The 46,397-nt window shown below is 40.6% G+C and carries 33 protein-coding genes and 1 pseudogene; 6 read left to right on the top strand and 28 right to left on the bottom strand.

Annotated elements, in window-relative coordinates:
- Positions 1 to 200: 200 nt before the first annotated feature.
- The 9 genes and pseudogenes from H5200_RS15545 to dnaK form a co-directional block, all read right to left on the bottom strand.
- Positions 201 to 1,901, bottom strand: coding sequence for a thiamine pyrophosphate-dependent enzyme (locus H5200_RS15545; protein ID WP_182761809.1), 1,701 nt, complete (start codon positions 1,899 to 1,901; stop codon positions 201 to 203).
- Positions 1,901 to 3,562 (bottom strand): annotated as a pseudogene (locus tag H5200_RS24090) (FMN-binding glutamate synthase family protein). The gene H5200_RS15545 and the pseudogene H5200_RS24090 overlap by 1 nt, the downstream one beginning before the upstream one ends.
- Before the next feature lie 477 nt (positions 3,563 to 4,039).
- The gene (locus tag H5200_RS15555) at positions 4,040 to 6,142 is read right to left on the bottom strand and encodes a TonB-dependent siderophore receptor (RefSeq protein WP_182761810.1); all 2,103 of its coding nucleotides are present in this window, start codon (positions 6,140 to 6,142) and stop codon (positions 4,040 to 4,042) included.
- 223 nt (positions 6,143 to 6,365) lie between these two features.
- A complete protein-coding gene (locus H5200_RS15560; protein WP_145236077.1) occupies positions 6,366 to 8,621 on the bottom strand; it encodes an acyl-CoA dehydrogenase in 2,256 nt (751 codons plus the stop codon).
- Between the two features lie 309 nt (positions 8,622 to 8,930).
- A complete protein-coding gene (gene ybaK / locus H5200_RS15565; protein ID WP_145236081.1) occupies positions 8,931 to 9,392 on the bottom strand; it encodes a Cys-tRNA(Pro) deacylase in 462 nt (153 codons plus the stop codon).
- 84 nt (positions 9,393 to 9,476) lie between these two features.
- The gene (feoB, locus tag H5200_RS15570) at positions 9,477 to 11,798 is read right to left on the bottom strand and encodes a Fe(2+) transporter permease subunit FeoB (RefSeq protein ID WP_182761811.1); all 2,322 of its coding nucleotides are present in this window, start codon (positions 11,796 to 11,798) and stop codon (positions 9,477 to 9,479) included.
- Positions 11,795 to 12,028, bottom strand: a complete 234-nt coding sequence (locus tag H5200_RS15575) for a FeoA family protein (RefSeq protein ID WP_149980124.1) — start codon at positions 12,026 to 12,028, stop codon at positions 11,795 to 11,797. The genes feoB and H5200_RS15575 overlap by 4 nt, the downstream gene beginning before the upstream one ends.
- A 333-nt stretch (positions 12,029 to 12,361) precedes the next feature.
- Positions 12,362 to 13,504, bottom strand: a complete 1,143-nt coding sequence (dnaJ, locus tag H5200_RS15580) for a molecular chaperone DnaJ (RefSeq protein WP_145236090.1) — start codon at positions 13,502 to 13,504, stop codon at positions 12,362 to 12,364.
- Positions 13,505 to 13,691: 187 nt separating this feature from the next.
- Entirely contained in the window at positions 13,692 to 15,608 is a 1,917-nt protein-coding gene (gene dnaK, locus H5200_RS15585; protein WP_149980123.1) for a molecular chaperone DnaK, read from the bottom strand.
- 244 nt (positions 15,609 to 15,852) lie between these two features.
- Here dnaK and H5200_RS15590 point away from each other — a divergent pair, with 244 nt between their 5' ends.
- Positions 15,853 to 16,668 (top strand): acyl-CoA thioesterase II, encoded by an 816-nt coding sequence (locus H5200_RS15590; RefSeq protein ID WP_149980122.1) that lies wholly within the window; start codon positions 15,853 to 15,855, stop codon positions 16,666 to 16,668.
- Here the strand turns inward: H5200_RS15590 and H5200_RS15595 are convergent.
- Complete coding sequence (locus tag H5200_RS15595) at positions 16,657 to 17,385, bottom strand: ABC transporter substrate-binding protein (RefSeq protein ID WP_259398786.1); 729 nt, start codon at positions 17,383 to 17,385, stop codon at positions 16,657 to 16,659. The two genes, H5200_RS15590 and H5200_RS15595, sit on opposite strands and share 12 nt — an antisense overlap.
- Positions 17,386 to 17,582: 197 nt before the next feature.
- Between H5200_RS15595 and H5200_RS15600 the strand changes: the two genes are divergently transcribed.
- Genes H5200_RS15600 through H5200_RS15610 form a run of 3 tightly spaced genes read left to right on the top strand, consistent with a single transcriptional unit; the run spans position 17,583 to position 21,097 of the window.
- Positions 17,583 to 18,809, top strand: a complete 1,227-nt coding sequence (locus tag H5200_RS15600) for a paraquat-inducible protein A (RefSeq protein WP_149980384.1) — start codon at positions 17,583 to 17,585, stop codon at positions 18,807 to 18,809.
- A gap of 9 nt (positions 18,810 to 18,818) precedes the next feature.
- Positions 18,819 to 20,474 (top strand): intermembrane transport protein PqiB, encoded by a 1,656-nt coding sequence (gene pqiB / locus H5200_RS15605; RefSeq protein WP_182718715.1) that lies wholly within the window; start codon positions 18,819 to 18,821, stop codon positions 20,472 to 20,474.
- The gene (locus tag H5200_RS15610; RefSeq protein ID WP_145236105.1) at positions 20,474 to 21,097 is read left to right on the top strand and encodes a membrane integrity-associated transporter subunit PqiC; all 624 of its coding nucleotides are present in this window, start codon (positions 20,474 to 20,476) and stop codon (positions 21,095 to 21,097) included. The genes pqiB and H5200_RS15610 overlap by 1 nt, the downstream gene beginning before the upstream one ends.
- 102 nt (positions 21,098 to 21,199) lie before the next feature.
- Here the strand turns inward: H5200_RS15610 and H5200_RS15615 are convergent, their stop codons facing one another.
- The 6 genes from H5200_RS15615 to H5200_RS15640 form a co-directional block, all read right to left on the bottom strand.
- The gene (locus H5200_RS15615) at positions 21,200 to 21,523 is read right to left on the bottom strand and encodes a GNAT family N-acetyltransferase (RefSeq protein WP_145236108.1); all 324 of its coding nucleotides are present in this window, start codon (positions 21,521 to 21,523) and stop codon (positions 21,200 to 21,202) included.
- Positions 21,524 to 21,564: 41 nt separating this feature from the next.
- Complete coding sequence (locus H5200_RS15620; protein WP_149980118.1) at positions 21,565 to 21,969, bottom strand: NUDIX hydrolase; 405 nt, start codon at positions 21,967 to 21,969, stop codon at positions 21,565 to 21,567.
- An 84-nt stretch (positions 21,970 to 22,053) separates the two neighbouring features.
- Positions 22,054 to 23,079 carry a zinc-binding dehydrogenase gene (locus H5200_RS15625; protein ID WP_145236115.1) on the bottom strand — a complete coding sequence of 342 codons (1,026 nt, stop codon included), beginning with the start codon at positions 23,077 to 23,079 and terminating at the stop codon, positions 22,054 to 22,056.
- Positions 23,080 to 23,096: 17 nt separating this feature from the next.
- Positions 23,097 to 24,473: a TolC family protein gene (locus H5200_RS15630; protein WP_182718710.1), complete on the bottom strand. Its 1,377-nt coding sequence runs from the start codon at positions 24,471 to 24,473 to the stop codon at positions 23,097 to 23,099.
- Positions 24,466 to 27,621 carry an efflux RND transporter permease subunit gene (locus H5200_RS15635; protein WP_182761812.1) on the bottom strand — a complete coding sequence of 1,052 codons (3,156 nt, stop codon included), beginning with the start codon at positions 27,619 to 27,621 and terminating at the stop codon, positions 24,466 to 24,468. The genes H5200_RS15630 and H5200_RS15635 overlap by 8 nt, the downstream gene beginning before the upstream one ends.
- Before the next feature lie 8 nt (positions 27,622 to 27,629).
- On the bottom strand, positions 27,630 to 28,796 hold the full coding sequence (locus H5200_RS15640; protein ID WP_149980115.1) for an efflux RND transporter periplasmic adaptor subunit: 1,167 nt from the start codon (positions 28,794 to 28,796) through the stop codon (positions 27,630 to 27,632).
- A gap of 118 nt (positions 28,797 to 28,914) precedes the next feature.
- Here H5200_RS15640 and H5200_RS15645 point away from each other — a divergent pair, with 118 nt between their 5' ends.
- Positions 28,915 to 29,859, top strand: a complete 945-nt coding sequence (locus H5200_RS15645) for a LysR family transcriptional regulator (protein WP_182718707.1) — start codon at positions 28,915 to 28,917, stop codon at positions 29,857 to 29,859.
- Here H5200_RS15645 and H5200_RS15650 read toward each other — a convergent pair.
- Together H5200_RS15650 and H5200_RS15655 are read right to left on the bottom strand one after the other, a co-directional pair.
- The gene (locus tag H5200_RS15650; protein WP_182718706.1) at positions 29,856 to 30,893 is read right to left on the bottom strand and encodes a GGDEF domain-containing protein; all 1,038 of its coding nucleotides are present in this window, start codon (positions 30,891 to 30,893) and stop codon (positions 29,856 to 29,858) included. The two genes, H5200_RS15645 and H5200_RS15650, sit on opposite strands and share 4 nt — an antisense overlap.
- Before the next feature lie 129 nt (positions 30,894 to 31,022).
- Positions 31,023 to 31,889: a DUF6279 family lipoprotein gene (locus tag H5200_RS15655; protein ID WP_182718705.1), complete on the bottom strand. Its 867-nt coding sequence runs from the start codon at positions 31,887 to 31,889 to the stop codon at positions 31,023 to 31,025.
- Positions 31,890 to 32,422: 533 nt separating this feature from the next.
- Between H5200_RS15655 and H5200_RS15660 the strand changes: the two genes are divergently transcribed.
- Positions 32,423 to 33,148 (top strand): tetratricopeptide repeat protein, encoded by a 726-nt coding sequence (locus tag H5200_RS15660; RefSeq protein ID WP_145236141.1) that lies wholly within the window; start codon positions 32,423 to 32,425, stop codon positions 33,146 to 33,148.
- 40 nt (positions 33,149 to 33,188) lie between these two features.
- Here the strand turns inward: H5200_RS15660 and H5200_RS15665 are convergent, their stop codons facing one another.
- From H5200_RS15665 to H5200_RS15710, 10 genes are all read right to left on the bottom strand, one after another.
- Entirely contained in the window at positions 33,189 to 34,619 is a 1,431-nt protein-coding gene (locus tag H5200_RS15665) for a coniferyl aldehyde dehydrogenase (RefSeq protein WP_259398280.1), read from the bottom strand.
- A 110-nt stretch (positions 34,620 to 34,729) separates the two neighbouring features.
- Positions 34,730 to 36,205 (bottom strand): DASS family sodium-coupled anion symporter, encoded by a 1,476-nt coding sequence (locus H5200_RS15670; protein ID WP_182761813.1) that lies wholly within the window; start codon positions 36,203 to 36,205, stop codon positions 34,730 to 34,732.
- Between the two features lie 11 nt (positions 36,206 to 36,216).
- Entirely contained in the window at positions 36,217 to 37,179 is a 963-nt protein-coding gene (locus H5200_RS15675; protein ID WP_145236151.1) for a porin, read from the bottom strand.
- A gap of 228 nt (positions 37,180 to 37,407) precedes the next feature.
- Positions 37,408 to 38,775 (bottom strand): sigma-54 dependent transcriptional regulator, encoded by a 1,368-nt coding sequence (locus H5200_RS15680; protein ID WP_145236154.1) that lies wholly within the window; start codon positions 38,773 to 38,775, stop codon positions 37,408 to 37,410.
- Positions 38,772 to 40,508 (bottom strand): cache domain-containing protein, encoded by a 1,737-nt coding sequence (locus tag H5200_RS15685; protein WP_182718702.1) that lies wholly within the window; start codon positions 40,506 to 40,508, stop codon positions 38,772 to 38,774. The genes H5200_RS15680 and H5200_RS15685 overlap by 4 nt, the downstream gene beginning before the upstream one ends.
- Before the next feature lie 36 nt (positions 40,509 to 40,544).
- Positions 40,545 to 42,521 (bottom strand): TonB-dependent receptor, encoded by a 1,977-nt coding sequence (locus H5200_RS15690; protein WP_182718701.1) that lies wholly within the window; start codon positions 42,519 to 42,521, stop codon positions 40,545 to 40,547.
- A 118-nt stretch (positions 42,522 to 42,639) separates the two neighbouring features.
- The gene (locus tag H5200_RS15695) at positions 42,640 to 42,903 is read right to left on the bottom strand and encodes a hypothetical protein (RefSeq protein ID WP_145236163.1); all 264 of its coding nucleotides are present in this window, start codon (positions 42,901 to 42,903) and stop codon (positions 42,640 to 42,642) included.
- A gap of 417 nt (positions 42,904 to 43,320) precedes the next feature.
- Positions 43,321 to 44,307: a PoNe immunity protein domain-containing protein gene (locus H5200_RS15700; RefSeq protein ID WP_182718699.1), complete on the bottom strand. Its 987-nt coding sequence runs from the start codon at positions 44,305 to 44,307 to the stop codon at positions 43,321 to 43,323.
- A gap of 188 nt (positions 44,308 to 44,495) precedes the next feature.
- On the bottom strand, positions 44,496 to 45,329 hold the full coding sequence (locus H5200_RS15705; RefSeq protein WP_182740070.1) for an ADP-ribosylglycohydrolase family protein: 834 nt from the start codon (positions 45,327 to 45,329) through the stop codon (positions 44,496 to 44,498).
- A gap of 100 nt (positions 45,330 to 45,429) precedes the next feature.
- Positions 45,430 to 46,176: a hypothetical protein gene (locus H5200_RS15710; RefSeq protein ID WP_182718697.1), complete on the bottom strand. Its 747-nt coding sequence runs from the start codon at positions 46,174 to 46,176 to the stop codon at positions 45,430 to 45,432.
- Positions 46,177 to 46,397: the final 221 nt, after the last annotated feature.

The following is a 46,397-nucleotide window of genomic DNA, read 5'->3' on the forward strand; positions in this document are numbered from 1 at the left end:
AACGTTCATTTAACCAGCACCTAGTATGGCATAAACATTTTAAGATTAGAGCATCAAGAGCTTAGCTGACTCTATATATCAAAAATGTTAGCCATGATAGCGACGAATAGCCCAATATAAACGCTAGAAAGTATTTAAATTTCTACTGAGATGAGTAAAAACCGGAGGTATCGTAATACCTCCTATTTTAAAAGGTGTTGTTACTTAATAAAGTTATCTCGGATTAATGAAATCACTTCATCTGAGCGACCATTAAGAACGGCTTTTACTCCAAATAAGGCAGTAGAAACAACTTGGTTAGCCTCTATTTTAGGTGGCATTACTAATTCCATGCGATTAACTTTAACTTCTAATAATGCAGGTCCTTTATGATCTAACCAAGCTTGCATCGTATCTGGGAGTCGCTCTGGAGTATCGACTTGCCACCCCTGCAGACCAATTTGTTCAGCTAATGAAGCAAAATTTGGGTTATGCAGACTCGTATAGTTATCGAGTAGACCTTCAACCCGTTGTTCCATTTCAACAAATCCAAGGGATTCGTTATTGAAAACCAATAATTTCACTGGGATTTGCTCTTGTACTAGTGTCAGCAAATCCCCCATTAACATTGTTAAACCACCATCACCACACATCGCAATCACTTGCCGATGTGGGTATGCATTTGCAATACCTAGCGCTTGGGGATACGCATTTGCCATTGTTCCATGCAGTAGGCTTGTTAAGAATCGACGCTCGCCTGTAGCCTCTAAATGGCGTAGTAACCAGACCATCGGACTCCCACCATCAGCGGTAAATATGGCATTTCTATCGGCTTTATCACTGAGTAATTGCGTTAGATACTGAGGGTGAATGAGCTCACTCTCATGCCTTGCTTTTCCTGCATACTCTTTTTTGTCCTTGTGCCACTGCTCTAGTGCATTATTTAGATGAGAATCGTCAGAGCGCTGTTCAAGTAAAGGCAGTAATGCCCCAATTGTATTGGCTACATCGCCCACCAACCCCAAATTGATAGGTGTACGTCTTCCTAAATGTTTCGCCTGCGTATCAACTTGAACAATTTGTGCTTTTTTCGAATAAAACTGGGTATAGGCGAAGTCAGAGCCTAAACATAGCAATAGATCACAGTCATCCATTGCTTGCATGCCAGCCAAATTACCTAGTATACCTGTCATACCTACATTAAACGGATTATTAGGTTCAACAAACTCTTTTGAACGAGAGCTGTGTGCAATAGGTGCTTTTATTTTATCAGCAAGCGCAACTAGTTGGTCATGTGATTCACGTGCGCCAATCCCCGCATAAATCGTGATCCGCTTTGCACTATGGATCATACCCGCCAAGGTGTTTAAATCTGCGTCATTTGGACGAATTAACGGCTGTGGTTGGTGTACCGACCAAGCGATATCATCTTCAATTTTATTTTTAAATATATCGCCATTCACTACAACCATCACGACACCTTGATGAGTTAACGCAGCTTGGGCCGCTTGGGCAACGATCCGTCTTGCTTGACTAGGATGATTAATACGCTGGCAAAAAACGGAGCACTGATCGTATATCTTAGTTTGGTCTAATTCCTGTGGAAACCCCATGCCTTCTTCAGAGCTATCTACATTTGAAGCAATGAGTACAACTGGCGATCCGTTACGATGGCTTTCAAAAATACCATTAACAAAATGCAAGCTTCCAGGACCACAGGTGCCGGCACACACAGCTAATTGCCTAGTCATATATGCTTCACATGCCCCCACTTCTTCATGTCGAACATTGATCCACTCTAGAGACGTTTTACTGATTGCATTAGTAAAGTGGTTAATTGTATCACCCACAATACCATAACAACGTTTTGCACCCGCTTTTATTAGCGTGTCAGCAATTACTTCGGAAACTGTAATACTCATTAATAATGCCCTCTATTATGTGCTGATAAAGTTTTTCCCATCGCTTGTGTTATGTCTTTAATGGGTTTGAATGTATCCGGTGAAGCCGCCTCCCACCAATCGCCATAGGCTGTATCTTTAGGTGCGTCAAGCAAGCTATTTGCAGGCAAAAGCGGGTGAATATCAATAATCGACTTAGATTGAGCAGCGTTAACACGGGTAAAAATTTGATGCGGGTTAAGCTCGCTTGGGTGAATAACACCACTTGAGCCTACAATTTCAGCCAGTGCTGAGAGAGTTTTGGCATGAAAGCGAGCAGCCCGTTCAGATTGTATATCAATATCTAAGGAGCGTTGACGTTGCGGATCTTGTGTTGCAATGCCTGTAGGACAAGTTCCCTTGTCACAACGCCGCGCCTGAACGCAACCAATCGAAAACATAAATGCACGCGCCGCATTACACTAGTCAGCTCCTAAAGCAATGTGCTTTGCCATTCCCATACCATTATAAATTTTACCGCTGGCACCTAACTTAATATGTTTTCTGAGCCCTGTGCCCACTAACATATTTTGCATCATTACGAGACCATCTTCTAAAGGCATACCAACCCAATCAGACAGTTCACTAGGAGCTGCCCCGGTGCCGCCTTCGGCACCATCTACAACGATAAAATCAGGATAAATCCCTGTACTTAACATTGCTTTGCCTAATGCCATCACTTCATGAGGCATGCCAACACAGAGCTTCAGACCTACGGGTTTATTGCCTGATAACTGACGCATATTTTGCGCAAATTCCAGAAGCTCAATCGGGGTTGAAAATGCAGAATGCCCTGAGGGAGACAAGCAATCTTGATGAATAGGCACTTGTCGCGCGTTGGCTATTTCTTGGGTTACTTTAGAGCCTGGCAACATGCTACCATGACCCGGCTTTGCACCTTGGCTTAGCTTAATTTCAGTCATTTTTACTTGTTCGATTTGCGCTTGGTCAGCAAATTGCTTGGGATCAAAACGACCATGTTTATCACGACAACCAAAATAGCCAGTGCCGAGTTCCCATACAGTATCGCCACCGTGTTTTTTATGATATTTGCTAAGCCCTCCTTCACCGGTGTCATGATAAAATCCACCAATTGAAGCGCCCTTATTTAAAGCCTCTATCGCTCGCCCAGATAAAGCACCGAAGCTCATGGCCGAAATATTTAATAAAGATGCATTATAGGGTTGGCTAGACTGCTCATTACCAATCGTGACACGTGGTTTTTTATCAGGCTCTGCGCTTGGTGCCATTGAGTGGCACACCCATGTATAACCATCTTCACGGACATTTCGCTCAGTGCCCAGCGGCTGTGTGTCACTTTTACCCTGAGCCCGATTATAAATAAGATTACGCGCAGCAAAACTATATGGCGTCCCTTCTAAATCATCTTCTACAATGTATTGACGCAAAAATGGACGCAAATCATAAAAAATATGGCGCACCCATGCAATTACAGGGTAATTTCTCAAAAGTGTATTACTCTTTTGAAAGCGGTCTCTAACGCCAAGAAAGGATAAAAGTGCAAGTATAATAATTAAACTGAGTGTCCAATAATTATATGAGTCAAAAATGATTAGAAACAAGGCTGTTATCGCCGCGCAAATAGGTAGAAAAGATCGTAGTACTAAATGAAAAAAAGACATGACTTACTTCATGAGACTATAATCCTTTGTCTATTTTAATGAAAACAGCAAACACACTATTCCTAGGTGCGAGTACAGCTTACTTAGTAAATAACTTATTTTTACCCTATCATTTACCTTCTGAACACCACCTTAAATAATCAACAAAAAATTTTATCTTACTCGTTTGGCGAGTTTACATATAAAGATTAATCAATAAATCTCATCGCAAAGCGACACGAATAAACTCTGTAGCTAGATGTTGGTGATATTGTAAACGTGTATGCTAGGAGCTGAAGGTACTAAAAAATAGTCGGCTTTGATTTACTTTCATTCGCAAGTTTATGGCTTTTTGCATTACATTGGTGTTTGGCAACAATGACATTGCCCACTCACTTTAAGTACAAAAAGTGATTAGATCTAATCAAGTAAACTACCTAAGAAGGAATAGCTTACCCGCTTTAACTTGCGGGGTAAGCTATGATAAATAGAGAGTGGTTAAAACTGATACCTTACTGAAGCTTCAATATTACGTGGTGCGCCAAAGAAGCCTTGGTTATAAAAATCAATACTGGAGTAATATTTTTTATCAAACACGTTATTGATATTCATTTGGCCGCTAAACTGCTCTGTAAACTTGTAACGCGCCATCATATTAACCAGCCAATAACTTGCTTGCTCTGCACGGTGAGCATTATTAGGACCTACATTTTCATTGTAGATTTCATTTTGCCAATGTGCATTAACACCAAATTTAAACGCTTCATTATAATCATACATTCCAGAGAGCTTAACTAAGTGTTCAGGGTTATGGGTTGCAAAATCATCACCATTTTCATCTTCAGATTTAGTGTGTGCATAACTGAAATTAGCGTTAAATGAATCAGTTACTTGCCCCGAAATTTCCACTTCAAAACCTTTACTCTGCGTACCTTTTTTTCCGATAGATGGAAAGCTACCATCAGGCAATGGTTCAGTGAATGAAGGGTCTAGTACTGCTACATTATCTTTTTCGACCTTAAATACGGCAGCAGTAACAAGTAATCGTTCATCAAGCCAGGTGCTTTTTACCCCAGCTTCTAAATTACTGCCTTCAACAGGGTCAAGACGTTGATCATTTTTGTCTTTTGCATTTTGTGGCTGGAAAATTTCAGTGTAGCTTGTATAAATTGATACCGTAGGTACAGGTGAGAACACTAGTCCCGCATAAGGAGTGTTAATGCCCGTTTGTTTGTAATTATCAGCACTGTCTACCTCATTTTCATAATCATAGCGACTAAAGCGGTTCCCTAGAACAAGGGTTAGCTTATCCGTTACACTCAGTTGTGTAGCAATATACGCCCCAACCTGCTCTTCGTTATTTTTTCCGGTAATAGCCGTATCTGCATAAGTAGGTTCAGATACACTGCCATCCCACTGTAAAAAGTTTCCAACGGGATCACCACTGATAGCATAAAATGAATCAGAAGTGACATGCTGATCACTTAAATTAGCCCCAACAATCAAGCGGTGCTCTCGAGAAAACAACTCAAAAGGACCATCGGCGTATATGCGCGCACTATCCAAAGTACGATCACTTTGATAAATCATTGACGAACCACTCATACCAAGCCCAGTGTCTCGATCAGGATGCCCGCTTAAGTATAATAGTTTGCCATCCATTTTATCATCTCGGCGTTCGTATTCTGCTCTCAACTGCCACCCATTTGTAAAGCTATGCGCTAAATTAACAAAGGCACTGGTATTATCGCGGTCCCAATAGGTCCAGTTTGCTGCCGTTGTACTTGATATAGCTAAATCATCAGCAGAGGAGCCATCTGCATAAAATAAAGGTAATGCACCCCATGTAGAGCCTTTAGGCCTACGTTTCGCATGCTCTATTCCGATGTTCATCTCAGTATTCGCGCCTAAATCAAAACCCACGGTTGTATAAAGTTGAAGATTATCTTTTTCAGCTAAATCAACATGGCTTTCACCTTGATCAATACTCGCAGCTACACGGCCACGAATACTGCCATCGCTATTGAGTGGCGTGTTAAAATCACCTTCAAGTCTAACATTTTGCCATGAACCAACTTTCGCAGTAACGTAACCTTGTTGTTCAAAACCTGCTTTTTTACGGATCAAATTGATTGCCGCTGAAGGTTCACCTGCTCCAGAGAGTAAGCCAGTGGCGCCTCTAACTACTTCCACACGCTCAAAAAGAATGGAATCTGATACTGCTTCTGAAAAAAAGCTATTGTAAAAAACCGGTAAGCCATCATACTGAAAATTGGTAACGGGATTACCACGTGCGCTAAAGAAAAAACGGCTGGTTTCTGCTTTTTGAACATTGATCCCCGCAGCCATTCCCACGACATCTGCAACATTATCTAGTGCAAAGTCTTGAATTGCTTGCGCATCAATTACAGAGATAGACTGAGGAGTTTGTTGCACTGAAAGCATTAAGCCTGTAGCGCTGGTATTATATTCTAACCGTTGCCCTAGCACAGAGATTTTTTCGATATTTGCTTCTTCTGTGCCTTGCTCATTTGCAAAAGCTACACTCGACATTGCTAATGTAACTGCCATAGAGATGTAAGAAATAGTTGGATTAAACATGGACCCTCAAGTCAAATAAAAACAATTTGCACTTAGATTAACGTTTTTTAACAACAAATACAATCATAAAGTTTTACAACCTATAGACTTACAATTGAATAACATATTACTGTGCCGGCGGAATAACACTTGTCTTATTAACGAATAAATATGGATTCTAAGTTTTTTTAGCACAAAAAAAGCGCCTATACTGCAGGCGCTTACATTGTTGAATTAAAAAATATTACTGATTAACAACACTTTTCAGTGGGTTTATCGGTTTTGCATTTTCGTCTAATAAGTTCATATCAAAATCAAACTCATCAACACGAATTGCGCGTTCACGTTTTTTGTTGTAATCAATCAGTTTAGCGTATTCTTCTTCAGTGATTACATTTGCTACAAGTGCATTATCAAGAGTAAGTGCAAAACGAATACCTGGTTTGATTGTTTTAGCACGCAAGGCTTTTTTCACTTTTGCGAGTAAATCTAAACAGCCCATTTTCGCTTTATACGCTTGCTCGTTAATGTAATGTCCATCACCTTCAATAGGTTTAACTAAGTGTGTGATTTGCTTTTTAAATGCCGTGTCAAGTTGCGCTTGTGTAGCTAATTCGCGAATTAAGTCATCGCTAATTTTTGGCATTTTAGTCGAATAGTTCATGGTAATAAAACGCATAAACTTACGTGTGCCACTTGCAGGGAAGTTGTCTAAAAACTTATGCAATGCTTGTTCGGCGCTTTGTAATGCAAAACGTGTTGCGTAGTGGAAATATGGCGCTGCTTGCTCGCGTTCACTGCTTGCCACTTTTTGCTCATAATATTTAATTGATGCCATTGCCGCATATAAGAAGCTCATTACATCGCCTAAACGGGCTGATAGCATTTCCGCTTGTTTAAGTTTTCCGCCGAGTACCAGTAACGAAAAATCTGCATATACTGCTAATTTAGCTGATAATTTATGAGCTGCTTTTTCATATTCACGTACTTCTGGAAGTGGTGAATTAGCACCTGCTGTAAATGGTAATACGCCTAAACGAAATGCACGTAAACTGTTTGCTACGCTATAACCGACTGTTTTACGTAGAATGCGGTTAAATTCTTTATCTGCGTTTTTATCTTCGCTGTGGATTGATTCAACCATCGATTGTAAATATGGGTGACAACGCATTACACCTTGACCAAAGATCATCAAGTTACGTGTAAGAATGTTGGCGCCTTCAACCGTGATGGCAATTGGCTGTGCAACATAGCCGCTTGCTAACGTATTTTGCGGGCCGTTCTGAATTGCTTTACCAGCTTGAATATCCATTGCTGAGTCAAGCACGTCGCGACCAATTTCAGTCATATGATATTTTGCAATTGCAGTCACAACCGATGGCTTTAAGCCCATGCCTAAACCTTCGGTTGTAAGTACACGCATTGCTTCTTGCAGGTATGTTTTACCAGCAATATCAGCGAGTTTTTCTTGAATACCTTCAAACTGACCGATTGCTAAGCCAAATTGCTCACGTACCGCAGCGTATTCAGAGGCACCTTTAAATGCTACCTGAGATGAACTAACACCTAATGCAGGTAATGAAATACCTCGGCCAGCACCTAAACAGCTAACCAACATTTGCCAGCCACGGCCGATGTTCTTTTGCCCACCAATAATGAAGTCCATTGGCACAAATACTTTGTTGCCACGCGTAGTACCGTTGTAAAAACGAATCCCCATTGGATCATGGCGATTACCAAGTTCAACACCTGGGTGCTCTTTTGGAATAAGTGCACACGTAATACCGAGGTTTTCTTTACCACCTAGCAAGCCATTTGGATCAACCACTTTAAATGCTAAACCAAGTACGGTGGCAATTGGCGCAAGGGTGATATAACGCTTGTCCCAAGTGATCTCAAGGCCAAGAACTTCTTCGCCGTTATACATGCCTTTAGTCACTGTGCCTAAATCTGGAATGCCACCGGCATCAGAACCAGCCTCTGGGCTAGTGAGTGCAAAACATGGAATGTCACGGCCATTGGCTAGGCGTGGTAAATAATGTGCTTGCTGCTCTTTAGTACCAAAGTGCAGTAGTAACTCACCAGGGCCTAACGAGTTAGGAACCATAACGGTTACTGCAACAGCAGAACTTTTAGTGGCGATTGTGCCAACGATAGTTGAGTTTGCGTAAGGGCTAAACTCTAAACCACCGAATGATTTAGGAATGATCAGTGAAAAGAAACGTTCCTTTTTCAGAAAATCTAAAATGTATTCAGGTAAATGAATGCCATTTTGAATTTCTGTATCGTCGATCATACCCAATAGCTCTTGTAATGGGCCGTCGATAAATGCTTGTTCATCTGCGCTCAATACAGCAGCAGGGACTGCGCGAAGTGCGTTGAAGTCAGGCTTACCTTGGTAAATAGAGCCTTCTAACCACACATCACCCGCATCAAGGGCTTCTTGTTCAGTGATAGAAATACTTGGTAATACTTTTTTTAATTTTGTACGTAAACTCATAATCAACTCATCCGACCAGACAATAATACCTACATTACGTCATAAAAAATGGTTTAGATCAATTACTCTAAGCAATTTTTTAACAGTTTTTTCAATTTATTTATTTTTAGGCTATCTAAGCCATTGAATAAAAAGAGCTAACACTTGTACGCTGAAAAGTATTTAGTTGATTTTTTTTTACTAAAAAACGCTAAAATAATTAAACCTCAATAACAATAGAAAAAAATGAGGGAAAATAAACATATGTTAAAGTTTGTGCAAGGTATTACTGTTAGCTTATCGACTGTTAACTAACACTGTAAATCACCACTAAAAGTCAGCTAATTTGCCATTACACAGTTTTATTAATGTATTGGGATCAAGTGCAATTTCAAGGCCGCGTTTACCAGCGCTTACATAAATAATATCAAACTGCTTTGCGCTACTATGAAGGTAAGTTGCTAAGCGTTTTTTTTGCCCTAATGGACTTACGCCACCAAGAATATATCCGGTGCTATTTTCTACCTTTTGTGCAGCGGCCATATGTACTTTTTTAACACCACATGCTTTTGCTAAGAGCTTTAAGTTAACTTGTTGACTCACAGGCGTAATTGCCACTACTAACTGCAATTCATTGGTTTCAAATACTAAGGTTTTGAAAACCTGCTCAGCGGCTAGATTTAACTTTTCAACAGCTTCTAAACCAAAGCTATGTGTACTTGAGTTATGCTCATAACTGAGCAGCTCAAAAGTGGCCTTGTGTTTTTTTAATAATTGTGTGGCTGGCGTCATGACTAACTCCATTGAATTGTTAACTGCTTTAAAATTAACAAAAAAAGAGTACCAAGGTACTCTTTTTTAAACTATATATACTGGCTAAATAATATTAACAACAGGGATTAAACGACTCTTTGCAGCCATTTTATTACCATAAATACGCATAGAGCTTATTGCCAATGCAATAACGACAGCGCACCCGAGTAACCAAAATGCCGAAAACATCGGAGATTGCTTAAAGTTACCCACTTGATACACCACAGAGGCTGTGATGTAAGCAAGCCCTGTTGACCAAATTGCAACAAATAGCATCCATTTCATTCCAGCTTCTCGGTACATAGCGCCCATCACCGCCACACACGGTGTATAAAGCAATACAAAAACTAAGTAACTGAATGCAGCAAGTTGACTGCTAAATAGGTTTTCCATGGTTGCGAAGGTCGATACATTCACTTCTTGATCAATGGCCGCACTACTTTGATCGCTCACATTAGTGACATTTAAACCCAGTGGATCGAGTAAATTACCAAATACGTCTATTAGGTTTGCAGGAATACTCGCGAATGCTTCAGCCACTTTATCGATGACATTAACTGGCTCTTCATTCACAGCCGCTACGCCATCTAAATTTGAATATAAACTATCTAAAGTGCCAACTACTGCCTCTTTAGCAAATACGCCAGTAAAAATACCGACAGTTGCAGGCCAATTATCTTGCTCTACCCCGATAGGAGCAAACACCGGTGTTGCAATTTTTGAAATTTCACTGAGCATCGATTTATCTGTGTTGTCATTGCCAAAAGTAAAATCAGTACCTATGGAGCTTAATATTTTTAAAATAACAAACACCACAATTATAGTTTTACCGGCGCGCATACAAAAGCTTTTTAAGCGCTCCCATGCTTTGTAAAGTACGCCTTTTGCCGTTGGCATATGATACGCAGGTAATTCGAGAATAAACGGGGTAAGCGTTGGACTAAACAAGGTATTTTTAAGTACCAAACCGGTTAATACCGCCATAACAATACCTAAAATATACAGTGCAAATACTAAGTTTTGGCCATTAGTGGTAAAAAAGGCAGCGACAAACAAGGCATACACACTTAAGCGCGCGCCACATGACATAAATGGTGACATGGCAATAGTCAGTAAGCGATCTTTATGGGTTTCTAAAGTACGAGTTGCCATTACTGATGGCACGTTACAGCCAAAGCCAACAATTAAAGGCACAAAAGCTTTACCCGGTAAACCAATGGCGCGCATTAATCTATCCATGATAAAAGCAGCACGCGCCATATAACCTGAATCTTCAATAAAGGCTAAACAAAAGTATAAAAAGCCAATCACCGGGATAAAGGTGGCAACAAGCTGAATACCACCACCTATACCGTCCGCAAGCAATGCGCGTAGCCAATCAGGTGCGCCTAATGAAGTTAATATTTCACCAAAGCCATCGACTAAAATCGCACCTACAGCAATATCGAAAAAGTCTATAAATGCGCCGCCTACATTTACCGCAACAGTAAACATTAAATACATGATCCCTAAAAATATTGGGATCCCTAAAAAACGATTGATCACTACCGCATCTATTTTATCACTAATGGTTTCAGAGGCGATGCCTTTAGTATTTTGAGCAAGTACAGCCAGTTGATGGGCAAACTCATAACGACCATTGGCAAAAAGCACATCAAGTTCATGGTGATCGGCAAACTGTTCAAATTCAGCTTTTGCCACTGCCAGTGTTTGTTTATCAGCATAGCCAAAACAGCTTTCATCTTGCTCTAATAACCGCAATGACAACCAATCAGTGTCGATGTTTTCTATCGGTTTATTATTGGCAGTAAAACTGGCTGCAATGTTGTTGGCCGCTTGCGTTATTTTTTGCTCATAACTAGGGATATGCATTGATACTTTTTTAAGTTTAAGCCCTTGTGCAATAAACTCTTTTAAACCAGTAATGTCTGTTTTATTATTTGCACTTAAGGCAATCACAGGGCATCCAAGTCGCTTTTCTAGCGCCTTTGGAGCCGTTACTAAACCATTTCGTTTTGCCACATCGACCATATTTAGCACGACGAGTAAAGGTACTTTCATCTCAAGCAGCTGAGCGGTGAGGTATAAATTGCGTTCAAGATTTGATGCATCAAGAATATTGATGATCAGTTGTGATTCACCACTGAGTGCATAATCACGCGCAATTTTTTCATCTAAAGGGGTTTGTGCATTTACATCTAAAGAATAAGTGCCGGGCAAATCAACCAAGTCGACAGTCTGATCAGCCACTTTAAATTGACCAATTTTCTTATCGATGGTCACCCCTGACCAGTTACCTACTTTCTGTTTGCTACCGGTTAAAGCGTTGAATAGTGTAGTTTTACCACAGTTTGGGTTACCTATTACGGCAATGTTTGGATTCATACTGCGAGTTCCAAATTAATTGATTTTGCCTCGGATTTACGAAGACTAAGAACGGTACCGCGAACTTTGACAATCATCGGATCGCCAAATGGAGAAAAGCGCAATACGTGGACAGGAGCGCCTGGCGTTAAACCCATTGCAAGTAATTTCTGGCGCAACAAACTCGCATTAGGATCGATGCTTACAACAGAGCCATGTTGGCCAATTACTAATTCGTCTAACGTTAACATGCCATCTCATTTCATTTAATACATCAATGGCGCTGATTTTACGCCGATTATTCAATCATGCAAGTGAGACTAATTATCATATCGATAAGTAATGCAAAATAAAGCAGCAATGGCATTTAATTACCCATATAGGGTCCGGAATTTCATTTGATAAGATAAAATAGCCGTTAAGTGACAGGTGATTAACGAGCCTAATCGCTCTGTAAAGGTAGCATTATGAATATGTATTACTGCGTGGTTGTCAACAAAGCGCTTATTTTTGTCAGATTAATAAGCTTTTGTTAGCCAATAAAAAATGGCGCTAATTAGCGCCATTTTGTAAGTAATGAGTGATTACTTAGTTAAATCATCAAAGAACTTTTTTACACCATCAAAAAAGCCTTTTTCTTTTGGACGGTTTTTAGAACCATCCTTACCCATGCTTTGCTCAAGCTCTTGCAATAACTCGCGTTGGCGTTCATTTAACTTAACGGGTGTTTCTATTACCACTTTACAGATCAAGTCACCAACTGCGCCACTACGGACAGACTTAACACCTTTACCGCGCATACGGAACATTTTGCCCGTTTGACTCTCAGCTGGGATCTTCAATTTAGCACGACCATCTAAAGTCGGTACTTCAATTTCGCCACCAAGAGCAGCCGTTGTAAACCCAATCGGCACTTCACAATATAGGTTATTACCATCACGCTCAAAGATACGGTGTTCACGTACCGATACCTGCACATACAAGTCACCAGCGGGTGCACCATGTACCCCTGCTTCACCTTCGCCAGATAAACGAATGCGGTCGCCAGTATCAACCCCGGCTGGGATTTTAACCGATAATGTTTTGGTTTTTTCCACACGGCCTTGACCATGACAGCTATTACATGGATCAGAAATTATCTGACCAGTGCCCTGACAGGTTGGACAGGTTTGTTGCACAGCAAAAAAACCTTGGCGCATTTGCACTTGGCCTGCACCATGACAAGTCGTACATGTTTTCGGTTTAGAACCCGCTTTTGCACCGCTGCCGTCACACGGCTCACAGCTCACCCACGTAGGTACTTTAATTTCTACTTCTTTACCACGAACCGCTTCTTCTAAGCTTAAGTCCATGTTGTAACGTAGGTCTGAACCTCGTTGCTGACGCGATTGACGACGGCCACCACCGCCTCCAAAAATATCACCGAACACGTCACCAAATACATCACCAAAGTCACCATGGCCGCCACCAAAGCCGCCATGACCACCACCGCCACCGCCTTGTTCAAACGCAGCATGGCCGTATTGATCATACATTTGACGTTTTTGACTGTCAGTGAGGATCTCGTAAGCTTCTTTTACTTCCTTGAATTTAGTTTCAAGTTCTTTATCGCCTGCGGTACGATCTGGATGATATTTCATCGCTAAGCGTTTATACGCTTTTTTTACGTCTCTTTCGCTGGCGTCTTTTGCCACTCCAAGGACTTCATAATAATCGCGTTTTGACATATCTATCACACTACTCTTTTCTTACTGCAGCATTGCTGCGGATAAATCGATAAATCGTATCGATTTATCATCTAATTTACATGCAAAAGGCGCGTCAAGCTTTAGCCCGCGCGCCTTAGTTGTTCATCCTAACTTAAATTGCGATATCAGTCATCGTGTTTTCAGTTAGGCGAAGCGCTAACAACAATTACTTGTCGTCTTTAACTTCTTCGAACTCAGCATCCACTACGTCGTCATCTTTCTTCGCAGATTGTTGCTGCTCGGCACCGGCGTCACCACCTTGTTGTGCTTTAGCTTGTGCAATTTCCATTAACTTTTGTGACTTTTCAGCAAGCGCTTGAGTTTTTGCTTCAATCTCGTCTTTTTTGTCACTCTTAATCGCAGCTTCAAGGTCAACAACAGCCGCTTCAATTGCGTCTTTGTCTTCGCTTGGTAATGCATCACCCGCTTCTTCAATTTGCTTACGTGTACCGTGAACAAGTGCATCAGCTTGGTTACGTGCAGCTACTAACTCTTCAAACTTTTTATCGTCTTCTGCGTGTGCTTCGGCATCACGAACCATTTTTTCAACTTCTTCATCGCTTAAGCCTGAAGATGCTTGAATGGTGATTTTTTGCTCTTTACCTGTGTCTTTATCTTTTGCAGATACATGTAAGATACCATCAGCGTCCACATCAAAAGTAACTTCGATTTGTGGTGTACCACGTTGTGCTGGACGAATACCTTCTAGGTTAAATTGACCTAGTGATTTGTTGTCGCTAGCACGTTTACGCTCACCTTGTAAGACATGGATAGTTACTGCGGCTTGATTATCTTCAGCAGTTGAGAATGTTTGCGATTTCTTCGTTGGAATAGTCGTATTTTTCTCAATTAACGCAGTCATTACAGAGCCCATAGTCTCAATACCTAGAGATAATGGCGAAACGTCTAGTAATAGTACATCTTTAACATCACCAGCAAGTACACCACCTTGAATCGCTGCGCCCACGGCTACTGCTTCATCAGGGTTAACGTCTTTACGTGGCTCTTTTCCGAAGAAATCAGCAACTGTTTTTTGTACTAAAGGCATACGTGTTTGACCACCAACAAGGATGATGTCGTCAATGTCGCTTACTGATAAATCAGCATCAGCAAGGGCACGTTTTAATGGCTCTAGTGACTTCATTACTAAATCTTCAACTAGTGACTCAAGCTTAGCGCGTGTTAGTTTCACGTTCATGTGCTTAGGACCAGTTGCATCAGCAGTTACGTACGGAAGATTTACTTCTGTAGATTGTGCAGATGATAATTCAATTTTTGCTTTTTCAGCCGCTTCTTTAACACGTTGCATTGCAAGTGGATCAGTTTTTAAGTCTAAACCTTGATCTTTTTTGAATTCAGCAACTAAATAGTTGATTACGCGGTTATCGAAATCTTCACCACCTAAGTGAGTGTCGCCATTTGTAGCTAGTACTTCAAATGTGTGCTCACCTTCAACTTCATCAATTTCAATGATTGATAAATCGAAAGTACCACCACCTAAGTCATATACTGCAACAACGTTTTCGCCTTTGTTTTTGTCCATGCCATAAGCAAGGGCAGCAGCAGTTGGCTCATTGATGATACGTTTAACTTCAAGACCTGCAATACGCCCAGCATCTTTAGTAGCTTGACGTTGTGAATCATTAAAGTAAGCAGGTACTGTAATAACCGCTTCAGTTACTGCTTCACCTAAGAAGTCTTCAGCTGTTTTTTTCATTTTTTTCAAAACTTCAGCTGAAATTTGTGGTGCAGCGCGTTTTTCGCCGCCCGCTTCAACCCATGCATCACCATTATCTGCTTTGATAATTTTAAAAGGCATGATGCCGATATCACGTTGTACTTCTTCGTCTTCAAAGCGACGACCAATTAAACGCTTAATTGCAAATAATGTGTTTGTCGGGTTAGTAACCGCTTGACGTTTAGCAGATTGACCTACTAAAGTTTCACCGTCTTGCGTATAAGCTATAATAGACGGAGTGGTACGATCGCCTTCCGCGTTTTCAATAACACGTGCTTTGCCACCATCAAGTACTGCAACACAAGAGTTAGTAGTACCTAAGTCGATTCCGATAATTTTACCCATGAAATATCTCCAACTTCAAAATTCATTAATACGTTCGATGACTAGTAGATAGGGATGCCACAAACTTAATTCAACTGTAAAAATGAAAAAAAAGTGCTTTTTTGTAATTTATTTTGCAAATAACCCTAATTAATGTGTGGATTGACGTTTTTTGCATCATTAGGGGCCATTTCACAATCTGGTCTGATGAGTTTTTCTGTGTTATAAAATCACTAATAAATAAAAAATGTCTCAAAGGATCACTATGCATTTTGACCAACTACTACAGCAAGCGGCACTTATAGGTCAGCTTCCCCCTTCAGAGCAAACTTACGCAACAATGCAATTTCCTGCTAACTGGTGCCAAGGTCGAACTGCTTTTGGCGGTTTATCAGCCTCATTACTGTATCAGGCAATGCGTCAACAAATAGAACCAAGTCGTCGTTTGTTATCTATTAGTACAAATTTTGTAGGTCCTTTATTAGCAGATGCTGATTTTTCTCTTTCCGTCGAAATTTTACGGGAAGGAAAAAGTAGCACACAAGTACTGGCTAAAGCGCTGCAGAACGGCCAAGTAAGCGTGGTCGTACAAGCGTGTTTTGCAAAATCGCGAGATTCAGCTATTAAGGTACCAGTGACAAAAACAATGAGCCTAAAACCGGTTAATGAACGTTACACTTTACCATTTCAGTCAGGTGCCATGCCGGAATTCTTCCAACATGTCGCGCTTTGTCCTCAGCAAGGTGCAATGCCGTTTACAGCAGCCCAAACGTCGCATTTAGGCGGCTGGATGAAATTAAAACAGTCGCCAGCAGAACTAAGTGAGGCACATATTATTGCCTTAACGGATGCATGGCCGCCTACTTTATTACAAATGTTTAACCAACCAGCGCCCGCCAGTAGCATGTCGTGGTATTTAGAGTTTGTGAAAACACCGCAGTTGGCAGCCGACGAGTGGCTTGGATTTGAAGCAGTAACTCACCACTGTAAAGATGGTTATGGTTTAGAAGATGGCTGTATTTGGTCACAATCCGGTGAGTTGCTTGCGCTTACCCGCCAAACAGTAGCATTATTTGATTGAGTTTGGTTCTACAGCCTGAGCATAATCGCTGCCATCAAAGGCCATAATTTTACTGTACTGCCCATTTGCAATGATATGGGCAAGTCCCGTATCAAAAATCTCTTGTAGCACTTTACTATTAAAGTAGGCAGGGCGAGGTGCCTCAGGAAATATAGGGTGTATAGTAATAGGCTTAATTGGGTGCGATTCTTTATACTGCTGTAAATAATGTAAAAACACCCGTTTCTCTAGTACCACCACATCAACCCACTCTTTCATTAAATGATCCACCTGCGCCGCTTGGTATACAACTTCTTCATAGGAACTCAGTTTAGTTGTTAATGTTTTAAATGGTGGCGGCAAAAATTCGGTGGCATTTTGAAAGGCGACAACACTCTTACCCGATAAATCATACACAGTGTTAATTTTAAAATGATTTTTCTGCAGGCTCACCGCTACATTTTGATAAGCCAATAGACTTTGACTGGAAAAAATAGCAGGGCTCGTCACGCCCGCATAATTCATCGCAATATCGACCTGCATTTGTTCTAAGGACTGCCCTGCACGCTTATTAGACATGTAAACGATATCTAGGTTGGTTATACCTTGATCTTTAAACGCAGATTTTAAAATCTGCAACTGCAAGCCGGTATCATCCTCACTAAAGACGTAAGGAGGCAAAGAAGGGCTTACCGCAACGGTAATAATGTCGCTAGATTTTGGCGCAGCTAAACTCAATGCAAAAGTGCTATATAAAACAAAAAAAAACACTATAAAATACTTCATTCACCACCCACAGATAGATGCTTTTTAGCAACTGTAAAATTACATGACAACTTTCTTATTAGGCTAGCCTAGTTAAACCAATTTCGCATTTGTATTTAGCATATAATTGATGCAAACTTGATCTAAGATACTTCTAAATGGTTATTAATTTGCAAACTGCCTGCCCTAATTGTGACTTGATTATTGATATCCCGCACATAGTTGCAAAACAAATGGCTGTCTGTCCACATTGTCACAGTAAACTATGCGCAGCAAATATAAATTATGACAGCCGTATTGTAGCACTCAGTATTAGTGCTTTACTCATGCTGCTAAGCAGTATGTTTTATCCCTTTATCTCATTTAGTAGTAATGGCATTACACAGACGATTACCTTGCCCGATGCCGCTCGTATTTTGTTTAATTACGACAGCGATTTATTAGGCATTTTTATTGATGTTAGTATTATTGGTTTACCAATGGCATTACTCACTATTTTGATCCCACTGCATTTAGGCTTACTTAAAGTACTTCCACAAACGATTGCCAGACGCTTACTCAAATTCACCTTAGCGCTGGAACCATGGATCATGTCAGAAATATTTTTAATCGGCGTATTGGTCAGCATGGTAAAAATAATGTCGCTAGCGGAAGTCAGCTTTGGCGTTAGTTTTTGGGCCTATGCCGCGTTTGTACTCTTCTATATTGGCTCATTAGCACACTTAAATCGTGCTCGATTATGGGATCAAGTACAGCCTCAGGCTGAAATTGCAGCCGCAAAACTTTCTTATCGTGCCATAGATAGTAACATTCGAGCCTGTCATGTCTGCCATCAACTTAGTGATAGCGAATACTGTTCTCGCTGTAATAGCAAAACCCATATCAGAAACCCCCACAGCGTACAAAAAGCAACGGCATGGTTAATAACTTCAATTGCCTGTTATATTCCGGCAAATTTATTGCCAATAATGTACACCACTAGTTTGGGGGATGAATCCCCCTCAACATTAATTGGTGGGGTAATAACACTGTGGCAAGCTGGCTCATACCCTATTGCATTAATCATTTTTTTAGCGAGTGTAGTAGTACCATTAGCTAAAGCGCTCATTTTAACATTTTTATGCTTTTTGGTTAGCAAACCCGCTAACGGCCAAACAAAGGGCTATACTAAAGTTTATCAATTAACTGAGTTTATTGGTAAATGGTCCATGATCGATGTATTTGTTGTCGCAATTCTAGTAGCCTTAGTGCAACTTGGGAATTTAATGTCGGTAACACCAGGTTTAGGCACTGTATTTTTTACTATCATGGTGATTTGCCAAATGTTGGCAGCACACGCGTTTGATCCTCGGCTATTATGGGATTCGCCAAACAATGATAAAAAGACCATAAATTAGAGAAACAGCATGAGTGAAACGGCTAATATAAAAAAAGAACCTATTATTTCTGCGATTTGGATCATACCGGTTATAGCTTTGCTCGTTGGTGTGTGGATGCTTTACCAATACCAAGCTAATAAAGGCGCAACCATTTATATTTCAATGCCTCATGCTGAGGGTATCGTGGCAGGCAAGACTGAAATAAAAGTACGTAGTGTGAAAATCGGCCAAATTGATCACGTTCGCCTCTCTGATACTAAAAACAGTGTGATTGCTCGAGCTCAAATTGATAAACATTATGATGGCTTACTCACGGAAGACGCCAACATCTGGGTAGTAAAACCACGTATTGATGAAACGGGTATCAGCGGTATGAGCACGTTACTATCGGGTGTATATTTAGAATTTTCACCAGGTGAAAGTAGTAAAACAAAAGAGCATTTTAAATTACAAGAAGAGCCAGCGCTGATTGATAAAGATGTCAAAGGCGGTCGCTTTTCATTACTCAGCTATGATGCTGAGGTTATGGATGTCGGCACCGGTATATTTTTTAAGAATTATAAAATTGGTCAAGTTGAAACAGCGACATTTGATTGGAAGAATCAAGCGATGAAGTATGGTATTTTCATCAACGAACCTTATCAAAACCTGATCACCTTAAATTCTATTTTCTGGGTCAATACGGGTGTTGAAATTGATTTATCTGCCGATGGCATTAATGTAAAAACAGGTTCATTAAGCAGGTTATTAAAAGGAGGGATCTCGGTTGGTTTGCCTAAACAACAGTCACCGGGTAATTTAGCCCAAGAAGGCCATAGCTTTTCGCTTAGTAACAGCTACAAAGATGCTCTTGAGGAGCGTTTTTATAATTTTGACTATTACCTAATTGAGTTTGAACAGTCTATTCGAGGTTTACGTGCCGGAGCCCCGGTTGAATATCGTGGCATGCGCGTCGGTACTGTTGTTAAAGCACCTGCAAATGTGATGATCGATGGCAAACCCGCTCACTTTAGAACTGATAATACCGCTGTGCCAGTACTGATAAAAATAGAGTATGGCCGCATTTACCACGATAATGCCTCAGCCAAACAATTTTGGCAAAACAGTGTTGATGGTTGGATCAAAAATGGCATGCGCGCTTCTTTAAAACCAGGCAACTTACTCACCGGTGCTGTGTATGTCGATTTTGATATCTACCACGATGCCCCAGCTGCGAAGTTAGAAACACTGTCTCAATATCAAGTATTTCCAAGTGTTTCCAGTGGCATTACCGTATTAGCAGATCAAGTGTCTGACGTATTAAATAAGGTAAAAAACTTAAAAATTGAAGACAGCTTAGCGCAAATTGATTCCGCGTTTGCTGATTACCAAGCGCTGGCGAATGAAATGCGCACATTGTTAAGTAAACAAGATACCCAAGATTTACCCGGTGATATTAATCGTAATTTTGCTGAAATGACCAAAAGTATGCAGCAATTTGATGTCACTATGAAACAGTTTGAAAAAACCATGGCCAGTTATCAACAAGGTTCCTCATTACATCAACAATTACAACAAACGCTCTCAGAGTTTAAGCGTTTAAGTGAAGAACTACAGCCACTCTCGCGTGGCTTAAATGAGCAACCAAATATGTTTATTTTTGATAAATCATTGCCTGCCGATCCAACGCCGAGGAAACAATAATGCGCACATTTTTACGTATACAATTTTTTGCTGTTATCGGCGTAGTGTTATTATCAGGATGTAGCCAATCACTTAATGCCCCCGTTAAATACTACCAGTTTGAGCAAAGTATTAAACCAATGCAGCGCAGTAGCACTAACACATCAGCTCAATTACGGATCAATACAGTAAGTTTACGAGGCGCATTAAATAACCGTGGTATTGCAATGAAAATGGATAATAATCAGGTCAATGCTGCTAATTATCACTTATGGAGTGAAGCGCCAGATCAAATGCTAACAGCAAGCGCCCATCAAACATTATTTACCACGCTTGATAACTGGATGGTGGTCAAAGGATTACCTGTTATAACAGATAAAGATCAGCAAAGTTATTATGAATTAGAATATGAGCTACATCATTTCAATGGTGATAACCAAGGTAATGCCGATATTTCTGGTTTGTGGCGCCTATATTATACGTCGTTTGAAAATGGCCGCTCTTTAAAAACAATTCATTATTTTAGTGAGGTTAACCCTTTAACTGGTGATGATTACGAAGGCCTCGTCGAAAGCTTAGAGCAAAACTGGCAGAATATTAATCAACAGGTAGCAACTACCCTGAGTGTTCTTATTCAAGAATAAACACCACTAAAGCAGTGCCATCATTATTAAGCACTGCTTTGCCTATATACCTAAACCCGAGTTTATTTAATAACCCATGCGAAGCGGTATTGTCAGCGTCGGCTATCGCGGCAATGTAGCTGAACTTACCTTGATACGCGTGTAATAGTTTTGCAGCCGCTTCATAGGCACTGCTAATGCTTCTCGTTGGAATAAGCCCACCATGCCCATGGCAACGCCTTGTTTATTTGCCACAATATAAGGTCCAAAACCTTGCTGTTGGTGGCCATCAATAAAGGTTTTTTGTAAATAATCTTCGGCTTGTTGTTTGGTATAAATGCTTTTATCAGCAATATAACGATAAAAACTCGGCTGATTTAATAAACTCAAGATAAACGACGCATCACTAAGCTGGCCATGGCGAAGAATTAAACGTTGCGTATTCATATCTCGTTTTCCTATTAATGATAGTGATCGTTTAAGCTAAATTAAAATGCAGCACTATCAACTGTACCGGTATAATTTAAACAGGCTGCGACACGATGTTGTTGAACCTTGGAAAGCTCCGACAATTTATAATAACGATGTGCTAAGTGTTCATCGCTGAGCGTGATCACAGCATCTTTTAACAAACTAACTCTAAAAATAAAAGCATGAGAATTAAACGCTTTGTGATAATAAATACCGGTTAAGTGTTCAATTTTCACTTCACAGCCGAGCTCTTCTTGGCATTCGCGTATGAGTGCTTGATGTACAGTTTCACCGACATCTAAGGCGCCACCAGGTAATCCCCAGCTTAGCTCGCCATAGCTTGCCTTTAGCAGCAAAACCTCCCCGCTGGCATTAGTGATCACCCCATGGGCGCTGAGTCGATAAAAATCTGTAAATGCCATCTTTCCCCCTAAGTTGATAACCTTAAACAATAACAAAAAGCCCCGCAATTGCGAGGCTTAAAGATTATGAATCACGGTTAATAATTAATCATGGCTAATTTTCACTACCTGCTTTCCGGTAAAGCCACCAGCAATTTGTTTATTCAGCGCCTGTGAAATACTACTGGCGTTAAATTCAACTTCAATGATCTGCGGTATTTTGATACTGCCACTGGCTAAATTGTCTAGCAATAAATTGCCCATAAAACTCATTTTTTGCTGAGCACATAAACTGTTTGCTAACCACGCTCCACCTAAAGAAACAATACCTATATTTGGCGCACGTCTGAACATCAGCTCCTGCTCAAACTTAGGCAGTGGATTTAAGCACGCAATACGGCCACAAAAACGCATTAATTCAACATTACGCACAGTGGTTTCACCACCAATCGAATCGAGCACCGCATCAAAGCCTTGTGGACCAAGTTCTTTACGAATTTTATCGCTAAGCTTTTTATCGTTGTAATCAAACACCACATCAGCACCCAATTGTTTAACAAGCTTATGGTTGCGTTTGCTCGCGGTGGTAAATACCGTAGCACCACGTTGTTTGGCAAATTGAATGGCGAACTGACCGACGGCCCCCGCACCAGCTTCAATTAAAAGTGAATCACCTTCGGTTAATTGCAGTTTATCAAGAGCTATTAATGCCGACATCCCTGCGCAGGGTAATGTCGCGGCTTGCTGTAACGTAACGCTGTCAGGAATTTGCGATACAGCAAAGTTAGGCACTTTAGCGTATTGCGATAACACCCCTTGGTCGCCAACATTACCATGCCACATAACCCGAGTACCGACACTTGGAAATACCCCTTTAGTGGCTTTTACCACCACCCCTACAGCATCAAGGCCTAGGGTATGAGGATAGTGCCATTTACAAAAACCTTGTTTAGCAAAATACGCATCAACTGGATTCAACGCAACATACTCAACCTTTATCAACAATTCGTTGTCTACAACATCAGGCACCGGCAATTCAAGCTCAGATAAATTAATCTGTTCATTAGGTTCAAGTAACGCAATCGCACGCATTGTCGCGGGGATTGTTGATAAAAGATCAGTATGTGGCATTAAAAACTCAACTTAGCTTAATTAACTAACGCATAACTCCAACGTCCATTAAATACTTGATAAGTGTTTACTTTAGCAAGTAATGATGAAATCGTTGAGTCAATTGCATTTTCCTGCGCTATTAAAACATCCTGTCGCGCATCTAACAACTCTAAGTAGGGTATTTGCCCTTCTTGATACATTGCCTGCGCTTGTAAAAAGGCATTATTTGCAAATTTATAACGCTGTTCGGCATAGCTTTGTTGTTGACTTTGTTTGACTAATAGCTGCAATGAAAGTTCACTCTGTGCCATTGCATTCAACACTACTTGTTGATATTGGCTGTAAGCGGCTTCACTGAGATATTGCTGAGCATCACGTTGCGCCAATAACGCAGGGTAGCTCAATAATGACCACTGAATGCGTGGGGCAACTTGCCATTGCTGCGTAGTGTCAGAAAGCTGGTTGTTATCTAAGCTCAATACACCTGCAAACGCCGTTAAACTGATATCAGGTAATAATGCTTTACTCGCAGCCACGCTTAATGAATTAGCTTGGCTAAATTCAAATAATGCTTGGCTAATATCAGGACGCAGTGCAATGGCATCACTTGGAGTGGCTAAACTTACAGTAAATGCATGCTCAAACAGCGCTTGCTCATCAACTAAGGTTAGATCAGCAGGTAACTGCCCTGTTAATGTCGCAAGCGTTGCTAGATCACGAAATTGCGCGTATTCAATATCTGGCAACAAAGCTTGCTGCTGCTTCAATTGTGCTAAGGTTCGATTTAAATCAAGCTCATTAGCGACCCCTTCCTCAACGCGAGCCCGCAGAACCGCAATACTTTGCTCTAATGCTTCAATTTGTAGGTTAATGATCTGCTGTTTTTGCTTATTACCTTGAAAACTGACAAACCCTTTTACCACAGAGGTAACAACTTCAATATGCAAAGCACGTAATTGTTCCGCTTGACTCATTGCCCCTGCATTCGCAGCATCAACAAGCGCAGTTATTTTACCAAATAAATCAAGTTGCCAATCAAGGTTAACATTGGCTTCCGATTGACGCGTGTTAACGTTACCAGTACTTGAGCGAGTGGCATCAACTGCCACTGCACCTTGGGGAAGATACTGTGCTTTTTGCCCACCTAAACGAGCAATCGCGCTTTGTAACTGCAACTGACTAGTGTGCAAATCATGATTATTAGCGCGCGCACTGAGCACTAGATTATTTAACTGGGTTGAATTTAATTGCTGCCACCAGTTAAGTTCGTCTTGACCTTGTAACTGTGCAGCGATCTGTGTTTTTGCAACAAATTCTTGTAGCTGATTTTGCTGTTGCTGCTCATCAATTTTACTGGCGCAGCCACTTAATAAACCCGCCACAACAAGAGCGGTTAACTTATACTTACTCATTAATTTGCTCCTGCGTAGTCACTTTACGGGTTTTAGTTACCAAAATATAAAATACAGGGGTAAATAATAAACCAAACACGGTTACACCAATCATACCCGAGAACACTGCGTTGCCCATTGCATGGCGCATTTCTGCTCCAGCTCCCGTTGCTAATACTAAGGGAATAACACCCGCAGTAAAGGCAATTGACGTCATCAGGATAGGACGTAAACGCATCCGACAAGCTTCTAAAATAGCGTCGAAATGACTCAACCCATGATTATTTTTATCGCGTGCAAACTCCACCATTAAAATGGCATTTTTAGAAGCCAAGGCAACCAATACAATCAATGCTATTTGCGTGAAAATATTATTATCAGCGCCAACCAACCATACACCCATTAATGCTGAGAATATTGTCATTGGTACAATAAGAATAATAGCCAGTGGTAGACGTAAGCTTTCATACTGCGCAGCCAATACCATGAACACTAATAACACCACTAATGGGAATACATAGACCATGGTATTACCCGCTAGAATTTGCTGAAAAGTAACTTCGGTCCATTCGTACTCAATACCCGTAGGTAAATTATCAGCCAAGATCAGTTCAATTGCCTGCTGTGCTTGATCTGAACTGTAACCAGGCGCTGGACTACCATTAAGCTCTGCACTTGGGTAACCATTGTAATGCATCACTCGATCAGGGCCTGTTGTAGGCGTTGCCGTTAATACCGAGCCCAATGGCACCATATTCCCTTGATTATTGCGCACTTTTAGATTCAATATTTGTTCTGGATCAAGGCGGAAATCAGCATCAGCTTGGGCATTAACTTGGTACGTACGGCCAAATAAATTAAAGTCATTAACGTACATTGAGCCCAAATACACTTGCAACGCATTAAATACTTCATTCAATGGAATACCTTGAATAAGCGCTTGCTCTCGGTCGATATCAATATCCATTTGTGGTACTTGAATTCTAAAACTTGAATAGAGCCCCATTAACGCAGGATCTTGCTGAGCTTTAGTAATCACCGTTTGCAAACTGTTAAATAGTGTTTCAAAGCCTTTATTACCGCGATCTTCAATTTGCAGTTTAAACCCACCCGTGGTGCCTAAACCTTGGATTGGCGGCGGTGGAAATACAGCCACAAATGCTTCATCAATGGCACTAAAACGCTGGTTTAACTGTGCCGCAATAGCCATCGCCGATTTACTCGGATCGCTTCGCTCACTAAAGGCTTCTAGCGGTGTAAATACAATGGCACTATTAGGGCTGTTAGTAAAACCATTTACCGACAAGCCAGGAAAGGCAACTGTGTTTGCAACACCAGGTACTTGCAGTGCAATTTCTTGCATTTGCCTAACCACATCTTGAGTACGGTCTAAACTCGCTGCATCAGGTAATTGTGCTATCGCAACTAAATACTGCTTATCTTGTGCAGGAATAAAACCACCCGGCACGGCATCAAATAGCTTAATTGTTCCGCCTAATAAAACCACGTATGCAATCACCACTACCACGCTCATGCGCATTAGTTTTTGTACCAGCTTTTGATAGCCTTTGGCGCCACGGTCAAATACTCGATTAAAGGGTGCAAATAACCAGCGACCAAATAAACGATTTAATAAACGCGTCAGCGCATCCGGTTTAGCATCATGGCTTTTAAGTAATAGTGCCGCCAACGCCGGTGATAAAGTTAATGAGTTAAATGCTGAGATAACCGTTGAAATAGTAATAGTTAACGCAAACTGTTTATAAAATTGACCTGATAAACCACTAATAAACGCGGTAGGAATAAACACTGCACACAACACTAACGCAATCGCGATTATAGGCCCTGTCACTTCAGTCATCGCCACGCGCGTTGCTTCCAGAGGTGATAAACCTTGTTCAATGTTACGTTCAACGTTTTCGACCACCACGATAGCATCATCGACCACAATACCTATGGCAAGTACTAAACCAAATAACGACAGCGTATTGATCGAGACCCCTAACCACTGCATCACCGCAAAAGTACCAATCAGTGAAACTGGCACAGCTATAAGTGGAATAATCGAAGCACGCCAGGTTTGTAAAAATAACACCACTACAATTACCACTAACGCGATAGCTTCAAGTAACGTTTTGATCACCGCATCAATCGAACCGCGAACAAATACCGTAGGGTCGTAGACAATGTTGTACTCAACACCAGCTGGAAAATCTTTCGATAAACGCGCCATGGTTTCGCGTACTTGATCTGAAAGCTCAATCGCATTAGAGCCAGGACGTTGAAATATCGGCATCGCCAGTGCTGGTTGATTATCAAGTTCAGCTCTAAGTGAGTAAGTATTTTGGCCTAAATCGACTCGAGCAACATCGCTTAGACGTGTTAATTGACCTTGTTCACCCACTTTAATGATCACTTGCTGAAACTCTTCAATACTGTTTAAGCGTCCTTTTACATTTAACAATATTTGAAATTGACTGTCTGTTGAAGCAGGTTGTGCACCTAAGCTACCCGCTGCAACTTGTTGGTTTTGCGCACGCAATGCGTTGACGACGTCCATTGCGGTTAATTCTCGTGCCGCTAATGCATCGGGGTTAAGCCACACTCGCATTGAATATTGACCACCACCAAATAATTTTACATCGCCTACGCCACTCAAACGTGCAATTTGGTCTTTCACATATAAGTCAGCGTAGTTAGATAGATACGCCGTATCATGTGTTTTTTCCGGTGAGAATAAGTGTACCACCATGGTTAGATCCGGTGATGATTTTTCAGCGACGACGCCTAAGCGCTGCACTTCTTGTGGTAGCCGCGGCAAAGCACTGTTAACCCGATTTTGTACTTGTACTTGCGCACGATCTAAATCCGTTCCCAATGAAAACGTTACCGTCAGTGTCATACGCCCATCACTGGTCGCCTGGGAAAACATATACAACATGTTTTCAGTACCATTGATCTCTTGCTCCAATGGAGTAGCCACAGTTTGTGCTATTACGGTTGGATTTGCTCCTGGGTAGTTCGCAGTTACCACAACTGTCGGCGGAACAACTTCAGGATACTCACTGACCGGCAGTTGAAACAACGAAATACCACCGGCGATTAAAATCACCAATGACAGCATGGCTGCAAATATCGGTCGTTGAATAAAAAAGTGAGAAAATTTCATTATTCGTCCTACTTCTTAGCCATAAGCGTGTGCTGCGCCGTTGGCGATAACGTAAAAGCAACACCGGTGGTGTCTAGGGTCACTGTATTAGGTGAAATCGGCATGCCAGGTCCAACACGCGCAGGACCATTAACCGCAATCACATCGCCAGCTTTTAAGCCCGAGGTAATAGCGCGAAAACTGCCATAGCGCTCACCGGTTGTAACCAGTTTATATTCGAGAATATTGCCTTCACCTACAGTGAGCACAAAGCGATTTTTCAAATCGGTGCCAATTGCTCTATCAGGCACAATAACTTGCTCTGTAACGTCATTGGCCGCTAACTTAATACGTGCAAATGAACCGGCGCGTAAGGCGGTATTTTCATCAAATCGTGCACGCACTCGCAAAGTACCTGTTGCTGCATTGATTTGATTATCAATAAAGTCGATATAACCGGTGTGTGCAAAGCCATTTTGACCCACTTTTTGCATGACTACTTGCTGATGAGCAGCGGCGGTTACTTCATCAAATGAACTATTCCAAGTACGTTCATCAACATCAAAGTAAGCATACATAGTTTGATTTGATACGATTGAAGTCAGTACACTTTGCCCTGCAAGCACATTATTACCTTTGGTAATATTTGCACGCGAGATCACACCATCAATGGGTGAACGTATATCTGTAAATTCTAAATCTAAATTAGCTGCAATTAGCTGGGCTTTTAAGGCAGCAAGTTGTGCTTCACGTTGGCGTAACGTTGAGGTACGTGATTCCGCTTGCTCTGTTGAAATCGCTTTTCGCTCGGTTAATCGCACCGCTCTTTTAGCTTCACTTTGCGCTTGCGATAAAGCGGCTTCAGCACTGACTACTTGTGCCTCTAAACTTGCTACAACCGCAGCATATGGGCGAGCGTCAAGTTTAAACAGTAAGTCACCCTGTTTAACCTCGTCGCCCTCATTAAACGCAATATGCTCAATAACTCCGGCAACACGTGGCATAAGTGATACTTCTTCCGGCGCTTCTAAACGCGTAGTGTAGGTGTGCCAGTTTTGCACTGGCTTAATGATCACCGAGGCAACATCTATTGGTTGAAGATGTGGTTGATTGCTCTGTTGAGCAGGCTCTTCTGCACAACCGGTGAGGGCAAGTGATGCCCCTAAAACTGCAATAGCTATTAAGTGTTTGTTCATGACGACGCTCCATTTAGTGTATTTTTCTATGTTACGGAACATTGTTGTGGACAAAAACCATAGATTTTTAAATTCATTAATGCCAATATGGCATCAATTAAATATTGGTGAGTAATTAATGGATACCACAAGTCGCTTATTGATGTTGTTAGAAGTCGTTGAGCGAGGCTCATTCGCTAAAGCAGCAGAAACCCGTAATATTGATCGTTCAGTGATCTCAAAACAAATAAGTCGTCTCGAAGATGATTTAGGAGTACGTTTACTGAACCGCACCACCCGCTCATTTTCACTGACAGCTGCAGGGGCCGAAATGATTAAAAAGGCCAGTGAGTTGAGGCAACTACTAGGTGAAACTGTACGTTTAGCCGAGAATTATCACCAAGAGCCACGCGGTGTATTAAAAATCACTTCATCAACTATTATCGGCAGGCGTTATCTACAACCTGTGATTAATGATTTTCAAAAACGCTTCCCGCAAGTAGAAGTTGAACTAAGACTCGATGATAAGTTAGTTGATCTGGTATCTGAAGGCTTTGATCTTGCTTTTCGGGTCGGTGAGCCAAAAGACTCATCACTGATCGCACGTAAAATTGCGCGCAATAGATTACTAATATTAGCCGCACCTGAGTTTATTCAAACGTATGGATTGCCAAGTAAAATAGAGGACTTAATTGATTTACCCGCAGCCAGTTATTCCAGCACTTCGTTGCGCGTTGAGGGTATTCGTTATGTAGATCAATATGGTCTACCGCAAGAGCAAAAAATTAAGAGTGTGTTTAGAGCCAATGATGCCGAGGTACTGCTCGATAAAACGCTTTCTGGAACAACCTATGTGCTCGCGCCAGCATTTATTATTAATGATGAAATAAAACAAGGACGTTTAGTGCCCTTATTAACAGACATCAAATTACAAGAATACAGTGCGATGTACGCGGTATATCCACACCGTGATTTACCTGTAAGAACACGGTTATTTTTTGATGCGATACGTGATCACTTAGGTAAAGAAACACCACTTTGGGAAAGTAACATTCCCGGTTTCGAGCACATGTATCAAGGTTAAGAAACCTGTTCTAGTTTTGCTGAGTATTGCTGCGAGTCAGAATAAACGTTATTTCGACCATGTTTTTTTGCATAATAAAGTTGCTCATCTGCTGCTTTAATCGCTTGTTTTAGGCTATCGCCATCACGATAAGCAGCTAAACCGATACTTGCTGTTAAACTTATTTCACGCTCACCAACATTGATAGCCGTACTTTGCAAACCGACTCTGATATTTTCAGCAATTTGATAAGACTCCTGTTGATTCGAATCAGGAATGAACAGCGCAAACTCTTCGCCACCAGTACGAAAAACTCGCCCCTTGTTAAGTGTTTCTCTTAATATAGTGGCAATTTCGACCAGAACTTGATCGCCCACATCATGACCAAATTCATCATTTACTTTTTTAAAGTAATCGAGATCTAGCACCATAATAAATAAATTAATTTTGTCTACCAGCTCAACTTCAAAGTAATGGTTCATTGCTAAACGGTTGCCGGTGTTTGTCAGCGGATCTAACAAGGCAAGGTTTTCTAATCGTTCTGCAAATTGTGCTCGACTCGCTTCAAAAGTATGTGCAATGACCCAAATGCTCAAATAGCTAAAGCTCATATTTAGGTACAGGTTAAGGTCTAAAAATGGTGCTAAAGAGGTTTTACTAGTAAACACAGCGGTTTGTATACACACCAATAATAGCGATAGATAATAGCCGCGTTTACATCCTAATAATAAATAAAATAATACGGGTAAGGTAAAGGTCCAAATGAACAAACCGCTCCTCATCGCAGCTAGGTAAGTTCCTAAGGTTACTAATAGCATAATACAAAGGCACAATAATAACGGCTGCCAAGTCTGAAATTTTCGTGTCCGAGCATAGTTAAAAGTATAAAAACAATAAATAGCAAACACCCCTTCTAAAATCCCTAATGAGTAAAAGTCATTAATAAAAAGATTAAAATAGGTAAAAACACTCGCTAAAATTCCGAAACAGAAACAAATCCATTTCAGTAAATTTTCACGTAATACTTGAGCGCTATCTAAGGCTGCGATATCCATTGATTAACTTTAATTCGAACGAAAAAAAGTCAGTCTAACGGTTAATTGAAAGAGTACAAGCTCTATTTGTTTTTGATATATTCATTTTTATAAAAAATTTTTAAAATTAAGATCTTAGTAACTAACAGCCTATTCATCATTAATTAATTGTTCTATATCTTCTAACATATCGGAGAACTCAGCATTAGCATGTTGGCGCTGTTTTGCTGTCAACGTGGCTCTTAAACTCACAAGTAAACGCGCATAGCGCTTTGAATTTTCAGCATCTAAGCGAATTAATTGGTCACTCATAAACACCTCTCGCTCAGTAATGACAGCTGATAATTGGCTAATAAACTGATCGCGGCTAAGTTGGCTATCAAAAAATACCTGTTTGAGTTTATCCAGCCGAGTTTGCTTGTAAGCTTGCCTTAATAAAAATGTTGCTTGAAATTCGCTGTTCGCTTGGGTGATCAAAGACACTTGTTGTTCACTCAGTTTACCAAGCCACTGTTTATAAGTATCTAACTGACGTTCAAGGCGATCTTGCTCACGCTGTGTTGGGGTTTGCTCATTATACTCGTCACTTTCTGTGGTTATATCCTCTGCAATGGCAGCAACAAATTCTTCTCTTTGCTCCGTGGATAAACCAATAGCAAGTTCAATAAGATCGTCTCTTACATACATAACTAACGATTGCCAATGTGTTTTAAAACCTTGAAAATACGTTAATAATGCTTGCTCTGAAGGGTCTTCATCAAGTAGCTTTTGTAATGCCAACAGATCCTGTCGATACAAAGGTAATTGCGTCTTACGATGCCAATCCCGACTTTGCTTAATTAAGTCTTTAGCTTGTTTGCTTTGCTGCTTCGATAAATCAACGTAGTCATCAATCCAAAACGCCGATAACCAGCCTATATTATTGTAGGTAAATGTAGCTGAGCACCCAGTCAGAGCTAATAGCAACACACCAACTACTGCGAACTTATAATTCAAGCACATGTTTTTTATCGACATTTTTTATTTTTCTTACGATTATTTATAGCACTACGTTAATCAACTTAGCGCATTATGTAAATGAGGGAATTAAAATAAAACCGAACAAATAGAAATAATTATCATTTAGCTATTGACGCACACTCAAATACAAGTAATAATCGATCGCATCAACACCAAGCAGCCCAACACGACAGGTTTGCGCTTCTTGTAAGAATTGAACGTACCGACCTCAGTGCCCTAGGGAAGATCGACCAGTAAGGATGCTGGGCCCCTTTAGTACAAAGTTGTTGATGAAGATGGTGACGCTTCGAGCATATTACTTACTCGACCCAAGTAATATAATTAAAAGATCACACTCACTTGCTACATTGCTCATATCGGTGACGGTTGATATGACCCAAAAAGCCCCATCAGGGGCTTTTTTTATTCCTTTAAATTTTCTGTAATATCTGTATCTTATGTCTAAGTTTTATCATTTATAGTGCGAAGCTGGGCAATTGTGGTTGTTGAGACTAAAATTAAACAGTAACACGCTAATTGGAGGTATTGTCATGTGGCAGCCGAAGTTTAAGATATTGTTGATGGTCGGTGCACTTAGCATCTGTGGTGTTGCTCATGCGGGACTTGAAGAAGGGATCCGCGCAGCCAATGAAGGTCAATTTGAAGATGCACTTAGAGAGTTTAACTACCTTGCAGAAAAAGGCTTTGCACCAGGAATTTACGAGCTAGGGCAGCTATATGAAGGTGGCCACGGCGTAACGCGCGACTATCACAAAGCTGCTGAACTTTACCAGCAAGGCGTTAAAAAGAACCACGTCGACTCAATGTTTGCATTAGCTGTACTTTATCAAGAAGGTAAAGGCGTTAAACTTGATAAACAAATGTCAGTTTCACTCTTTAAGCAAGCCGCGGCAAAAAACTTACCTGCTGCTCAGTTTAACTTGGGTGTGATGTACGCCAACGGCGATGGCGTTGCGCAAGATTATAAAGAAGCTATTAAATGGTATGAAAAAGCCGCTGGTAATAATTATACGCTAGCACAGTTTAATATGGCGCTGATGTATTTCGAAGGCCATGGAGTCGAAAAAAACATCGAAAAATCATACATCTGGAACACTGTTGCTGAGTATAATGGTAATTTAGATGCCAGTCACAGTCGCAAGCTAGATGAGCGCAAGCTGATGCCTGCGCAAATTGCAGAAGCCAAAGAAAAAGCTGATGCATTGTATGAAAAAATCCAAGCTGGGCTGTATGCGGGCGAAGATCGGATGTTTTAACTGCCAGTTAAAACGCTATTGGATTGTACTTAACGCCAATTTATGGCCGCAAGTACAACCATTTAAGTATTTTAATCAATATCTTATTTTGCGCCAGCAACAATCCCAATTTAGGATTAAAACCACCCGTTTTCAATGTATTACGTGCATGGCTAAAAGTTAAAAAGCCTTCTATACCGTGATAGTTTCCCATCCCAGAAGGACCTAAGCCACCAAATGGCGCATCATCAGCAGTCACCTGCATTAAGGTGTCATTTATTGCGAAGGTACCACTTTGTGTTTGCTGTTGAATACCTTCATTGATTTGTTTATCTTGCCCCATTATGTACAAAGCTAACGGCTGAGGACGTTGATTTATGTATGCAATCGCCTGAGGTAAAGCTTGATAACTGACAATCGCAAGAATTGGTCCAAACAGTTCTTCTTGCATCAACTTCATATTGTCATTCACATCAGTCACAATGTGCAAACCAAGACGATGCTTATGTTCGTCGCTTTGGTTTTCATCTAACGGCTTAATTATCTGTGCGCCCTGTTGCTGTGCATCTGCCAATAAATCGGTTAAACGCTGAAAATGGTGGTGATTAATAACCGAGGTTAAATTTTTCCCCTCGACACCTAAGTTATAATGTTTTTTATATAAGCTACAGAGACTTCTGACTAACTGATGCTGTAAGTTTTCCGGCACTAAAACATAATCGGGGGCAACACAAATTTGCCCTGCATTGGTCATTTTACCAAATAAAATAGCTTTAGCCGCCTTATCTATATCCGCTTGCGCGGTAATGATAACGGGCGATTTGCCACCTAACTCAAGAGTTACTGGGGTAAGGTTTTTACTCGCAGCGGCCATAACATGGCGCCCTACAGCTGTAGAGCCGGTAAAAAATAAGTGTGCGAATGGCAAACAGCTAAACTGTTGACTTAATTGCGCTTCACCTTCGATCACTGCGCAATGTTCGCTAAGCTCGCCGATAAATAGTTTTTTGATTACTTGATTGGTGTGCGGAGTAAATTCACTGACCTTTAATAATACCCGATTACCTGCGGCAATTGCGGTTATCACCGGCACGATTGATAATTGAATTGGGTAATTCCATGGAGAAATTATTCCCACCACTCCTTTGGGTTGATAGCTCACAGCAACTTTTGATGGCGCTAGGCTCAAACCCGCTTTTCGTGGTGAATTTTTTGCCCATTTAGGTAAATGCTTGATGGTGTGGCTGATCGTTTTGACCGTAGGCAGTATATCACCCAAAATCGTATCAAAAGCAGTGCGAAAGCCAAAGTCTTTCGAGCTTGCAGCTACCAATTCAGCCTCTAATGCCAACAGTTCACGTTTTAAAGATTTTAATAAACGGATCCGCTGTGATAATGCTAAATATGGCTGGGCATCAAAATGCAGCTGCATTTCATCAAATTGCGCTTTTAGCTCAGGGTTACATACAGTGCCAGTGTCAGACAAAAGCATACTCATAAACAAAATAAAGATTTAACCACTATAACTTTGTTTCTTAGCAGGGGCAATATAGAGCGCTATCAACAAACGAATAGCGCTCCGGTTGGGTAACTTTGAATTACTTAAAAATTAAATACCGATGCAGCAAGGGTCATAGTGACAAATGTGATCAGCGCAATTGCAACAATATTTAATGCAAAGCCGGCTTTGATCATATCCCGCATTTGAATTTGCCCAGAGCCAAACACAATGGCATTAGGCGGGGTCGCTACAGGCATCATAAACGCACAACTACAGGCTATAGCCGCAGGAATAACCCAGACCAATGGCGAACCTGTGACTGACTCAGCGACAGGGCCAAGTAGTGGTAAAAATCCAGCTGCGGTTGCTGTATTACTGGTGATCTCAGTTAAGAAAGTGATTAAGGTTGCAATTACTAATACACTCAATACTAATGGAATGGCGCTGACGCCTTCAATCATATGAGCTATGTATTCAGCCAAACCTGATGACTTTATTTGTGCCGCTAGGGTTAAGCCACCACCAAACAACAATAACACTCCCCAAGGAACTCCTGCCGCACTTTGCCAGTCAAGAATACGTTCATCACTGCCTTTATTAGCAGGCAAAACAAATAATAATAATGCTGCAGCAATGGCAATACCGGTATCCGATATTTTTAAACCAGAAAAATCAGCGATCAGAGGTCTAAATATCCAGCACACAGCTGCAAATAAAAACACACATAACACCCCTTTCTCAGCGCGTTGCATGGTGCCAAGACCTTTTAACTGCGAGCTAAATAGTGACTTGGTGTCGACTTTTTGAGATTTTTCATTTGTTTTATCAACTTTATAAGCAAACTTGGTCAGCCACAACCAACAGATGATCAACATAGTCAGTGACAATGGCACACCCACCATCATCCATTGCGCAAAACCAATTTCAATTTTATAACTATCTGATAAATAAGCGGCCATCAATGCATTCGGTGGCGTACCAATTAATGTTGCAATGCCGCCAATGCTGGCACCATAAGCAATAGAAAGTAACAGTGCTTTACCAAAACCATTATTATTTGGATTAGATTTTTGCACTAAATGGGTGATAGACATAGCAATAGGTAACATCATCACTGCTGTTGCAGTATTTGACATCCACATTGATAAGAATGCCGTTACTAACATCATCGCTAATATCTGCAAACTCGGTTTTGAGCCCGCGTAGAGCATAGTACGTAAAGCAATGCGCTTGTGTAAGCCCCAACGTTCCATCGCAATGGAAATTAAAAAGCCACCTAAAAACAAAAATATTAAGGGGTGCGCATACGGTGCAGCGACACTTTTTATCGCAGCAATGTCAGCCAACGGAGAAAATACCAACGGCAATAGCGCCGTAGCTGGGATAGGAACTACTTCACTCACCCACCATGATGCCATCCAAAATGCTAATCCTGAAGTACGAAGAGCAGCGGTACTCATGCCAGCAGGAGGATCGATCAAACACGTAAGTAGCATGACCGCAGGGCCCAATAACAGCAGCAACATCTGTATCATTGGATTTTTTTCAGGTTTATCGTCTAAAGTTTGTGTGCTCATATTCAACCCCTTTAAAATTTATACTTTAAGCCAAGGGCTAAGCTACTATCCGTTTGCTGTTGCAAATCTAAGTCAGTATAGAATAAGTACGCGGTAGTTTGTTTATCAAATAAATAATCCACACCTGCAGTCCACTGGCTGCCCTTAGTACTTTGGCGAATAGTTGAGTCATCACTGGCAAATTGTAGTTTTGGCTGCCATTTGTCAATGGTATAACTGGCACTCAACACATAGCCGTTTCCTGATTTAGTACCATCTACTGACTCACTGTGCTGGTAAATAGCACCTAGTTGTAAATCATTTTTTTGCCACGCGCCAACGATGCGACTGGCGTTGATATTATTGAGTGAATCAATATGGCTGATCGCCACATAATAATTTTTATTTTTTAAACCACGGTCACCATAAATTAACGTAGCGGCATAACCGGCTTCATTATTGGCACTGTCATCCTTCAAAGCATAGGTAAGTGATAGCTGAGCACCCGCATATGATTTTGAACTATACGTTATGGTATCACCAAGGCGATCTTGACCCGGTAGTAATTGAGCAATATCGGCTTGAGTTTCATTGAAGTTATCAACTTTACCTTCTGAATACTTAAAGCGTGTATCGTTTCGACCAACTACAACTTCACCAAAATTTCCCGCTAAACCTAAATATGTATTACGGGCACTAAATGGCTCATCGGTATCATCGTGCTCAAAGCCCTTTACTTGCACTTCGTATTTAAATACCGCTTTTAACGAGTCAGTGAGTACATGTTGCCCTTTCACACCAATGCGTGAAAAAGGCGCATCGATTTGCGTTCCTTTTTTAGCATAGCGCATTACACCGTTGTCAGTATTAGCAATTTGCACTTCTGCTTTACCATAAATGTCATACTCTGCGGCATGAACACTTTGTCCAAAGCAAGCTGCTGCAAAACTCGTTGCTACAAAAACAGGGGTTAGCTTTTTGTCTATTATTATCATTGTGTGCCCTTATTATTAGGATCATTTGTTGTTCCCGCTAATAAAGGCAAGTTTACTGCCAACTGCTTATAAAAAAGTAAAATTTAATATATTCAAATAGTTAAATTTAAAATTAAATTATACTTACAATAAAGTGTGCGGGATCCCACACACTATCAAAACGTCTGTGTCACCGTTTCCACCCATCAAATTAAGCTGAGCAGGTAAATCACTTAAGCAAAGCTCTGGTTAATCAATAAACATGTCACGATTGAGGCCATATTTACTCATTTTGTCATACAAGGTTTTACGGGCAATCTGTAAGGTATTCATAGTTTCTTTAATACTACCTTGGTGGCGCTCAAGGGCTTCTTCGATTAAAGATTGCTCATAAAAGCACACTTTTTCCGCCAAACTCAGATCGGGCGATAACTCACTGCCATTATTATTTTCGGTATTGGCGAACGCTAATTCAGCACCCAGCAGCACCGCTCGTTCAGCTTGGTTTCTAAGCTCTCTGACATTACCTGGCCACTGGTAACTAAGTAAACGCTGTAATATATCGCTACTTAGAGGAGCCGGAGGTTTATGAAAACGAGTCGCGGCAATAGAGCTAAAATGTTTGAATAATAAAGGAATATCAGCTTTCCTATCACGCAATGCCGGAATACTTACCCTCACTAAATTGAGTCGATAATATAAGTCAGCTCTGAAGTCCCCTTTTTCGACCAAGGATAATAAATCAACTTTGGTTGCCGCAACGATACGTATGTCTAAGTCAACGGCGGTATTAGCGCCGACGGGGGTCACTTTTCGCTCTTCTAAAACGCGAAGTAACTTTACTTGTAATGATGCCGGTGTGCTTTCTATCTCATCTAAAAACACCGTACCACCTTGAGCAAACTCAAACTTACCTTGGCGACTGTGTGTTGCCCCTGTAAACGCGCCACTGGCCGCACCAAATAGTTCACTTTCAATCAGTTGCTCTGGTATGGCACCACAGTTAATTGCCACAAAATTACAGTTTGAACGGCTGCTTTGGTCGTGTAAAAAGCGTGCAACTAACTCTTTACCGGTGCCAGTTTCACCTTCAATCATTACATCTGCGGGAGTGTCGATCACCGCATTGAGCAAGTGCATCATTTGCTGCATTTGCACGGTTTCCCCTAAGATCCGTACACCTGGGGCTGACGTTTTTTCTACCGCTAGTTTTAAAGCACGATTTTCCATTACCAAGGCACGCTTATCACACGCTCTGGCAATACAATCTAATAACTGCTCTGTAAGGGGTTTTTCAAATAAGTCGTAAGCCCCTAATTGCATGGCTTTAACGGCCACCGATACATCAGCAAATCCAGTCAGAAAGATCACCGGTAATTCGCTATCAAATGCTTGAACTTGTTCTAAAAAAGCCAGTCCATCCATTTTCGGCATATTAATATCACTGAGCACCACCCCGTTAAAACGACGATTAAGTTTTGATAAAGCACTCATTGGATCGCTAAAACACTGTACTTGATAGCCTTCGAGTGTCAGCAATTGGTCAAGTGAATCGCGGATCATCGCTTCGTCATCAATAACAATGACCTGTTTACAATCAGTTGCTAACGTATTCATAACGCTCCTTTAGTACTTGCTAAGGTAATAATGAATTGAGCACCACCGCCAGGGCGATTATGCGCACTTAAACAGCCATTAAATGAATTAATAATTTGCTTAGAAATAGATAGCCCTAAGCCAAGGCCATTAGTCGATTTAGTGCTATAAAAAGGCTCAAAAATAGTCCCAAGCGCATGTAACTCGATACCAGGCCCAGTATCCAAAATAGACAGCTTAACGCGGTCGTCAAACTGCTCTATCTCAAAACTCAGCTCTCGCACAGTACTGTCAGCCATTGCTTGGCTGGCATTGGTGATCACATTCACTAATACTTGCTCAAATTTAATGCCATCAACCCATACTTTTACAGTGTCAGCGATATCAGCGGTGTTAACGTTGACATCATCCTGCTTTAATTGCGCGGAGGCGATCACCATGGCATTTTTAAGTAACTGGTTTAAGCTTTGCTCTCTTAACTGTGTTTGTGCCGGTTTACTAAAGTGCTTTAATTGTCCAACAATTTTATGTACTCGTTCGATCAACGATTGCACAATAACAATATTTTCAGCTGCCTTTGCAATATCACCTTTGGCAATCAAGCGTTTAGCACTAACCAAATACGTACTCATTGCACTCAAGGGTTGGTTAATCTCATGATTAATACCCGCGCTGAGTTGACCTATGGTGGCCAATTTGGCTGTTTGCACCAGCGCTGTTTGTGCTTTTTCGAGTGCATGGGTGCGCTCTATAACTTCTTGCTCAAGGCTATGACGAGAAAAAAGTAATTTTTTATAGCCGGCAAAACGTGCCATTAAACTGTAAAAAAGCATTAACCCCCCAGCATAAATCACACTCAACCAAAACAATCGCCCTAGTTGATTAATATTCACCGACGATATATCAACAAGCACAGTTATTTTTGCATTAAGTCGCTCAATCGGCGCACTTGCAGGCATATATTTACTGCGTTTATTCGCATCATTAACGTATAACAGGGGCATCCCTTGGCTAATAATGTGCTCAGCAGTGATAACTTTTGGTACATACTCTAGGTAGCGTCGGCTTGTCGTAAAGTGTTGATAGTCTGCTGCTGTGAGGCTATGCAACGAATTGAGTCGCCATGAGGGGCTATCGGACATAGCAATAATATTATCGTCTAAGCTTAAATAAAAATGGCTAGCGTGGGACGCATTCAGTAATTGTCGATCAGTTTCAAACTTAGATACATTCACTTTTAAGGTGACCACACCTATTACTTGGCCATCGCGATAAATCGGTTCAGAAAAATAAATACCCCGTTCTTTAGATCGTAAACCAAGAGCAAAATAGGCAATTTTGTTACCCGCCAATGCCTGAGAAAAATACGGACGAAATGCAAAGTTATTACCGATATAACTGTAATCAAGTTGCCAATTGCTCGATGCAATAACATCCCCTTCACGATTAAGGACATAGACGTCTGATGCACCACTGGCTTGTTGGATATCAGCCAAGTAATTATTAATAGGCTGCACGGGCTGATCAGTATCACTGAGAAATGCAGTGAGTAACTGGTTATCAGTAACTAAATGAGGAATAGTTGCAAAACGAGAGAGTTCGGTATCAAGATAATTACGCAATTGACCCACTTGGAGTTCAGCTTGCTGCTTTGCTTGACTTAAATCATAGTGTCGGCCAAATAAAAAACTAAGCAACAATACACTAATTAAAATGGCAACAGCGATTAATATTTTTCGGGGAAAACGCAGCATGATCAACCAAAGGGCACACCTGAGCGTCCCTAAAACTTAAAATTTGATTTGATAGTGTAACGAGTATTCACTGCCGACACCAGCAACAGTGCCATCTGTAACTCTTGGATCGTACACACGGTAGTGCTTATCTAAGAGATTATGGGCTTTAAAACTAATTTCACCGCGTGCAGAAAATTGCCAACTCACAGCCCCGCCGAGCAAAAAGTAAGCCGGTTGAGTAAAGTCGCTTGTCATTGTCGGGCCACTGACGGCATCGCGCCAAACACTATTGAGGCTCAGCACCCATTGCTGATGATGATAATTAGCAATCACACTAGCAAAGCGCTTAAACGTTGGCTTAATTGGCGTATCAAAATACTCGCTGTAAGTCGCTTCCACTGATAAATCACTAGTAATGTGGATCATGCTATCTAATTCAACACCACGATTAATGTCATCTAATTGGTTTTCAAAGGTAAACTGATTATTGGCAGCTGAATTCGGCACTAGATTAATAAAATCAACAAGTTGATTATAAAAAAGCACCGAATTAATATGCCAATCTTGTCCCTCGTAGCGCCAAACAAGCTCTGTGGTTTTAACATATTCAGACTTTAAGTTTGGATTGCCCTTAGTCACATCATCATCTGAATACAATTCATTCGTCACAGGAGTGCGAAACGATTCACCGTATTGTAATTTAAAAGTATGCGCGCGAGTTGGTGAGTAGATTGCGGAAATGCGCGGCGATAATTTACTGTCTATCGCTTTAACATCATCATAACGTGCCCCTAAAAATAAGGTCAATTGCTCAGCAAAAGGCACTTTGATTTGCCCATAAATACTTCGGGTTTCAAAAGTCGATTGCAAACTCTGAAATGGCGCATAATTACTGATTGTAACAATCCCCCCTTGATAAAACGGATCTTCAACAATAATTTCACCGCTGTTAATATCAAAATAATTAACACGTAAGTCCGCTTTATGTTGCTCTGCGCGGCTATATTGCAAGCCTGAGTTGATTGACCAACCATTATTAAATTGCTGACTGGCCTCTACACTGACTGTTAAATCCGTTGTATGCCAATCAGGACCAACAAAAAAATCATAACTAGCGTTAGGTAAAGTTGCTGCAGGTGCGATTAATCCTGCACTTTGTATTTGATGATGTGCATACGCTATTTTTGTAGCCAAAGTACGTGTATCAGTTTCAAGCCAATCATAACCTACAGATAGGAAAGTATTCTCACTACGATGTTGATTACTGTCAGAATAACCACCAAGGTTTAAAAACTCTTTCAGTTCAACATGATTATAACGCGCTCTCACAGCCAGTTTATTGATATCGACACCCGCTTCAAAGTAAACTGATTGCAGTGGATCGTTTACCCCTTGTGGATAACGCTTACCACTTTTTTGGTTATACGCGCCATTAGCAAATAGATGTGTTTGCTGATTAACTTGATGACTAACCGAGAATGCAGCGCTGGTTTGACCTACATTACCCACAGCCAGCGACATTTCATTATTTTGGCTTTTAGTCACTATATTCATCACCCCTAAGAATGCATTACTGCCATATAAAGCAGAGCCAGGGCCACGTATAAATTCAACTTTATCAATAACTTCTACAGGTATATAAGGCATATAAACTGACGCTTTGCCAAATGATGACTCATTTAAACGTTCACCATTGATCATCACTAAGATATTGCCGCTATCAAGGTAAACACCTCTTGCGTGATCTTTTGGTACAGCGCCTACCCAATCACCACGAGTAGATTGCATACCAGGAACAAAATTCATCAATTCAAACGCATTATTCACCCCAAGTAAGGCTATTTTTTTGCGATTAAAAACAGTGATAGTTGAGGGGGCAGAAGCGAGAGTTTCTAAGGTTTTTGAGGCAATATCGACATGAACGTCAAGCAAATCTTCAAAGCTAAGCGCAAATAAATCATCAGCGTCGCTCGCCAGTAAGGGGGCTGTGTTAACACATAAAAAAAGACATGCTGTTAGCTTTAAAATCATTACGCCGCTTTACACCTATATTTTTCATTGGAGTTAGCACATCATAAGTAACGTGCTATTTACAATATTAATACAAATACGCGACGGCGTGAGAGTTTTTCTCTATTAATTTATAAATTTAGGCTACAGCTGAAATCTGCTTAGCTTTTAGGTATTTATATAAACCAATTAATGAGGCTGCGATCCAAAATATTTCAATCACAAAACTTGCTAAATTAAAGTTATAACAAAGACTTATAAGCAACAAAATAGCGCCAGATAAATTCATCATGTTATATAAAAGCCCTGTTGGCGTGGCTTTACCCAGTTGTAGCATAAAAAACGCGCCAACCACTAAAAACGTACCTGTCATACCAACAATATCAAATAAAAGTGCAATCACGGGTGTCCCCTATCCTTTTTAATCATACCCAACAAACTGGCCCATTCCATGGGGAGGGTTGTTTTCAATCATTGAAACAGCAAACCGGGTAAGTTTAGCAGCCTCGCCAAAAGCGCACAGGATAAATGTCCGTATTTGAACTGAATAACCCCATATTTATCAGAGACTCTTGAACTTTAATTCAAATAATTGTGCTATTCATAACGAATCGACTCTAGCAAACGCTCTATTATAGGTAAGCAGTGTGTTTTATCTTTTTCCATAAAGGTAAACGTTAAAACCATAAAATATTTGTCAAATTTTAAAGCGTATACCATGTAAGAAGTGACTTCAGTTTAGCCTTTCCAAACGCCTTGCATCAATTGTTCTTTAACAGTGCCAATGGGGAGGTTTCGTTCATTTTCAACTCCAACCCGTTTATACCATGGCATATGCTTCATACCTCCCTGACGCAAATGAGTCTAATGTATTTTCGTCACTTAGATACACAGTACCGGCACACTCCAAACCTTCATCATGGGTGATTAATGATAAACGTTGTTCACTCTCATTTAGCCAAGCACCATCAAGCGATAGACTTAGTCGAGTTAAGCCAGGGTAAGTGATTGTATTTAATGCCTGCTCTTTTTGTTGAAGCTCTTTTTTAACGCCCTTTTCTTTCGGTAACTGTTCTGGTAGATCAAAAAAACCATAAGGAAAATATTTACCAAAATGAGTGTTTTTTAGGCTTATACCACGCATTTTTGCGACAGCAGCGGCTTCTACTGCCCAGTACCCAAAATAACCTATATGATAATCATCATTGTGGCTATTGTACCAATGTAAGCCTTTATAACGAATGTACCATTTTTTAGAATACTTTTTCAGTTCTTCTAAAAATTCACAATCGTCACTAATATTTGAGATAGTCAAAATTTGACCGATTTTTTTAAGGCGAACATCTTGACCTAGCTGTACATTGTTTGAACGATAACTCAACAGTTTTGCCAATATATAGCCATTACTGCCGCTACTTTGCCATTTTTCAGCCAATAATGCCCACGCTTTATCACTAACATCAACCAAAATAGCCAATGAAATAAGTTTGACTAATGTATATACACTATGTGGATAGCTACTCCACTCATTGTCTGTTTTAAGATAGTAAGTGATAGTCCGCTCGACTGTTTCTCTTATTGTGTCAATACTATGACCGAGTGAAAACTGACAGATTGATAATTCTATCCCAACGTTTATTAAACTATCTGATATTCTTTCCAATTGTTCATATTCAAGCTTTTGCGATCCAAGCATTTTCGATTCAATAACATTTTCACCATGCGCTAACATGCCCATTCTATTCGCATAGAATTGTTTTAATTTTCCTTCACGATTTGGGTAATCCCGCATTACATTAGCCACCATTAATTTGAGTCACTCTGGCAGCCTTACCACGAGGTATTTTTGGTATGCCACCACTAACATGAACAATTTTTGAATAAGTAATTGTTCCATTATCAGTTGTCCTAGCCAACACAGGATATAGTTGGATTTCATTGTTTTTCGGGGGATTACTATTTTTTTAAAGTGTTTATGTAAATACGTTAGGTTAATCACAAAAACTTATTCTTAAGTTGAATGTCTAAATCTCTGAGATAATCTAATCCAAAGTTGTCCTTAGAAAAATTAGTAACGAGCTTATTTGGAAGAGTTTTATCAACACCATCATAACAACTTGCTATTCCGCAGCAAATTGACGCGACACTGTCTGTGTCTCCTCCAAAATCAACAGCTGACTTTATCAAAGCTTCATAGCTAAAATGCTGCATTAGGTTAGACATTACTGCGGCCAAAGTATCTTCTGACACTGCACGAACTCTTCCTTGCCAATTAGCATTAAACTTGTAACCTCGAGATGCAAGATACTCCGGCAATGTTTTAAGAGTCGCTTTGCTGTACAAGCCTGCATGTGCAGCAAGAGCAATGCAAACAGCAGCATCGACTGCAATTTGATGGTCATGAGTAACACGTGCTTGTATTGTGGCGTTGCGTATTACTACATCTTCATCTTTAAAAAAACCAATTGGTACAGCTCGCATCATTGCCCCATTGCCAAAGCTATCCGTTTTAACTAACCTTGCAAAATGGTCTGCATTTCTCGCCTCAGAAAATGCCGTTTGTAGTCGCTTTGCGTAGCCATGCACAGGATCACGTATATAGCATTGAAAAAATGCCTCGGCTATATGGGCTTCAGTCCAGTCAACGTCGTTTAGCATTAACTCAGACAGCGCTAATGACATTTGAGTGTCATCAGTATAACACCCAGCAATGTTAGACAATTGATGCGCACGAAAGGTCTCGAGGTTATTTTCGGCTGATATAATTTCCTGATCTACAAACTCAAAACCCGCACCATATGCATCGGCAATTGCTATTTCTACCAACATAATATTTAACTCATTCTAAATTCGGAAAAAGTGATTATATAATACCCTTTTGGTTGAAAGTAAAAGGAATACTGTTATCCAATCACTTGTTTCTATAAAACTACTTGTTAATGTTTTTAAACATGGCATTAAAAACTTGCTCTGCTGATTGGTTATCTTCACGATGTATGTCATTTGCCGCAATCTTCTTTAAAATTGATATAAAGTCTTCATCAACTCTTAGCTTATTGTACATATCTTGGCTTAAAAACGCATACATAATACCATAGCCGCTTTCACCTACACTTCTGTTATATCGACGAAAACTTCTGGTAAGTATCCCTGTCTTCGTTTCAAAATTTGCAGCAAAATAACGCTCAAAAAAAAGTTTTGAATTAAGCGCCTCATCGATACCAGTTTGTAATAATTCTTTTGCCCTTTTTTGTACTAATTCATATGAAGTATCAAAATTAAAATTGAAGTGATAACCGGGCAGAAGAAACGTGCCTATTTTATCACCTTTTACATCTTTAAGTGCGTATTTTAAAAATTCACAGCCTGTTTCTTTATCAATACTAACTGTCGCTTCTACCACACACCCACAATCAAGCTCATACTTATAAATTTTATTCTTAAGTGAAAGTATTCGCTGTTCAATTGAGACACGTTTTCCGGTAGCACTATCAAAAACATAGAAATTTTTACTTGATGAACCATCTTCGAAATTAACACTTTCTTCCACTACAAAATGAGAGTCATTTTCAATGTAATATACATTAGTTATTTCACCGTACTCTAAGTCAGACCGAAAATCGGCCCGACTTAGAGGGTGAATCAAACTCTGAATATTTGAGTTACCTGTTACCATATCAATCTACCTGTTTCATATATAGCACTATCGGGGTCAGACCTCAGGGAAAGAGCATGAAAAAAGTCTATGATTTCAATACCTTTTCAAGGTAATCTGTACTGCGCATAGCTTTTTTCTGTTTTGCGGGCATGCCTTTATTAAAGCTTGTTTCTGCTTTTAGCTGATTAAATGCGATGTGTCTCAGCCCCGCAAATACAGGTGCTGCACCTTCACGCCTA

Source organism: Pseudoalteromonas sp. SG43-7, from assembly GCF_014164295.1.
Taxonomy (GTDB): domain Bacteria; phylum Pseudomonadota; class Gammaproteobacteria; order Enterobacterales; family Alteromonadaceae; genus Pseudoalteromonas; species Pseudoalteromonas rhizosphaerae.

Bases quoted from the DNA above. Each gene is read 5' to 3' on its own strand.
- H5200_RS15545 (WP_182761809.1), bottom strand. From the start codon at position 1,901: ATGAGTATTACAGTTTCCGAAGTAATTGCTGACACGCTAATAAAAGCG.
- H5200_RS15610 (WP_145236105.1), top strand. From the start codon at position 20,474: ATGCGCACATTTTTACGTATACAATTTTTTGCTGTTATCGGCGTAGTG.
- H5200_RS15655 (WP_182718705.1), bottom strand. From the start codon at position 31,889: ATGTCGATAAAAAACATGTGCTTGAATTATAAGTTCGCAGTAGTTGGT.
- H5200_RS15625 (WP_145236115.1), bottom strand. From the start codon at position 23,079: ATGCCACATACTGATCTTTTATCAACAATCCCCGCGACAATGCGTGCG.
- H5200_RS15685 (WP_182718702.1), bottom strand. From the start codon at position 40,508: ATGCTGCGTTTTCCCCGAAAAATATTAATCGCTGTTGCCATTTTAATT.
- H5200_RS15630 (WP_182718710.1), bottom strand. From the start codon at position 24,473: ATGAGTAAGTATAAGTTAACCGCTCTTGTTGTGGCGGGTTTATTAAGT.
- H5200_RS15650 (WP_182718706.1), bottom strand. From the start codon at position 30,893: ATGGATATCGCAGCCTTAGATAGCGCTCAAGTATTACGTGAAAATTTA.
- H5200_RS15645 (WP_182718707.1), top strand. From the start codon at position 28,915: ATGGATACCACAAGTCGCTTATTGATGTTGTTAGAAGTCGTTGAGCGA.
- H5200_RS15555 (WP_182761810.1), bottom strand. From the start codon at position 6,142: ATGTTTAATCCAACTATTTCTTACATCTCTATGGCAGTTACATTAGCA.
- ybaK (WP_145236081.1), bottom strand. From the start codon at position 9,392: ATGACGCCAGCCACACAATTATTAAAAAAACACAAGGCCACTTTTGAG.
- feoB (WP_182761811.1), bottom strand. From the start codon at position 11,798: ATGAATCCAAACATTGCCGTAATAGGTAACCCAAACTGTGGTAAAACT.
- H5200_RS15665 (WP_259398280.1), bottom strand. From the start codon at position 34,619: ATGCTTTTGTCTGACACTGGCACTGTATGTAACCCTGAGCTAAAAGCG.
- H5200_RS15590 (WP_149980122.1), top strand. From the start codon at position 15,853: ATGCATTTTGACCAACTACTACAGCAAGCGGCACTTATAGGTCAGCTT.
- H5200_RS15635 (WP_182761812.1), bottom strand. From the start codon at position 27,621: ATGAAATTTTCTCACTTTTTTATTCAACGACCGATATTTGCAGCCATG.
- H5200_RS15660 (WP_145236141.1), top strand. From the start codon at position 32,423: ATGTGGCAGCCGAAGTTTAAGATATTGTTGATGGTCGGTGCACTTAGC.
- H5200_RS15710 (WP_182718697.1), bottom strand. From the start codon at position 46,176: ATGGTAACAGGTAACTCAAATATTCAGAGTTTGATTCACCCTCTAAGT.
- H5200_RS15640 (WP_149980115.1), bottom strand. From the start codon at position 28,796: ATGAACAAACACTTAATAGCTATTGCAGTTTTAGGGGCATCACTTGCC.
- H5200_RS15675 (WP_145236151.1), bottom strand. From the start codon at position 37,179: ATGATAATAATAGACAAAAAGCTAACCCCTGTTTTTGTAGCAACGAGT.
- H5200_RS15670 (WP_182761813.1), bottom strand. From the start codon at position 36,205: ATGAGCACACAAACTTTAGACGATAAACCTGAAAAAAATCCAATGATA.
- H5200_RS15690 (WP_182718701.1), bottom strand. From the start codon at position 42,521: ATGATTTTAAAGCTAACAGCATGTCTTTTTTTATGTGTTAACACAGCC.
- H5200_RS15560 (WP_145236077.1), bottom strand. From the start codon at position 8,621: ATGAGTTTACGTACAAAATTAAAAAAAGTATTACCAAGTATTTCTATC.
- H5200_RS15575 (WP_149980124.1), bottom strand. From the start codon at position 12,028: ATGTTAACGTTAGACGAATTAGTAATTGGCCAACATGGCTCTGTTGTA.
- H5200_RS15615 (WP_145236108.1), bottom strand. From the start codon at position 21,523: ATGAATACGCAACGTTTAATTCTTCGCCATGGCCAGCTTAGTGATGCG.
- H5200_RS15705 (WP_182740070.1), bottom strand. From the start codon at position 45,329: ATGTTGGTAGAAATAGCAATTGCCGATGCATATGGTGCGGGTTTTGAG.
- dnaK (WP_149980123.1), bottom strand. From the start codon at position 15,608: ATGGGTAAAATTATCGGAATCGACTTAGGTACTACTAACTCTTGTGTT.
- H5200_RS15700 (WP_182718699.1), bottom strand. From the start codon at position 44,307: ATGGTGGCTAATGTAATGCGGGATTACCCAAATCGTGAAGGAAAATTA.
- dnaJ (WP_145236090.1), bottom strand. From the start codon at position 13,504: ATGTCAAAACGCGATTATTATGAAGTCCTTGGAGTGGCAAAAGACGCC.
- H5200_RS15680 (WP_145236154.1), bottom strand. From the start codon at position 38,775: ATGAATACGTTAGCAACTGATTGTAAACAGGTCATTGTTATTGATGAC.
- pqiB (WP_182718715.1), top strand. From the start codon at position 18,819: ATGAGTGAAACGGCTAATATAAAAAAAGAACCTATTATTTCTGCGATT.
- H5200_RS15620 (WP_149980118.1), bottom strand. From the start codon at position 21,969: ATGGCATTTACAGATTTTTATCGACTCAGCGCCCATGGGGTGATCACT.